At 67.0% G+C, this 47,543-nt stretch carries 56 protein-coding genes; 24 read left to right on the plus strand and 32 right to left on the minus strand.

Annotated elements, in window-relative coordinates:
* The first annotated feature begins 76 nt into the window (after positions 1 to 76).
* The 3 genes from AC4ELS_RS30150 to AC4ELS_RS30160 all read left to right on the plus strand — a co-directional run bounded on the left by AC4ELS_RS30150 (position 77) and on the right by AC4ELS_RS30160 (position 2,163).
* A complete protein-coding gene (locus AC4ELS_RS30150; RefSeq protein WP_499050616.1) occupies positions 77 to 1,093 on the plus strand; it encodes a TIGR03617 family F420-dependent LLM class oxidoreductase in 1,017 nt (338 codons plus the stop codon).
* Positions 1,094 to 1,157: 64 nt separating this feature from the next.
* Positions 1,158 to 1,547: a TA system antitoxin ParD family protein gene (locus tag AC4ELS_RS30155; RefSeq protein WP_448448725.1), complete on the plus strand. Its 390-nt coding sequence runs from the start codon at positions 1,158 to 1,160 to the stop codon at positions 1,545 to 1,547.
* 37 nt (positions 1,548 to 1,584) lie between these two features.
* Positions 1,585 to 2,163: an ATPase gene (locus AC4ELS_RS30160; RefSeq protein WP_498887717.1), complete on the plus strand. Its 579-nt coding sequence runs from the start codon at positions 1,585 to 1,587 to the stop codon at positions 2,161 to 2,163.
* A 5-nt stretch (positions 2,164 to 2,168) separates the two neighbouring features.
* On the opposite strand, the gene AC4ELS_RS30165 is transcribed toward AC4ELS_RS30160, so the two are convergent.
* The 4 genes from AC4ELS_RS30165 to AC4ELS_RS30180 are packed head-to-tail and all read right to left on the minus strand — an operon-like array spanning position 2,169 to position 4,798.
* Positions 2,169 to 2,813, minus strand: a complete 645-nt coding sequence (locus tag AC4ELS_RS30165) for a histidine phosphatase family protein (RefSeq protein WP_499050619.1) — start codon at positions 2,811 to 2,813, stop codon at positions 2,169 to 2,171.
* Positions 2,814 to 2,847: 34 nt separating this feature from the next.
* Positions 2,848 to 3,204: a hypothetical protein gene (locus AC4ELS_RS30170; protein WP_064958749.1), complete on the minus strand. Its 357-nt coding sequence runs from the start codon at positions 3,202 to 3,204 to the stop codon at positions 2,848 to 2,850.
* 9 nt (positions 3,205 to 3,213) lie between these two features.
* Positions 3,214 to 3,939, minus strand: a complete 726-nt coding sequence (gene scnC / locus AC4ELS_RS30175; protein WP_064885263.1) for a thiocyanate hydrolase subunit gamma — start codon at positions 3,937 to 3,939, stop codon at positions 3,214 to 3,216.
* Between the two features lie 34 nt (positions 3,940 to 3,973).
* Positions 3,974 to 4,798 (minus strand): SH3-like domain-containing protein, encoded by an 825-nt coding sequence (locus AC4ELS_RS30180; protein WP_064885265.1) that lies wholly within the window; start codon positions 4,796 to 4,798, stop codon positions 3,974 to 3,976.
* A 215-nt stretch (positions 4,799 to 5,013) separates the two neighbouring features.
* Between AC4ELS_RS30180 and AC4ELS_RS30185 the strand changes: the two genes are divergently transcribed.
* Positions 5,014 to 5,652 (plus strand): FKBP-type peptidyl-prolyl cis-trans isomerase, encoded by a 639-nt coding sequence (locus AC4ELS_RS30185; protein WP_499050623.1) that lies wholly within the window; start codon positions 5,014 to 5,016, stop codon positions 5,650 to 5,652.
* Positions 5,653 to 5,699: 47 nt separating this feature from the next.
* The gene (locus AC4ELS_RS30190) at positions 5,700 to 6,305 is read left to right on the plus strand and encodes a class I SAM-dependent methyltransferase (protein WP_499050625.1); all 606 of its coding nucleotides are present in this window, start codon (positions 5,700 to 5,702) and stop codon (positions 6,303 to 6,305) included.
* On the opposite strand, the gene AC4ELS_RS30195 is transcribed toward AC4ELS_RS30190, so the two are convergent.
* Positions 6,302 to 7,096, minus strand: a complete 795-nt coding sequence (locus AC4ELS_RS30195) for a thioesterase family protein (RefSeq protein WP_463794267.1) — start codon at positions 7,094 to 7,096, stop codon at positions 6,302 to 6,304. The two genes, AC4ELS_RS30190 and AC4ELS_RS30195, sit on opposite strands and share 4 nt — an antisense overlap.
* 286 nt (positions 7,097 to 7,382) lie before the next feature.
* On the opposite strand from AC4ELS_RS30195, the gene AC4ELS_RS30200 reads away from it, so the two are divergent.
* Both AC4ELS_RS30200 and AC4ELS_RS30205 read left to right on the plus strand, forming a co-directional pair.
* Positions 7,383 to 7,799 (plus strand): hypothetical protein, encoded by a 417-nt coding sequence (locus AC4ELS_RS30200; RefSeq protein ID WP_448448714.1) that lies wholly within the window; start codon positions 7,383 to 7,385, stop codon positions 7,797 to 7,799.
* 27 nt (positions 7,800 to 7,826) lie between these two features.
* Positions 7,827 to 9,188 carry a TIGR01777 family oxidoreductase gene (locus AC4ELS_RS30205; protein WP_499050627.1) on the plus strand — a complete coding sequence of 454 codons (1,362 nt, stop codon included), beginning with the start codon at positions 7,827 to 7,829 and terminating at the stop codon, positions 9,186 to 9,188.
* On the opposite strand, the gene AC4ELS_RS30210 is transcribed toward AC4ELS_RS30205, so the two are convergent.
* On the minus strand, positions 9,178 to 9,723 hold the full coding sequence (locus tag AC4ELS_RS30210; RefSeq protein WP_236734835.1) for a hypothetical protein: 546 nt from the start codon (positions 9,721 to 9,723) through the stop codon (positions 9,178 to 9,180). The genes AC4ELS_RS30205 and AC4ELS_RS30210 overlap by 11 nt on opposite strands.
* A 199-nt stretch (positions 9,724 to 9,922) precedes the next feature.
* On the opposite strand from AC4ELS_RS30210, the gene AC4ELS_RS30215 reads away from it, so the two are divergent.
* Positions 9,923 to 11,140, plus strand: a complete 1,218-nt coding sequence (locus AC4ELS_RS30215) for an NAD(P)/FAD-dependent oxidoreductase (RefSeq protein WP_499050630.1) — start codon at positions 9,923 to 9,925, stop codon at positions 11,138 to 11,140.
* Positions 11,141 to 11,158: 18 nt separating this feature from the next.
* Here the strand turns inward: AC4ELS_RS30215 and AC4ELS_RS30220 are convergent, their stop codons facing one another.
* From AC4ELS_RS30220 to AC4ELS_RS30230, 3 genes are read right to left on the minus strand one after another with little or no spacing between them, the layout of a single operon-like run.
* The gene (locus AC4ELS_RS30220) at positions 11,159 to 12,526 is read right to left on the minus strand and encodes an NAD(P)/FAD-dependent oxidoreductase (protein WP_064885277.1); all 1,368 of its coding nucleotides are present in this window, start codon (positions 12,524 to 12,526) and stop codon (positions 11,159 to 11,161) included.
* A gap of 10 nt (positions 12,527 to 12,536) precedes the next feature.
* On the minus strand, positions 12,537 to 13,706 hold the full coding sequence (locus tag AC4ELS_RS30225; protein WP_499050633.1) for an RNA polymerase sigma factor: 1,170 nt from the start codon (positions 13,704 to 13,706) through the stop codon (positions 12,537 to 12,539).
* Entirely contained in the window at positions 13,706 to 14,113 is a 408-nt protein-coding gene (locus AC4ELS_RS30230) for a YciI family protein (protein ID WP_064934612.1), read from the minus strand. Before AC4ELS_RS30230 ends, AC4ELS_RS30225 begins: the two co-directional genes overlap by 1 nt.
* A gap of 232 nt (positions 14,114 to 14,345) precedes the next feature.
* Between AC4ELS_RS30230 and AC4ELS_RS30235 the strand changes: the two genes are divergently transcribed.
* A complete protein-coding gene (locus tag AC4ELS_RS30235; protein WP_064885309.1) occupies positions 14,346 to 14,582 on the plus strand; it encodes a hypothetical protein in 237 nt (78 codons plus the stop codon).
* Positions 14,583 to 14,650: 68 nt separating this feature from the next.
* Here the strand turns inward: AC4ELS_RS30235 and AC4ELS_RS30240 are convergent, their stop codons facing one another.
* From AC4ELS_RS30240 to AC4ELS_RS30285, 10 genes are all read right to left on the minus strand, one after another.
* A complete protein-coding gene (locus AC4ELS_RS30240) occupies positions 14,651 to 16,210 on the minus strand; it encodes a threonine/serine exporter family protein (RefSeq protein WP_064958763.1) in 1,560 nt (519 codons plus the stop codon).
* A 64-nt stretch (positions 16,211 to 16,274) separates the two neighbouring features.
* Entirely contained in the window at positions 16,275 to 16,931 is a 657-nt protein-coding gene (locus AC4ELS_RS30245; RefSeq protein ID WP_499050636.1) for a class I SAM-dependent methyltransferase, read from the minus strand.
* 184 nt (positions 16,932 to 17,115) lie between these two features.
* A complete protein-coding gene (locus AC4ELS_RS30250; protein ID WP_448448708.1) occupies positions 17,116 to 18,147 on the minus strand; it encodes a DUF2278 family protein in 1,032 nt (343 codons plus the stop codon).
* Positions 18,148 to 18,267: 120 nt separating this feature from the next.
* Positions 18,268 to 19,191 carry an extracellular catalytic domain type 1 short-chain-length polyhydroxyalkanoate depolymerase gene (locus AC4ELS_RS30255; protein ID WP_499050639.1) on the minus strand — a complete coding sequence of 308 codons (924 nt, stop codon included), beginning with the start codon at positions 19,189 to 19,191 and terminating at the stop codon, positions 18,268 to 18,270.
* A 194-nt stretch (positions 19,192 to 19,385) separates the two neighbouring features.
* A complete protein-coding gene (locus AC4ELS_RS30260; RefSeq protein ID WP_448448707.1) occupies positions 19,386 to 20,399 on the minus strand; it encodes an alcohol dehydrogenase catalytic domain-containing protein in 1,014 nt (337 codons plus the stop codon).
* Between the two features lie 75 nt (positions 20,400 to 20,474).
* Positions 20,475 to 21,131: a maleylpyruvate isomerase N-terminal domain-containing protein gene (locus AC4ELS_RS30265; RefSeq protein ID WP_064885289.1), complete on the minus strand. Its 657-nt coding sequence runs from the start codon at positions 21,129 to 21,131 to the stop codon at positions 20,475 to 20,477.
* A 9-nt stretch (positions 21,132 to 21,140) separates the two neighbouring features.
* On the minus strand, positions 21,141 to 21,608 hold the full coding sequence (cynS, locus tag AC4ELS_RS30270; RefSeq protein WP_055114307.1) for a cyanase: 468 nt from the start codon (positions 21,606 to 21,608) through the stop codon (positions 21,141 to 21,143).
* A 27-nt stretch (positions 21,609 to 21,635) separates the two neighbouring features.
* Positions 21,636 to 23,492, minus strand: a complete 1,857-nt coding sequence (locus AC4ELS_RS30275; protein WP_499050642.1) for a fatty acyl-AMP ligase — start codon at positions 23,490 to 23,492, stop codon at positions 21,636 to 21,638.
* Between the two features lie 9 nt (positions 23,493 to 23,501).
* Entirely contained in the window at positions 23,502 to 23,945 is a 444-nt protein-coding gene (locus tag AC4ELS_RS30280) for an SRPBCC family protein (protein WP_448448703.1), read from the minus strand.
* Positions 23,942 to 24,274, minus strand: a complete 333-nt coding sequence (locus AC4ELS_RS30285) for an ArsR/SmtB family transcription factor (RefSeq protein WP_064878118.1) — start codon at positions 24,272 to 24,274, stop codon at positions 23,942 to 23,944. Before AC4ELS_RS30285 ends, AC4ELS_RS30280 begins: the two co-directional genes overlap by 4 nt.
* A gap of 104 nt (positions 24,275 to 24,378) precedes the next feature.
* Here AC4ELS_RS30285 and AC4ELS_RS30290 point away from each other — a divergent pair, with 104 nt between their 5' ends.
* Both AC4ELS_RS30290 and AC4ELS_RS30295 read left to right on the plus strand, forming a co-directional pair.
* Positions 24,379 to 25,149 (plus strand): DUF899 domain-containing protein, encoded by a 771-nt coding sequence (locus AC4ELS_RS30290; RefSeq protein WP_064958769.1) that lies wholly within the window; start codon positions 24,379 to 24,381, stop codon positions 25,147 to 25,149.
* Between the two features lie 44 nt (positions 25,150 to 25,193).
* Entirely contained in the window at positions 25,194 to 26,756 is a 1,563-nt protein-coding gene (locus AC4ELS_RS30295) for a class I adenylate-forming enzyme family protein (RefSeq protein ID WP_499050645.1), read from the plus strand.
* Here the strand turns inward: AC4ELS_RS30295 and AC4ELS_RS30300 are convergent.
* Positions 26,743 to 27,954, minus strand: a complete 1,212-nt coding sequence (locus tag AC4ELS_RS30300; protein ID WP_499050648.1) for a cytochrome P450 — start codon at positions 27,952 to 27,954, stop codon at positions 26,743 to 26,745. The genes AC4ELS_RS30295 and AC4ELS_RS30300 overlap by 14 nt on opposite strands.
* Positions 27,955 to 27,989: 35 nt before the next feature.
* Positions 27,990 to 28,364, minus strand: coding sequence for an NYN domain-containing protein (locus AC4ELS_RS30305; protein WP_499050651.1), 375 nt, complete (start codon positions 28,362 to 28,364; stop codon positions 27,990 to 27,992).
* Between the two features lie 92 nt (positions 28,365 to 28,456).
* Here AC4ELS_RS30305 and AC4ELS_RS30310 point away from each other — a divergent pair, with 92 nt between their 5' ends.
* The 4 genes from AC4ELS_RS30310 to AC4ELS_RS30325 are packed head-to-tail and all read left to right on the plus strand — an operon-like array spanning position 28,457 to position 32,268.
* Positions 28,457 to 29,731 carry a GTP cyclohydrolase II gene (locus AC4ELS_RS30310; RefSeq protein WP_499050654.1) on the plus strand — a complete coding sequence of 425 codons (1,275 nt, stop codon included), beginning with the start codon at positions 28,457 to 28,459 and terminating at the stop codon, positions 29,729 to 29,731.
* Entirely contained in the window at positions 29,728 to 30,945 is a 1,218-nt protein-coding gene (locus AC4ELS_RS30315; RefSeq protein ID WP_499050657.1) for a URC4/urg3 family protein, read from the plus strand. Before AC4ELS_RS30310 ends, AC4ELS_RS30315 begins: the two co-directional genes overlap by 4 nt.
* A gap of 10 nt (positions 30,946 to 30,955) precedes the next feature.
* A complete protein-coding gene (upp, locus tag AC4ELS_RS30320) occupies positions 30,956 to 31,585 on the plus strand; it encodes a uracil phosphoribosyltransferase (protein WP_055114326.1) in 630 nt (209 codons plus the stop codon).
* 56 nt (positions 31,586 to 31,641) lie between these two features.
* The gene (locus AC4ELS_RS30325) at positions 31,642 to 32,268 is read left to right on the plus strand and encodes a CPBP family intramembrane glutamic endopeptidase (protein ID WP_499050837.1); all 627 of its coding nucleotides are present in this window, start codon (positions 31,642 to 31,644) and stop codon (positions 32,266 to 32,268) included.
* A 4-nt stretch (positions 32,269 to 32,272) separates the two neighbouring features.
* Here the strand turns inward: AC4ELS_RS30325 and AC4ELS_RS30330 are convergent, their stop codons facing one another.
* The 3 genes from AC4ELS_RS30330 to ripD all read right to left on the minus strand — a co-directional run bounded on the left by AC4ELS_RS30330 (position 32,273) and on the right by ripD (position 34,878).
* A complete protein-coding gene (locus tag AC4ELS_RS30330; protein ID WP_499050660.1) occupies positions 32,273 to 33,055 on the minus strand; it encodes a hypothetical protein in 783 nt (260 codons plus the stop codon).
* Positions 33,056 to 33,095: 40 nt separating this feature from the next.
* Positions 33,096 to 34,172, minus strand: a complete 1,077-nt coding sequence (locus tag AC4ELS_RS30335; RefSeq protein WP_499050662.1) for a M48 family metallopeptidase — start codon at positions 34,170 to 34,172, stop codon at positions 33,096 to 33,098.
* Positions 34,173 to 34,248: 76 nt separating this feature from the next.
* Positions 34,249 to 34,878 carry an NlpC/P60 family peptidoglycan-binding protein RipD gene (gene ripD, locus AC4ELS_RS30340; protein ID WP_064879784.1) on the minus strand — a complete coding sequence of 210 codons (630 nt, stop codon included), beginning with the start codon at positions 34,876 to 34,878 and terminating at the stop codon, positions 34,249 to 34,251.
* 346 nt (positions 34,879 to 35,224) lie between these two features.
* Between ripD and tenA the strand changes: the two genes are divergently transcribed.
* Positions 35,225 to 35,908: a thiaminase II gene (gene tenA / locus AC4ELS_RS30345; RefSeq protein WP_448448690.1), complete on the plus strand. Its 684-nt coding sequence runs from the start codon at positions 35,225 to 35,227 to the stop codon at positions 35,906 to 35,908.
* Positions 35,909 to 35,964: 56 nt separating this feature from the next.
* Here the strand turns inward: tenA and tpx are convergent, their stop codons facing one another.
* Complete coding sequence (gene tpx / locus AC4ELS_RS30350) at positions 35,965 to 36,456, minus strand: thiol peroxidase (protein WP_055114335.1); 492 nt, start codon at positions 36,454 to 36,456, stop codon at positions 35,965 to 35,967.
* 62 nt (positions 36,457 to 36,518) lie between these two features.
* Between tpx and AC4ELS_RS30355 the strand changes: the two genes are divergently transcribed.
* Positions 36,519 to 37,412: an aminoglycoside phosphotransferase family protein gene (locus tag AC4ELS_RS30355; protein ID WP_064879780.1), complete on the plus strand. Its 894-nt coding sequence runs from the start codon at positions 36,519 to 36,521 to the stop codon at positions 37,410 to 37,412.
* 17 nt (positions 37,413 to 37,429) lie between these two features.
* Here AC4ELS_RS30355 and AC4ELS_RS30360 read toward each other — a convergent pair whose 3' ends face one another.
* Both AC4ELS_RS30360 and AC4ELS_RS30365 read right to left on the minus strand, forming a co-directional pair.
* Positions 37,430 to 37,753: a hypothetical protein gene (locus tag AC4ELS_RS30360; protein ID WP_131811581.1), complete on the minus strand. Its 324-nt coding sequence runs from the start codon at positions 37,751 to 37,753 to the stop codon at positions 37,430 to 37,432.
* 160 nt (positions 37,754 to 37,913) lie between these two features.
* On the minus strand, positions 37,914 to 38,879 hold the full coding sequence (locus AC4ELS_RS30365; protein ID WP_064958778.1) for an o-succinylbenzoate synthase: 966 nt from the start codon (positions 38,877 to 38,879) through the stop codon (positions 37,914 to 37,916).
* 103 nt (positions 38,880 to 38,982) lie between these two features.
* Between AC4ELS_RS30365 and AC4ELS_RS30370 the strand changes: the two genes are divergently transcribed.
* Both AC4ELS_RS30370 and AC4ELS_RS30375 read left to right on the plus strand, forming a co-directional pair.
* Complete coding sequence (locus AC4ELS_RS30370; protein WP_082941542.1) at positions 38,983 to 39,234, plus strand: hypothetical protein; 252 nt, start codon at positions 38,983 to 38,985, stop codon at positions 39,232 to 39,234.
* Positions 39,235 to 39,252: 18 nt separating this feature from the next.
* On the plus strand, positions 39,253 to 39,915 hold the full coding sequence (locus AC4ELS_RS30375) for an MOSC domain-containing protein (RefSeq protein ID WP_064879774.1): 663 nt from the start codon (positions 39,253 to 39,255) through the stop codon (positions 39,913 to 39,915).
* A 27-nt stretch (positions 39,916 to 39,942) separates the two neighbouring features.
* On the opposite strand, the gene AC4ELS_RS30380 is transcribed toward AC4ELS_RS30375, so the two are convergent.
* Positions 39,943 to 40,596: an HD domain-containing protein gene (locus AC4ELS_RS30380; RefSeq protein WP_064958779.1), complete on the minus strand. Its 654-nt coding sequence runs from the start codon at positions 40,594 to 40,596 to the stop codon at positions 39,943 to 39,945.
* 22 nt (positions 40,597 to 40,618) lie between these two features.
* Positions 40,619 to 41,161 carry a cupin domain-containing protein gene (locus tag AC4ELS_RS30385; protein ID WP_448448684.1) on the minus strand — a complete coding sequence of 181 codons (543 nt, stop codon included), beginning with the start codon at positions 41,159 to 41,161 and terminating at the stop codon, positions 40,619 to 40,621.
* A 101-nt stretch (positions 41,162 to 41,262) separates the two neighbouring features.
* Here AC4ELS_RS30385 and AC4ELS_RS30390 point away from each other — a divergent pair, with 101 nt between their 5' ends.
* Positions 41,263 to 42,234, plus strand: a complete 972-nt coding sequence (locus AC4ELS_RS30390) for a GlxA family transcriptional regulator (RefSeq protein ID WP_499050666.1) — start codon at positions 41,263 to 41,265, stop codon at positions 42,232 to 42,234.
* 9 nt (positions 42,235 to 42,243) lie between these two features.
* Here AC4ELS_RS30390 and AC4ELS_RS30395 read toward each other — a convergent pair whose 3' ends face one another.
* Together AC4ELS_RS30395 and AC4ELS_RS30400 are read right to left on the minus strand one after the other, a co-directional pair.
* Positions 42,244 to 42,933, minus strand: coding sequence for an Rv0518 family GDSL lipase (locus AC4ELS_RS30395; protein WP_055114347.1), 690 nt, complete (start codon positions 42,931 to 42,933; stop codon positions 42,244 to 42,246).
* Positions 42,934 to 43,088: 155 nt separating this feature from the next.
* Positions 43,089 to 44,303, minus strand: a complete 1,215-nt coding sequence (locus tag AC4ELS_RS30400; protein WP_448448756.1) for an acyltransferase family protein — start codon at positions 44,301 to 44,303, stop codon at positions 43,089 to 43,091.
* A gap of 329 nt (positions 44,304 to 44,632) precedes the next feature.
* Between AC4ELS_RS30400 and AC4ELS_RS30405 the strand changes: the two genes are divergently transcribed.
* A complete protein-coding gene (locus AC4ELS_RS30405) occupies positions 44,633 to 44,947 on the plus strand; it encodes a hypothetical protein (protein WP_064879766.1) in 315 nt (104 codons plus the stop codon).
* 31 nt (positions 44,948 to 44,978) lie between these two features.
* Here AC4ELS_RS30405 and AC4ELS_RS30410 read toward each other — a convergent pair whose 3' ends face one another.
* Positions 44,979 to 45,551 (minus strand): Rv1352/Rv1906c domain-containing protein, encoded by a 573-nt coding sequence (locus AC4ELS_RS30410; protein ID WP_064879764.1) that lies wholly within the window; start codon positions 45,549 to 45,551, stop codon positions 44,979 to 44,981.
* Positions 45,552 to 45,651: 100 nt separating this feature from the next.
* Here AC4ELS_RS30410 and AC4ELS_RS30415 point away from each other — a divergent pair, with 100 nt between their 5' ends.
* From AC4ELS_RS30415 to AC4ELS_RS30425, 3 genes are all read left to right on the plus strand, one after another.
* The gene (locus tag AC4ELS_RS30415; RefSeq protein ID WP_498887819.1) at positions 45,652 to 46,809 is read left to right on the plus strand and encodes an alkaline phosphatase family protein; all 1,158 of its coding nucleotides are present in this window, start codon (positions 45,652 to 45,654) and stop codon (positions 46,807 to 46,809) included.
* Positions 46,810 to 46,856: 47 nt separating this feature from the next.
* Positions 46,857 to 47,183 (plus strand): DUF732 domain-containing protein, encoded by a 327-nt coding sequence (locus AC4ELS_RS30420; RefSeq protein ID WP_055114354.1) that lies wholly within the window; start codon positions 46,857 to 46,859, stop codon positions 47,181 to 47,183.
* A 29-nt stretch (positions 47,184 to 47,212) separates the two neighbouring features.
* Positions 47,213 to 47,543 (plus strand): DUF5078 domain-containing protein (locus tag AC4ELS_RS30425; protein ID WP_499050668.1); only part of this gene is annotated, 331 nt, incomplete at its 3' end.

The raw sequence follows: 47,543 nt of genomic DNA on the forward strand, positions 1-47,543 counted from the left end.
GCGGCCGACAGCGTGAAATGGTTGACTTCTAAGGCATTACGAGTTCCCGGCACGCATACTCACGTACGCTGCCCACGTGTACGTCGACGTGATGACCGTTCCCCAGCCGCTGTCTCGAATAGGTGACCTTGCCCGCCGTACCAAGTCCGCCGGATTCTCCGGACTCCTGCTCACCGAGACGGGCCGGACCGCGTATCTCAACGCGGCAGTCGCCTCGCAGTCCGCACCGGGCCTAGAGCTGTCGACCGGTGTGGCCGTTGCCTTTCCGCGAAGCCCGTTTGTCACGGCGGCGTCGGCGTGGGAGCTCCAGGAAGCCACCGGCGGCAAATTCCGGCTCGGTATCGGAACCCAGGTACGCACGCATGTCGTGCGCCGCTACGGAATGGCCTTCGAACAGCCGGGTCCGCGCCTGCGCGACTACGTGTTGGCGGTCAAGGCATGCTTCGCTGCTTTCCGCACCGGCAAGCTCGAGCATCACGGCGAGTTCTACGATCTCGACTTCATCACTCCGCAGTGGAACCCCGGGCCGATCGATGCTCCCGATCCCAAAGTCGACATCGCCGCGGTGAATCCGTGGATGCTTCGCATGGCCGGTGAAGTCGCCGACGGCGTGCACGTCCATCCGATCGGTGAGCCCGGCTACATCGCGCGGCACGTACTTCCCAACCTGGCCGCCGGTGCGGCCAGGGCCGGCCGCTCCGCCGCCGACATCGCCAAGATCATCCCCGTCATGACGATCGTCGGCGACAGCGACGAGGAACGCGCCACCGAGCGCGAGTTCGTGCGGACCAGCATGAGCTTCTACGGGAGCACACCGAACTACGCCTTCATCTGGGACGAGGCCGGCTTCGAGGGCACGACCGCCCGACTTCGGGAGAAGCAGAAAGCCGGTGATATCGCCGGCATGGCAGCCCAGATCACCGATGAGCACATTGCCGCCTTCGCCACCGAATCCACGTGGGATGGACTGGCGGATGCGTTGACCGCCAAATACGGAGGAATCGCCACCCGCCTCGTGCTCTACAACGCGCTCAGCGGGCCCGGACGGCTCGAGCGGTACGGCGAGATCGCCAAGCGGTTGTCGGCAGGATGATGCGCCGAGCCAACCTCGTAGCACTCTGCTACGCTTGTTTCAGAGTGCTACCAAGGAGGTTCTCATGACCGAGACCGCAGATCGGGTGACGCGTTTCGCCGCAGACCTCGTCGACAGTGCGGCCGCAGAAGGTGCACGTCAGAGCCGGTCGGCCAAGCAGCAACTCGACCACTGGGCGCGGGTGGGTCGCGCTGTGTCGAGCCGGCACAGCGCCGCCCGTCGGAAGGTCGAGGCCGCCCTGGCGGGCGATATCCCGCTTCGGGAGCTGACCGCCGAAGAAGGCGCGGTGTTCGACGCCGAGATCGCGGCCTCCATCGAGGAGAGTTTGGCCCGCGCCGACTACGGTGCGACGCTGGCCGCCCGCGGCATCACCACGGTCGCGCTCGACGAGCATGGCGACATCGTGCAGTACCAACCGGACGGCAGCACCACGGTGCTGACGTCGCAGCAGTGATCCCGACTCACGCTGACCCGGGCCATACCGTCGCGCAGTGAAGCGTCTCGATCTCGTCGTCGGATGTAACGGCGCCGGCAAGTCCACCTTCGTCGAACTCACCCTCTCCCGTCTGCTTCCGGGCAGCCCCTTCGTCAACGCGGACGAGATCGCCAAGCGTCGCTGGCCCGCGGATCCGGCCCCGCACTCCTATGAGGCCGCGCTGGTCGCCGCCAAAACCCGGACCAAGCTCATCGAACTCGGCGAGTCCTTCATCGCCGAGACAGTGTTCTCCCATCCCTCCAAACTCGAACTCGTCGACGACGCGCAGGCCGCCGGGTACACCGTGATCCTGCATTGCATCCTGATACCCGAAGAACTGGCGGTGCAGCGAGTGCACCACCGCGTGCAGGCGGGCGGCCACCATGTCCCCGAGGCGAAGATTCGTGAACGCTACCAACGGCTTTGGGATCTCGTCGCAATCGCCGCGACGCGGGTGGACTCGGCAACGTTCTACGACAACAGCGCGGTCACCGGCCCGCGGATCGTCGCTCAGATCGCCGGCGGGTTCGTCGTCGGATCACCCATCTGGCCGACGTGGACGCCGCCGACGCTCAATGCCCGATGGAACCGGTAGCGACCTCAGCTCGAGTCCACGGCTGCGAGGTGCTGGGTTGCCGAGAGTTCCAGCACCTGGCGGTTATGAAAGCGGTCGTCCTCGTACAAAGTGGTGATGCTGCCTGCTTTCCCCGCGAAGTTGACGTAGCCGACCGACGCCAGGGGCATCTTGATCCACGCCGCGATCACGAACGTCAGCGCAAATCCGTGCGTGACGATCACCTGATGGCTCACGTCCGCGGCGGTGATCGCCTCCATGGCCGCATAGATCCGGCGTGCGAACTCCTCTTTGGTTTCTGCGCCTCGGAGGCCTTCGCTGTGGGCCAGCCGCTCGCCGCGCGCCGGCGGAGCGACGAACCGTTCATCGAGCCAGCGCTGCGGACGTCCTTCGGCTTCTCCGTATGACTTCTCCCGAAGTCGCGGATCCAAAACTTCGGCCGTGTGGAAGGTTTCGGCGATCACAGCGGCAGTTCGCTGCGCCCGCAGCAAGTCCGAGGACACGACTTTCACCGTGGTCGTCCCGGGAACTCGTGCCCGCAACGCCTCCGCGAGGGTGTGAGCGTCTCGCAATCCCTTCGCGGTCAAGTCCGAGTCGAACCATCCCCCGACCAGCCCATCGACGTGATGTGTGGCTTCGGGATGGGCGATCACATAGAGCTTCCGGCTCATCAGCCGACCGTATCGAAACGACCTACCGGCCGGCTCAGGCCCCCTCGAGGCGCGTCCGGACGTCGCGCATCCGCTGGGCCAGTGTCTCTTCATCGATGACATGTCTGGCCACCAGGGAATGCGTAAGTGCGACAAGCTGGTTCTCTGGATACGGCAGCGTCACGTAGACCTCTTGTACCAGCCGGTCCTCGTCGGTTCGACGAGTGAGCAGCGGCAGTGTGACCCCTTCGTGGTCAAGTGCGTCGCACATCCCGTCCAGACTCGACTTCCAGGGCGGAACCGGGTTGGAGACGCCATACTTCTGCGCCATGCGGGGCCACGACTGTCCCCGACCGACCAGCTGTTCCAGCGTCCGGACCCTCACTGCGGTGACGTCATCGTCGTCGGTCATGCGCTGCCCTCAGTACCCCTCAGCCGGGCGGACGGCAGGATGCACCGGCCGGGGCGCATTCACGGTCACCCCGGGCTTGGGTAGGGCGACACCGATCATGCAGTCGCGGGTGACGATCTCGGCAAGCTGCTCCTCGGTCCAGTCCTCGGTTCCGGCGGGCCGGACCGGCAGCACCAGGAATCGACGTTTGGAATTGGAATCCTCGACGCGGATTTCGACATCGTCGGGCAGGAAAAGCCCGAACTCACCGAGAACCTGACGGGGCCAACGCACAATTCGGCGTCGATAGTTGGGTGTCCGGTACCACTCGGGAGAATTCCCGAGCAACGGCCGCGGATAACACGAACACAATGTGCAGACGATCACGTGGTGCAAACTCGGCGTGTTCTCCAGTACTTCCAGAGCCGTGAAGTCACTGGGTGTACCGAAACCGGTCGGGTGCAACCAGTCGATCCCCACTTCCCGACTGGCGGCAATGGGATCCCTGAGCACCAGCTGCTTGTAGTCCGGATCGACCCATGCCTTCGCGACGAGTCGCGAGCCCGGTGCCGGGCCGATCTGCTCGACGAACTCGGTGTAGTGCCGGTGGTCTTCCGCGGTGAAGAGGCCCTTCTCGATCGCCAATTCGCGGAGCGCGATTTCCAGGACCTCGAAATCGGTCACTTCCTCGACCATCGGTGCCGCGTGCCGTTCCGGTGCTTCGTGATGCGTGTGCGCCGCGTCGTCGTGCGTCATGTCGGTTTCCTGTTCGTTCCGTCGAATGAGCGGTCTAACCGAGCGGCCGTAACCACAGTTCGGAGATCTCGGCCTGAAGGGTGTCGCCCTCGGCGCCCGCATACGGCTCCCACACGTCGGTCATGTTGAAGCGCACGATGTAGAACCACTGAGGCTTCTGCTCTTCACGGTCGAATGCCTCGTCCTCGGGAACCAGACTTTCGTAGGACACCTCGGCGATGGTCCCCGGTTTCCCGCGCAGGTACTCCTGGGTGCGCGTGTAGAAGATGGTCGGGAGATCCCGCACCTGCACCCGATCACCGACGGCGAATCGAGGAGCGCCGGCCTGGCCGGCGAACCGCTGGGGGTCGCCCTTGCCGAGCGCCTCGATGTGATGGCGGTTCCTGGAGACGGCCGCTGGATCGCCCACCCCGCGCGGTGCGGCCGACAGGGCGTCGGCAGCACCGGTGGCAACCCGTGCGCGCACCTCGTCGACGCGCTCGAGCAGCTCGCGAAGCGTGATGTGATCCTTCTCGACGAGGCACCGGGCGATAGCCCACACCCAACGTCCGTAATAGGGAAAGCCGTGATAGATCGTCCGGCCGACATCGACGTTTCCGAGCCGCCGTCGCTCTTCGGACGTCCAGATGCCGCGCCAGCCGAGAACCTCACACGTGACGAACGTATTGAGTTCCCACGCCTCTTCTTGCTTCTCCTCGAAGATCGCCGGCGCGTCGGGATCGCCGCCGACATCGTGCGGATTCTTCATGAAGGCGCTGAACAGAGTCCGATCGATCTGATCCGGATAGGGCCAGTCCTGCAACCGATGCAATGCCGGACGCAACTGGCTGACAAAATCGCCCATGGAATTGTTGGCCATAATCCGTGTCCTCAGATGGATAAACGGTCTGCCTGCGGCGACGCTATCACGGGCAAACGCCACCCGATGCCTATCGGAGAATCTTTGCTCCTCCCGGCAGCGGGTATTTGAATTTTCACGATGAAGACAGGATTGGGCGCGGGGACTTTGTCCACCGAGGCGTCGTCATGCGGCTATCGGCAGGCATAACCCCGCGCCGCTGTAGCGTGACGCGCATGAACTCCTTTCGTGTGCCTTCCACCGTTGCGCTCGTGGCCTGTGCCGCTTCGTTGACCATGACGCTTGCCGCATGCGGCTCCGACACGGACACTTCTGCGTCGTCGGCCTCGACGAGCACGCCCTCGGTCGCTGAGGTACTCACCCCCTCGATCGCCGAGACGGCAACCGAAGCCAGCACCTGTCCCACGGCAGCACCCCAGAACGCCGGCGCCCCCGAATGGACGGTGTCCGGGGCGACCGGCAGTGTCGCGGTGACCGGGTCCACCGACACGGCCGCACCTGTGGTGAAGGTGACCGGACCGTTCAGCGTGGCCGAAACCCAGGTACACACCCTGAAGGCGGGCGACGGGCCGGTCGTCGCACCCTCGGCGAACGTTTCGGTCTGCTACATGGGTGTCAACGGGCGCGACGGTTCGGTGTTCGACAGCAGCTACGAACGCGGCGAAGCGGTCGATTTCCCCCTCAACGGTGTCGTGCCCGGCTTCCAGAAGGCCATCTCCGGGCAGAAGGTCGGGTCCACGGTGGCCGTCGCGATGACCTCTGCCGACGGCTACCCGCAGGGACAGCCCGCCGCGGGTATCCAGCCGGGTGACTCGCTGATCTTCGCGATCAAGATCCTCGACGCCCAGGGCTGACTCACACCGCCCGGCCGGGGCCCGGGCAGGCTTGCGACAATGCCTCCATGGTCGAGCGCAGCATCTGGATGCAGAAGGTCGCAGCCGATCCCGGGCATTCGGATTGGTACGTCGAACGATTTCGTGCCATGGAGCGCGCCGGTCAGGACCTGGCAGGCGAGGCACGTCTGGTGGACGCGATGGCATCGCGTAATGCCCGCATCCTCGACGCCGGCTGCGGCCCCGGCCGGGTGGGTGGATACCTCGCCGAGGCCGGACATCAGGTGGTCGGCGTCGATGTCGACCCGGTACTGATCGAGGCGGCCGAGAACGACCATCCCGGTCCGCGTTGGCTCGTCGGCGATCTCGCCGAGCTCGACCTGCCGGCGCGCGGCATCGCCGACCCGTTCGACATCATCGTGTCGGCGGGCAACGTGATGACCTTCCTCGCCCCGAGCACCCGGGTTCAGGTTCTGACGCGGCTGCGCGCGCATCTCGCCGACGACGGCCGCGCGGTGATCGGATTCGGGGCAGGTCGCGACTACGAGTTCGGTCAGTTCTTCGACGATGTGGGGGCGGCCGGGTTCACCACCGACCTGTTGTTGTCCACCTGGGATCTCCGCCCGTTCACCGATGACTCGGACTTCCTGGTGGCCGTCCTGCGCCGCGGCTAGCCGGAACCGTTCGGGCTGAAGTTGAAATTAGCTATCGCAGTGGACAATCCGGTGCCGATCGGGCCCGACGTGTCGTACAGGCACGCGCTGGCGGTGGCCACGCCCTCGGCACTGGTGTGGGTCACCGCCGCCATGCCGATGTAGGGGCCCACCGGCAACCTGCTGAGGGCCAGTGTGTAGTCGGCGTTGATGAAAGCCAGACCGGCCGAACTGAAATTGCACATCGAACTGGTGACGTCGACCGCCAGCGCTGCGCGCACGAACGGCGTGAGCTCTTCGCCGTCGACCAGTTGACGGACTTCGCGCAGCCACGCGTACCGAGGCCCACACTGCTGCCACGGGAACCCCTCACCCGACCAGTCCGGGTCCGGTCCATGCGCCCGGATGAACATGGGCACGGTGTCGTCGAATTCCGCCGGTTCCACGGGTAACGGCGGAAGCTCGATCGCGGTGGTCCAGAAGTCGCCGTCCGGTTGGGCCCCGCGTCTCAGATACAGCGCCGAAGCCCGGGCCACCACGTCACCGTCCTGGGTCATCACCGCATCGACCGCTTGCATCCGCGAGCCCGCTCGCACCACCGACGCAGAGACACGAACCGCGGCGCTGGCGACCCGACGCAGTATCTCCACGGTGAATCGCGCCGGTTGCAGATCCGCGTCGCTGACGAGTTCTTCCACGGCCCGGGCCAGCAGACCGCCGACCACCTGACCGCCCAGCGTCGGCCCCCATCCCCCGTGGGCGATCTCGTTGGGCACGAACCCGTCGTCAGTGCTCACAAAGAACGGCGTCATCGCAGTGCGCTCCACACGTACACCTCTCGTCCGGCCATCCGACCGCTACGGACTCTATTACAGAGTTGACTACAGTTGGCATGACGATATGGGGCTGCCGGGTCAGAGGTCGAACACCGACCGCCGCCGAGTGGCCATACATGACACGCAGACCAGTGATTCGCGTGCCATAAGCGGCCGCCGGCATGAGGGACCAGGTCAGCCCTCGGCCACGAACCCAGGCCGGCTATTGCCACCACCGCCCCATCGTTCTACTATCGGTTGTAGTAGACGACTTGGGGGTCCTATGACGGCACCGACAATCGTTCAGACACAACGCTTTCTGCGCCTGACGGCCTACACGTTCCTGCTCGGCTGGGGCCTGCATGTGATCGACCACCTGCTCCGGGGAATGTCGGCGTCACCGATGTTCGTCATGGCCGGCGGCATGATTCAGGGCGTGATCGTCATCATCGCGATCGCCATGACCCTGCGCGGACATCCCCGGGCGCCCGACCTCGCGATCTTCACCGGTGTCGGCAGCGCCGTCATATTCACCTACGCACACCTGCTACCGAATTTCTGGCCGGACTTCCAGGACAGCTATCTCAGCGGTCCCCGCCTCAACGTCACCTGGTTCTCCTGGGTGACAGCACTTTCCGAGATCGGCACCGGCCTGTTGTTCGCCTACGCGGGTATGCGGGCCAAGCGGGCCGCGGCATAGGTGCGATTCTGCGGGTAACGTCGGCCGATGGGATTGGTGTACTCCAGCATCGTCGACGCCCCGCAGGAAGAAATCTTCGCCTGGCACGGCCGCCCCGGCGCGTTCGCCAGGCTGTCACCGCCGTGGCAAGCCATGACGCTCAGATCCGAGGCGACCTCGCTGCGTGACGGCCGCGCCGAACTCGCACTGCCCGGCGGTCTGCGGTGGGTGGCTCAGCACGAGGCTGACGGCTATGACCCACCCCGGCGCTTCGTCGACGAGATCGCCCGCGGCGGGCCCGCCTCGCTACCCGCGGCGTTGGCAGTGCGCTGGAAGCACATTCATGAATTCGACGCGGTCGATGCGACCCATACCCGGATGACCGACCGCGTCGAGACGCCGGTGCCTGGCCGTTTCCTTCGCCCGATGTTCGTCTACCGTCACCGCCAACTCGCCGACGACCTCGCCGCCCACCAAAGGGCCCACGCACAGAACCTGGCTCCGCTGACGATTGCCATTACCGGGGCGTCCGGACTGGTGGGGTCGGCGTTGACCGCTTTCCTGAGCACCGGCGGCCACCGGGTCATCCGGCTGGTGCGCCAACCAACAACCAAACCCGATGAGCGGCAATGGGACCCAGACAACCCTGACCCCCAGCTGTTCGACGGGGTGGACGCCGTCATCCACCTCGCCGGCGCGTCGATCGCAGGCCGGTTCACCGAAGGACACCGCCGCGCGATCCGCGACAGCCGCATCGGGCCCACCCGCCGGCTCGCGGAACTGATCGCCGACACCGACCCTGGTCCACAAGTGGTCGTCAGTGCCTCGGCGGTCGGTTTCTACGGATACGACCGCGGCGACGAGGTTCTCACCGAGGCCAGCGAGCGCGGCGACGGCTTCCTCGCCGATGTGGTGGCCGACTGGGAGGACGCCCTGGCCCCGGCGCAACGATCAGGCACCCGCGTGGTGCGCATCCGCACCGGAATCGTCCAGTCCCCGAGCGGCGGCACATTACGGCTGCTGCGTCCGCTGTTCGCCGCCGGACTCGGCGGCCGCATCGGCGACGGGCAACAGTGGTTGCCCTGGATCGGTATCGACGACCTGGTCGACATCTATCACCGCGCGTTGTGGGACGAGCAGCTGTCGGGCCCGGTCAACGCGGTGGCACCGGAGCCGGTGCGCAACGCCGAATACACCGACACGCTCGGCCACGTTCTGCGCCGACCGACGATTCTGCCGGTGCCCACCCTGGGACCACGGCTACTGCTGGGCGACCAAGGTGCCCGCGAACTCGCCTGCGCCAGCCAGCGGGCGGTTCCCGCGGCCCTGACGGCCGCCGACCACAGCTTCCGCCATCCGCGCCTGGAGCAGGCACTGGGCCACGTACTGGGACGCCCGGCTACGGCGTAGGAGCCGCCGGCGGCGCGGCCGGCCCCGGCGGCGCAGCAGGTTGGCGCCCGGGCGAGTTGTACTCGTATCCCGGCGGCGGTGGGCCGTTGAGCGAGTAGTACCCGGGTGGCAGCGCCGGGCCCGCGGGTGCGCTACCCGGAGCCGGAGCGGTGACCGGCGTCTCGGAGCCGGGAGCGTTGATCGACACGTAACCAGGCGGCAGCGGCGGCGCCGGGCCGGCGCCGGGAGGCGGTGCGACCCCTTCGGGTGCTCCCCCACCGCCCTGGAAGCCGCCCGGGTCATGGGCCTGATGCCAGAGATCCCTGAGCGTGCCGACCGGGCCGCCGCCGTACTGGCCCGAGCCGTACACCGGGTTGGCGATCTCGGGCACCTGCGGCGGACCGGCCGGTGCCGGCGGCGGGGGCGCTGCCAGGGCGGGATCCGCCGGTGCGGGCGCTGGATCAGGCACGACGGGGTCCGCTGCAGCCTGTCCTGCCGCGGCCAGCACGGCACCGACGGCGGTCAGTCCTGCGATCGCGAGCTTGGCCCCCTTGATGGCGAACGTGGCGCCGTGCGCTTCGGTCATCTATCCGGTGGTCCTCTCTCGATGCACCCGCCAAACTCCTTCGGGAGTCAGGGCGGTCCGTGCATCGTCGCATACCGCCTCGGTGGCGCGCTGGGTTGGAGCGCCGCCGGCAGGACTTCTTCGAGGCGTCCGGACGACCCCGGTGCGCCCCGCGTGGCAGGCTGAATCCGTGTCTCGGGTACTGGTCGTCGGATCGGGTTTCGCCGGGCTGTGGGCAGCGCTCGGGGCCGCCAGACGCCTCGACGAACTCGGAACGGCGGCACAGGGCGTGCAGATCACCGTGGTCAGTGAGCGTCCCTTTCACGACATTCGCGTGCGCAACTACGAGACCGATCTCGACGACTGCCGAATCCCTCTGCACAAGCTGCTGGATCCCGTCGGTGTGGATCACGTTGTCGCCGAGGTCACGGCAGTCGACGTCGAGGCCCGGAATGTCACCGCACTGCAGGATGGCCGAACACGCGTCATCGGCTATGACCGGCTGGTGCTGGCCGCCGGCAGCCGGGTCGCACGACCGAATGTTCCCGGGCTGGCCGAATTCGGTTTCGACGTCGATACATTCGACGGTGCCAGGCGCCTCGCCGATCACCTCGACACGTTGGCCGCCAATCCGCAGATCTCGGGCGCCGGCACGGTCGTCGTCGTCGGAGCGGGGCTCACCGGTATCGAGACCGCGTGCGAGCTGCCCTCACGGCTCTCCGCGCTGTTCGAAGGTCGCGTCACACCGAAGGTCGTGCTCGTCGATCACAACCCGCAGGTCGGCTCGGATATGGGCGACTCGGCGCGTCCGGTGATCGAAACCGCATTGTCCGACAACGGAGTTCAGGTGATGACCGGTGTCGGCGTGTCCGCTGTCGACATCGGTGCCGTTACCTTGTCGTCCGGCGCGGTGGTACCGGCGGCAACCGTGGTGTGGTGTGCGGGAATGCGGGCCAACCCATTGACGGCCCAACTGCCGGTGACGCTGGACCGGTTCGGTCGACTGCCCGTCGACGAGTACCTCCGCGTCGAGGGTGTGCCCGCGGTGTTCGCGGCCGGCGATGTGGCCGCCGCGCGGATCGACGACAGTCACCCGTCGGTGATGTCGTGCCAACACGGCAGGCCGATGGGGCGCTACGCCGGGTACAACGTGATCGGCGACCTCCTCGACCAACCCATGCGCGCGCTGCGAATCCCCTGGTATGTCACCGTTCTCGATCTCGGTCCGGCCGGCGCGGTCTACACCGAGGGCTGGGACCGACATGTCGTGGCAACCGGCACGGTGGCCAAGGCCACCAAGAAGACCATCAACACCGAACGGATCTACCCGCCGTTGACGGGCGATCGTCAGGCCCTGCTTGCAGCCGCCGCACCCGACCTTCAGACCAGGCCGGCCAAAGGCGGGTAACGCCCGCCCCGGCAGGTCCTAGCGGTCGTTTCCGTCCGGCGTCGTCTCGGCAGGCGGCGGTGTCAGCGCGTCCCACGTGGTCCACGTATAGCGCTGCTCGGGCAGGCCGGTCGCGCCGAGCATGAACGCCCGGTGCCCACGGTTCTCGCGGGCGATGGTGGTCAGCCAGGTGGTCACCGTGCTGACGCGGTTGCGTACGCCGGTGAGGAACGCGATATGGATGAAACCCCAAGCCAGCCAACCGAAAAAGCCGGCCAGCTTGACCGGGCCGACCTGCAGCAGTGCCTGTCGGCGCGCGATGTAGGCCGCCGAGCCGAGGTCTCGGTAGCGGAACGGCCGCCGGGGTTTTCCGGCGAGTTCCCGGCGGACACACGAGGCCACGTGGAGCCCGCCCTGCATCGCGTTCTCGGCGACGCCCGGCAGGTTCTCCCGGCCGGCCAGATCTCCGATCACGAAGATCTCAGGACGGCCGTCGATCGAAAGATCAGGCCCCACAGTGATTCTCCCACTGCGATCGGCCTCGACTTCCAGCACCTGGGCGAGGTGCCGGGCAAATGGCACGGCTTCGACCCCGGCCGTCCACAACACGGTTCGGGCCGCGTACTGCTCGTCGGGCCCACCGGACTTCGGGGTGACGGTCACCCCGTCCCGGTTGACGTCGGTCACGTGGACTCCCATGTGCAGTTCCACGCCCAGTTTCTGCAGCGACTTCGTCGCCTTCTCCCCCAGTTCGGAGCAGAAAGCCTTCAGCACCCGTTCCCCGCCGTCGAACAGCAGCACCCGGGCTTCCTTGGGCTCGATGCTGTGGAACTCGTGAGCCAAGGTGCGCGTGGCCATCTCGCGGATCTGCCCGGCCAGCTCGACCCCGGTCGGACCGCCGCCGGCGACAGCGAACGTGAGCCAACCGTCACGCTCGGGACCCGCTGGCAGTGTCTCGGCGATCTCGAAGGCCGTGAAAACCCGTTGCCGGATGTTGAGTGCGTCGTCGAGTGTCTTCATTCCGGGCGCCCACTCCGCGAAATGTTCTTTGCCGAAGTAGGACTGTTGCATGCCCGCGGCCACGACGAGGACGTCGTAGTCGAGGGTGAACGTCGTCTCATCCGGCCGGCGGGCCGTAACCCGGCGCAACTCGGGGTCGATGTCGATCGCGTCGCCGAGCAATGTGGTGACGTTGCGGTGACGCTCGAACTCCTCGCGCAGCGGTCGGCTGATCTGGCCGAAGCCCAAGGTCCCGGTGGCGCATTGGTAGAGCAGCGGCTGGAACAGGTGTCCCGCCGCCCGATCGAGCAGGGTCACGTCGACGTCGACTCCGCCCAATCGACGCGCACAGAACAGCCCGCCGAATCCCCCACCGATGATCAACACTCTCTTCCGACTGTTGCCCACAACTAGGAGGTTAACCGTCGTCGCCAGAAATGCGACCGTGCAGCACGGATGCGCGCAAGGTGAGGTGGTTGCGCTCGGCCAGCGAATGCGCCTCGGCCGCGGCCTGCACGTACAGCCGTGCCGCCGTTGAGATGTCCCCTGCCCGCTCGTGAAGGTAGGCCGCCGCAGCGGTGTGGCGCGGCAACGCCGGGTCCAGTTCGGCGAGCGCGGCCAGACCTGCCTGCGGCCCATCGGCTTCACCTAACGCGACTGCGCGGTTGAGGCGTACCACCGGGCTGTCGGTGAGTGCGACGAGTTCGTCGTACCATTCGACGATCTGCACCCAGTCTGTCTCCTCGGCGGACTGGGCGTCGGCGTGCAGCGCTGCCACCGCCGCCTGGGCCTGATACTCCCCGAGCCGGTCGCGTGCCAGGGCGGCTTGCAGGACGTACACGCCCTCGGTGATCAGATCGCGCCGCCACAACGTGCGGTCCTGCTCCGCGAGAGGAACCAGGGTCCCGTCGGACCGGGTACGCGCCGGGCGCCTGGCGTGGTGCAGCAAGAACAACGCCAGCAGACCGCCGACTTCCGGATCGTCGGTGGTTCGGGCCAGCTGACGGGCGAGCCTGATCGCCTCGGCTGCCAGGTCGACATCGCCGCTGTAGCCCTCGTTGAACACCAGATACAGCACCCGCAGCACGGTGCGCAGGTCGCCGGGACGATCCAGCCGAACGGCGGCCACGGTGCGCTTGGCACGGCTGATCCGTTGCGCCATCGTCGCTTCCGGCACCAGATAGGCCTGCGCGATCTGGCGGGTGGTCAGGCCTCCGACAGCCCGCAGGGTCAGGGCGACAGCGGCCGAGGAGGTCAGGTTCGTGTGCGCACACAGGAAGTAGAGCTGCAAGGTGTCGTCCACCGCGCCGGCCGGCCCGGCGGCCGGCTCCGCAGAAACCCTGGCCTCACGGTTGCGCCGAGAAGCATCGGATCGGGTGAGGTCGAGGAACCTGCGCCACGCCGTGGTGATCAACCAGCCCTTGGGATCGTCGGGCCGCCCGTGCGGCCAGGTCTCCCACGCCCGGACCAAGGCCTCCTGCACGGCGTCCTCTGCCGTCGCGAAGTCCGCACCACGGTGGACGAGGGCGGCCAGGACACCGGGCATCAGATCCCGGAGCCTGGCCTCGTCCACCGCACCGGGCGCCATCAGTCGGTGACAGTCGGTGGGGCGGTCAGGAACGGGCGCACCTCCAGCCACTCGTGGATGGGCCGCCCGCCCGCACCCGGTGCCGCGGACAGTTCTCCGGCCAATGCGACCGCGCGGTCGTAGGAATCGACGTCGACGACCATCCACCCTGCGATCAGGTCCTTGGTCTCGGCGAAGGGGCCGTCGGTCACCGGTGGCTTGCCCTCGCCGCCGTACTGGACCCACGTGCCTTCCGGGGCCAGGGCCTGGCTGTCGACGTACTCACCGCTGTCCTTGAGCCGATCCGCGAAATCGTTCATGTACTGGATGTGGGCTTGGATCTCGTCCGGGGTCCACTGGTCCATCGGAATGTCGTTGACCGACGCGGGGGCACCTCGGTAGTGCTTGAGGAACAGGTACTTGGCCATGGGATTCTCCCTTCGGATTCGCAACCCGGGTTGGTCGCTCACAACGGGGACGGAGCCGTCACGATGTTCTCGACATCGAGGCCCGAAATATTTCTGATCTCATGTCAGGCCACGTCACACGGGTCCAGGATGACCTATAGGCCCGTCGTCCGACCTCAGGTGCACAACCGATCAGTTCGATTGGCTAAGCTTCGACTATCCAAGTTCAGATTCGAGCACCGAGGTGGCATTCATGTTCCTGAGCAAGGCAGCCGTGGCGACCTTCGCGGCCGCAGGCCTGATCGGGGCCGCACTCGGCCTCGGCGTGGCCACCGCGAGCGCCGATCCCGATCCGAGCCTCCCGCCGCCGCCGAACGCGCCGAAGAAGCCGGCCGAGACGTGGCAGGGTCACCCGATGGTCTGGTGGAACCTGCCCGCGGGCGGTCACTGGGGTGTCTGGGTCAACGGCGACTTCCTTCCGTTCACCTGATCCCGCCGGGCCCGACGGCCCGATGACGTCGACGGGATCGGTTACGGTCGGTACGCCGATCGCCTGACTCAGCTGTCGGGCTCTGCGGTCTCGTCGTCCTCGGGCTCCTCTGCCGGGGCTGCTTCCAGGGGGACGCTTTCCGCGCGCGGAGTGCCGACAGCCGACGTGTTCTCGGCCGGTTGGAGGCGGACCACCTGGCCCACCGCCCGGCGCAGGCCGGGCGGTCCTTCTTTCCGGAAGAACTCACCGATGCGTCCGGCGCGGTACCGCAGCGGGGAGCCGAGCAGCTCACCCATCACTACGCCGCTGCCGAGTGCCAACGCCGTCGCTGCCGCGCTCAGCAGGTGTGCGAGCCCCTCTCCGAACTTCTCGTCCACGGCGAACGCGAACACCGCCCAGAACACCGAGAGGCCGGGCAGCATCGGCATGATGCCGGCGGTCGCCGTCACGAGCGCGGGAGACTGCCGGCGAATGGAGATCAGCGTCGCCAGGAAACCGACACCGACGGCCGCGATCCCGGTGGCCGCCCACTGGCCGAAGCCGGCCGTCCCGAGCCCGATCAACGTCAGCTCGGCCAGCCCCGCTGCCAACCCGGCGGTGGGCAATGACCGCAGCGGTGCATAGCTGGCCATGGTCAGGCAGATCCCGGCCAGCGCCGCACCCACGACCGCCAGGACGATCGGCAGCGGTCCTCTCGGCGTGATGAAGGTGCCTGCCGTGTTGACGTGCAGTTCGATCTGGATCCCCAGCAGGGTGGCGGCCTGCAGGGCACCGGTGATGCCCACGACGATTCCCGCGGTGAGAAACACGGCGTCACCGAGTCGCGCGACCGCGGTGACCATGTAACCGGTCAACGCGTCCTGCACGGCACCGACCAGCGTCATCCCGGACAGCAACAACACGATCCCGGTGGCGACGAGCGCGCTGAGACCCTGCCCCGTGTAGCGGTAGGCCGCCAACGCGATCAATGTCGCAATCGCCGCGCCGACCGCGTGCTGAAAGAAGAACGGCGTGCCGATCCGATTCAGCAGACGGCCGACCCGGTCGATCAGCGCAGCCGTCACGGTGGCCAGCAGGCAGGTCAACCAGTTGCCGCCCAGCAGCATCGCGATACCGAGCGCGAACCCCGCCCATCCGGCGGTCGCGAGCCACCGAGGGAACGGATGCGGGCTCTCGGTCAGCTCGTCCATGGCCTCGTGCGCCTCGTCGACGGTGATACCGCCGGAGGTGATGCGCCGGACCAGACGATCGAGTTCGGCCAGCCTGGTGTAGTCGGTGGACCTGGTCCGCACCGCCCGCATGATCGTGACCGGAGGACTGTCCGTGGTGGGCAGTGCCGACACGATGATGGTCGCGACGGTGATGTCGACGACGCAGTCGGTCAGCCGGTACGCCTGCGCGACGTCCTGGGTGGTGGCGACGACGTCGGCGGTACCCGACCCCGACGAGAGCATCACCTCGGCGAGCCGAATGGTCAGGTCGAGAACCTTGCGGGTGTGCACATCACCCATGCCGGCCGACGCGCGACTGCGCCGGCCGGCCACCGGTGCCGGATCACGACGCCCACGCAGGGCCATGCGCAGCCCGCCACGCAAGCGGTCCCTGCCGTTCAATCCTTCCTCAGCCATTTGTGTGCAGCGTAGTCATGAACCGCCGCGGGCCGGTGGAAGCCGGGCTGCCGGTCGGTTCAGGTCACCCGGCGCGGTCGGCAGCCCGGATCACGTCGGACCCGACGAAGGTGAAGATCTGGGCGGCCGGTGTCACCGGTTCGGGTGACCCGGTGAAGCGGTGGGCTCCGACGCCGTAACTCACATCCGGCTGCGACACCCAGACCGGATCGAAACCGCGCTCGTCAAACCAGTTGAGGATCAACGGAATCCGGTCGGGAACGGTGCGGCCGCGAGTCCACAGCACCGTGCCGCCGGTTCTGGTCAGCTGAGGCAGGAAGCCGATGGTCCGCTCGATGTCCTCATCGGTGATGTTGCCGAAGATGCCGCACGCCACGACGATGTCGGCGGGGACCAGGTCCTGGTACTGGTCGATCAGAGCGGCGTCACCCGTTACCACCTCGACCCCGGTCAGCCCGTACCGGTCCACGGTTTCGGCGGCGATCTCGGCGTTGCGGGGATCCAACTCGACCAGGCGCGCCCGAACGTCGTCGCGTCGCGGATGGTCGGTCAACACGTCGAGCAGATCGCGCCCCTGCCCGGCGCACAGGCTGACGACCCGCAGCGGGCCTGCCGGAGCCTCGTCCAGCGCCTGCCGGATCAAGGTCTGCACCGCGCGAAGCCGGTGTGCCAGTGCCGAATCCGGCCGGTCGTAGTCGTCGTGCCAGCTGTGCCAATCCACGACCGAACCGTAACGCCACGGTGCTGTTGGTGGCGCCGCCCGCGGGCGGCACCATCCGAACGTGCTTGACTGCGCCCTGCTTCGCGCAGGGTGAATCACGCAGGTAACGAACGGTATTCGGTCACACGAGCGGGTGCCTTCGGAGCGCGGCGAGGGTTTACCGCGGCGTGATGAATACTGGCGGCTAACGCTGGAACCGCACGTAGCGGTCCACGGCGGCCGCATCGCCTCGGGAGTACGTGACGCTGTCCACCTGGGTGCCATGATCATCGACCAGCAGAAGGTTTCCCCCGGAGTTGCCGAGCTGTGCGCCTGACCCGTCGAGCACGACGACTGCCGATGCACCACCGGCCAGGTCGGCATCCAGTTTGCTCTCCCGACCGTTGCGGTCGACCAGGCGCCAACCGTGCAGTGACACTGCCTCGGTGGCGTAGTTGCCGATCACCACCGCTTCGTGTCCGGGGTCCGGGCCGGTGGGATTGATCAGCGCCCGCTCCAGATACGCCAGGCCCGGGGTCACCTCGCCACCGCCCCCGGCCGCCCCCACCAACCGGGAGAGGGGCTGTGCACCCGGTGCCGCGTCGCCCTGTGGGTCGGTAGGTACCCGCTGGGTCTGGAAGGCGAGCAGGATGCCGACGACACGATCGGGAAAGGCCAGCAGAAGACCGCCGTCGTGGAAGGCCCCGTTGTCCCCCGCGTGCGCACCGACATTGCCCTGGTTCATGTGGATGTCGTGAACACCATGCAAACCGTCGGTGTTACCGAAGTCGGCATCGATCGGCTTGTGCAGGTTGCGGTCGAATTTCGCACCGAAGGCATAGAGTTCGCCGCCGGCGGTCTGGCACTGGGTCAGGTACAGGCTCAAAAGATCCTGCAGGTCATCGGCATTCGCGTTGCCACTGGGCGGAAGCGCCCGGCCGAGCGTGAAATCGAACAGCGGCGCCTTGACGTAGTCCAACGAGGACGCTGACGTGCCGGGGGTGACAGAGAAGCCGGACGCCACCGCGGCCAGTCCGTTGACGACGGGATGTCCGACCAGCGGATCCACCACCCAGAAGACGACCTCGCTGCCGTCGTTGGATTCGACGTTGACCGCGACCCGCCACGGTTGTCCGGAGTCGTCAACCGCCCGGATCTGCAGGTGCGGGGTGGACTGGCCGTCTTCCCTGACGAACCGATCCGGTCGTGCGCGCAGAACCCCATAGGTGATCGCCATGATCGACTCCTGTCGTTTCGATGCGGACACAAGGGCTTTCATGTGCCTGCACCCGCAGAAACTATCGACCCGGCGTGGCGCGGACACGCGTAGCGGACTACCCGAAACGGAGAACCGCGGTCATCTGCCGTGGGAGGCGAAGAACTGCCCGGACGCATCCGAGGCGTCGAAGGCGTGGCTGGCTGCCCCGACAGACTGCACGGGAAGGATCTCGGGTACGCCCGGCCAGGTGTGCCCGCCCCCGTCGACCCGCATGAACACCACCGATGTTCCGCCGGCACACCCGTCGGAGGCGATGCGGTGGGTTTCGGTGCCGTCGCCGGTGCTGGGCAGCACCTCGTCCGACGGAGCCGGGCAGCCGTTGATCTGACGCCACCGGTCCACCATCGCCGGCCCCGACACCACGGTGCTGCCTCCGCCCCGCCCCGTCATCGGCCCACCGTTGAAAGGCACGACAGGGTCGGCCGTCCCGTAGGTGGCGAGGACCGAAACGGGCCTGGACGGATTGCAGCCGACATTTGTCCCCAGCGTGCCGGCCACCGGGGCGATCGCGGCGAACAGGTCGGCGCGATCACACGCCAGTCGATTGGCCATGAATCCACCTGCCGACAAACCCGTGGCATATACCCGGCCGCGCGGGATGCCGTTCTCGGCGACGAGGCGATCGACAAGGGTCGAGATGAACCCGACATCGTCGACCCCTTGACGGTCGGGCACCGAGGCGCCGCGGCCGTCGGCCCAGCTGTAATCGATGCCATCGGGGTAGACCACGGCGAACCCGTGGGCGTCGGCCACCCCGTCGTAATGGGTGAGCGCCGCCTGATCGGCTCCGGTCGCGCCGGCAGCGTGCAGATTGACCACCAGCCCGGACGGTGGGCCCCCGGCCGGTAGGTGGAGCCGGTAGGTGCGCAGCGTGCCGCCGAAGTCGATCTGCGCCGACGGTAAGGGCGCAGCCCACGCGGGTGTTGGCGCGGCCGTACATCCCAAGAGCGCAACGAGCGCTACGGACACCACTGTTCTGAGCCGTCCCGGCGTGAAAAGCACCGGGGCAGAGTAGATATCACGGGCGAACTCTTGGGCAACGCCAGGTGACCTACCGGAGAAAACCCTGCCGGCAACCGTCGCCATCCGCTTCCACGCCATTCCGGCCCCCACCGATTCGTCGTCCAGCAAACGAAGTTCCGACGCTACCTGTTCGCTGTGACCAGTGGGGCGAGAAAACCGGATTCGACCGTCGATCAGATGGTCAGGACCATGCGGTAGCGCGCCTGTCCCTGCTCCATGGCGGTGTAGGCGCTCGACGCCTCAGCCAGTGGGCGCTCCTCGATCCGGGCCCGCACCCCCGACAACACCGCGAAGTGCATCGTCTCTTCGACGTCACGTGCGGTTCCAGACGGGTGCCCGGAGATGGTCAGCGCGGGCTGGATCAGTTGCACCGGGCTGATGGGCAACGGATCGGCGGACACCCCGATCGCCACCAACTCGCCGCGGGGCGCGAGTCCGCCCACCGTCTCGGCCATGGCCTGCGAATTCCCCACCGTTGCCAGGACCACCGCCGCGCCGCCCAGGTCTCGCAGAGCTGCGCTGACGTCGCCTGCGGTCGAGTCGATGTAGTGCCGGGCCCCCAGCGAACGGGCATCGGCTTCTTTGCCGGGGCCGCGGGCGATCGCGACGGTCTCGAAGCCCATCGCGCTGGCGAACTGGAGCCCGAGATGCCCCAGGCCGCCCACACCCAGCACCGCGACCACGTCGCCGGGCAGGGCCCGGGTGTGTCGGAGCGCGTTGTATGTCGTCACCCCGGCGCACCCCATCGGAGCGGCCTCGGCGAAAGACAGTTCATCGGGGATCCGGGCGAGCGCGTTGGCCGGCACCGTCACGGATTCCGCGTATCCGCCCGGATAGTGCAGGCTCGGCACCTGGCCCTTCTCGCAGACGATGAAATCGCCCTTCCGGCAAGGAATACAGACTCCGCAGTGCCCGCCGAACCAGCCGATCGCCACCCGGTCCCCCACCTCGAAATCGGTGACGCCCGCGCCCACTTCGGCGATGGTGCCGGCGATCTCATGGCCCGGCGTCACCGGCCACGCGATGCCCGGGAATCCGCCGTTGAGAATGGCTCGATCGGTGCCACAGACCCCACAGGCGGCCACGGCGACCCGGACCTGTCCCCGATCGGGCGAGAGGGTCTGAGCGTCAACGAGTTCCAGGGTGCCGCCAGCTGACTGGACGTGAACAGCTCGATGAGTGGCCATGTGAATCCTTACTGTCACCGTCGGGATGTCTCGCCATCATGGACCGTCGACGGCCCGCTTGGCCAGGGTCTGCGCTCAGCCCAGGATGAACGGCAGCTGTGCCGCCGTCTCTCCGAGAGCGGTCAGCTCCAGGTCTGTCGGCGCCCGCCTGCCGGTCCCCAGCCGGAGGGTGTCGTCATCGGAGAACTCCGCGGGGAACCGCGCGCCCGTGATGTCCCCCAACATCGCGCGTGAGCGGGCCAGCCCCGCCGCCGGTGGGCTCGGTACCCCCGGCAGGTGCGCGACCAGATCAAGGTGGTGCAGTGTCCATTCCAGGACGTAGGCGTCGAGGTAGTCGCCGACGGTGAGAACCTGTCCCTGCGTGCCCACCCGAGCGTGCGGGTCGGCAAGGTCAGCGGCTCGTTCCGCGGCCGAGCCCACGTCGTCGAGATGAAACTTGAGCAGGGCCGGATCCCCGTATGCCGCCGCCAGCCTGACGGTCAGCGCGTCCAAGGGATCCTTGCCCGTCGGAGGCGTTCTGCTGACCTCCCAGTAGGTCAGCGCGTTACGGGTCGATTCGGCATCGGTCGGGGTGACCAGGGTGATCAACACATCCTGGGCATCAATGACGAGGTGGCACACCAGATCTCGAACCAGCCAACCGGCACAGCCGGAGGGCTGAGCGAAATCCTGGGGATCCAGCGCGGCCACCGCAGCGCGCAGCGCCGCCCACGAGTCTGAGAACTGGCCCACGACTGCAAACTAGCAGCGGACCACTCGCTCGGCCGCAGTCCAGTCGTAGGGCAAGAATTTGCCGTCGAACGTCACCACCACGCGGTCTCCGGCAGGGTGCGGCTTGCGCTGCACATCGACGCTGAAGTTGATGGCGCTCATGATGCCGTCACCGAACTGTTCGTGGATGACTTCCTTGAGCGCTCCGCCGTAGACCTGGAGCGCCTCGTAGAACCGGTAGATGGTGGGATCGGTGGGCACGGCCGTCGGCAGTCCACCTCGCATCGGGACCGCAGCCAGTACCGGAATCACCGACTCGTCCAGCCCGAGGAGATCCACGATGATCCTGCCGGACTCGGCCGGTACCGGATGTTGCCCGAGCAGGGCGGACACCGTCCACACCACGGGTCGGTCGATGGCGTCGGCCAGCTGCTGCCACGTCAGGCCCTTGGTCAAACGGGCTTCTACGATCGCGGCGGTGATCTCGTCTCTGCTCATACGAGCCAGCATGCCCGCGGCGAACGGTCACCGCACGCCCAACGTGCCTTCCAGATACTCGCCGCGACAAGCCACGCGGGCCAGCTTGCCGCTGGTGGTCCTCGGAATCGCGCCTGCCGGCAGGAATCGCAGATCCGCGACGGTCAATCCGTGTCGGTCGGCCACTGCCGCGCGGATGGCCGCACCGGCTTCCTCCGGATCGGCCTGTTTGGTGCGGGCGGCGCGTTCGGCGATCACCACCAACCGCGCACCGTCCCCGTCGCCGTCGGGAGTGACGGTGAACGCCGTGACATAACCGCGCCGGACCAGTGGCGACGCGTCCGCCACGGTGGCCTCGATGTCCTGCGGGTAGTGACTGCGACCGCCGATCCGCACCAGGTCGGCCATCCGCCCGGTCACATAGAACTGCCCCTCGAAATACACCCCGAGATCGCCGGTCCGCAGCCAGGTGGCGTCCTCCGGCAGCCCGGCGGCGTGACTGCCGGAGGCGAGACGCGAATGCAACGACACCCCGAACACCTTGCTCGTCTCCTCGGGGCGGGCCCAGTAACCCCGGCCAATGTTGTTGCCGTGCAACCAGATCTCCCCGACCGCACCGTCGGGAACTTCCGCGGAGGGGCCGTCGGCAGTCGCGGGGTCGACGATCACCGCCCACAAGGTGCGGGCCGGATGACCGCACGACACATGTGGGACGGCACCCTCGGCGTGGGCGTTGACGCGGACGGCCCTACCCAGGGTCAGCTGTTCGCGGTCGAAGTAGACCACCGACGACTGCTCGCCCGGACCGATCGTCGAGATCAGCAGCGTCGCCTCGGCGATGCCGTAGGACGGCTTGAACGCTGTGGGCGGCAGCCCGTACGGCGCGAACACCTCGTTGAAGGCCGTGATGACCTCAGGGATTACGGGCTCGGAACCGATGATGAGCACCACATTGCTCAGATCGACGTCCTCCCCCGCGGCGGGAACGCCGCGCTGCGCGGTCCATTCGTAGGCGAAGTTAGGTGCGGCGGTGATCACGCGGCCGTGTTTCGAGGCGTCGGACATCGCACGGATCCATCTCTGGGGCCGGCGGATGAACGCTGTGGGTGACATCAGCGTCGAGTGTCCGCCGTAGACCGCGGGAAATCCGATCATCGACAGGCCCATATCGTGATAGAGCGGTAACCAGCTGAGGCCGTGGGTGTTTCGGTTCAACAGATCGATGGACAGGATCATCTGCAGCAGGTTGGTGCCGACCGCGCGGTGGGTGATCTCCACCCCGACCGGCGGACGCGTCGAGCCCGACGTGTACTGCAGGTGGGAGATGTCGTCGGGATCGACCGAGATCGGGGTGAAGGTGTCCCCCGCCGAATCGGGAATCTCGTCGATGAGCTCGACCCGGGGACGCAGCGTATCCGGCATCGTCGCGAGGAACTCCCGTACCGCGGCATCGCCCGCGGCGGTGGTGAGTACCGTGGTCGGCCGGGAGTCCAGCAGCGCGGTCTCGAGGCGTTCGGCATGCCCCTGCAGTTCCGGTGCGAACAGCGGCACGGCAATGTTGCCGGCCTTGATCGCCGCGAAGAACCCGACGACATAGTCCAGCCCTTGGGGCGCGAGGATGGCGACACGCTCACCGCGGCCGGCCACCTGCTGCAGCCGCGCTGCGACGGCCCGCAGCCGCACGCCCAGCTGCGTCCACGTCAGCTCGATGACCTCTTCGGCGGCCTGGCTGTGATCGAGGTAGCGGTAGGCGACCAGGTCTGGAACGTGGGCGATGTTGCGGTCGATCAGCGATATCAGGGTGGTGCCCGGGGGCAGCACGATGCCGCCGTTCTCGTCCAGGCAGTCCTCGATGCGGAGCAGGCCTGCCGGGGCCTCGTATTGAACCTGAGTGCCGCTGTCCATGCCCGCAGTCTAGGTCGCGGCGCCTTCGAGGCGGGCCGCCAGTTGCTCGAACGTGAGGGTCCACCCGCTGTGGAAGTTGTCGAATTCCTCTGGCGGCAAAAGGGAATGCTCGATCGACATCATCGTCTGCCCGTCGCCGGCCGGCTCGAATTCGACGTTGACGATGCTGACCACGGTCGGGTCGGACCAGTCCGAGTTGCTCCAGGTGAATCGCAGCACCCGTGGCCGGTCGATGGTCAGGAACTGTCCGGTGATCAGCACGCTCGAACCGGAATCGTCGATGTCGAAGCGCACGATCCCACCGACGCGAGGCTCGACCGCCACTTCGACGCAGTACACCGGCCGCGGGCACATCCATTCCCGCAGCGACTCGGGGTCGAGCCATTCGTCGAACACCACATCGGGCGCCGCGGGCATCAATCGCCGCACACGGACCGTCGGCGCGTCGGTCATCGGGAATCTGCCTTCCGCCGCAACCGGGCGGCCAGCGCATCCGCGCGACTCGACCAGAAGTCCGTCTGCTCGGTCATCCACTGCTGAGCCATGGTCAACCCGTCCTGTTTGAGCGAGACCCAGTGCTCTCGACCTCGGATCTCGCGCTGTACCAGACCCGCGGCCTCCAACACCCCGATATGGCGCGAGACACCGGCGAAGGTCATCGGCAACGGGGCAGCCAGGTCGCTGATGCGGGCGTCGCCCGCACGGAGTGCCTCCAACAGCCGGCGACGGGTCGGATCGGCCAGCGCCGAATACGCGCGGTCCAGAACTTGATCTTCAACCACCTTGTTGACTATAGCCGCGGACCGTGGTTACCTCGAGGAACATTATTCAACTGATTTGTTGAACGATTGAAGAGCGTTGCAACGGACTGACGACGGGAGCAACCATGAAGAATCCACCGATCGTGCCGGCCGCCGACTGGCAGACCGCACTCGACGAAATGCTGGTCAAGGAAAAAGAATTCACCCACGCACGGGACCGGCTCGCGGCGTTGCGCCGACGCATGCCATGGACGCCGGTGGACAAGGACTACGCGTTCGAAGGCCCCGACGGCAGCGCCACACTGCTCGACCTGTTCGCCGGACGACGCCAGCTGATCGTGTACCGGGCGTTCCTCGATCCGGGTGTGGACGATTGGCCGGAACACGGTTGCGTCGGCTGCTCGTTGATGGCCGACCACATCGGCAACCTGGCCCATCTCAACGCGCGCGACACCACTCTGGTCTACGCCTCGCGCGGGTCCCAGGCCGACATCGCCCGGATCAAGACACGCATGGGGTGGAGTCATCCCTGGTACACCATGGTCCCCAGGCCCGGCGCGGAGTTCGACGTGGACTTCGGGGTCGACGAGTGGCACGGCACCAACGCGTTCATTCGCGACGGTGACCGGATATTCCGCACCTATTTTATCGACAACCGGGGCGACGAGGCTTTCGTCAACACATGGAACTTCCTGGACATGACCGCACTCGGCCGACAGGAAACCTGGGAGGATTCCCCACCGGGATACCCGCAGACCAAGGCATACGAGTGGTGGTCATGGCACGACACCTACCCCGAGCATGAGCCCTCGCGGTGGTTCGGCGATCCCGACCCAGACAACCCGCGCGATCCACGCCCGCCGCGCGACGACTGCGCGGCCTGCGGAAGCCACTGACCCACCGCGGTCAGGCCATCGCCCGCCATTGAGAAGATGGGCGGGTGACGCAACCCCCGCTGACCGTCCCCGCCCTCCTGCGGCACAGTGTCGCCGAGTTCGGTGAGTCCGTCTACCTGACCACCCCCACCGAACGGCTCACCTACCTCGAGGCCGAGCAACGGTCGGCGCGCCTGGCGCGGTGGCTGCTGCACCAAGGGGTGGGCAAGGGCAGCCGCGTCGGCCTGTTCTTCCCCAACGGTGCCGAGTGGGTGACGTGGTGGCTCGCCGTATCCCGGATCGGCGCAGTGGCCGTGCCGCTCAGCACCCTCTACACCCCCGCCGAGATCGCAAAGGTGTTGCGGCTCGCCGACATCGGGCTTCTCATCGCCCCCAACACGGTGCTGAACATCGATGTTGCCGACCGGTTGGAAGCCGCGCTGCCCGAGCTTGTCGATCACTCCGGCAGTCGACTCGCGCTGACCGCCGCCCCCTTTCTGCGTCACATCGCGGTGATCGGCGGCAGCCCCCGGCCGTGGGCGTCGAGCGGGTGCGATGCCGCCGCCGACGTCGTATCTGCCGACGTTCTCGCCGCCGCGGAGACCGAGGTATCCCCCGCCGACCTCGCCATCATGGTGCACACGTCGGGCTCCACGGCCGATCCCAAAGGCGTCCTGCACACCCACGGCACGCTGGTGCGGCAGACCTCGACCTGGACCGCCGCCATCCGAGCGATCACCGGGTCGCAGGACCGGTCCCGAATCCTGTGCGCCATGCCGTTCTTCTGGATCGGCGGACTGCTCGCTGTCACCGGCGCCCTACACGAGCCGGTCACCCTGGTGGTCATGCCGAAACTCGATCCGGAGACTGCACTGGATCTTGCTGAGCGGGAACGAATCACCGGGATCGTGGGCTGGCCGGCATTCACCCAGCGGCTGCGTGACCACCCGTCGTTCGCCCAGCGCGACCTCAGCAGTGCACCGATGCTGCGCGACGGCCCGCTGGACATCGCCATGACCGACGTGCCCGACGGATTCCCGGTGCACCGCACCATGTCTGAGACCGCGGGCGGGTTTGCCTTCACCGACATGGCCATCGTCGACGAAGACGGCTCCCCGGTCGCTTCCGGGGAGACCGGCGAACTGCTGGTCCGAGGAATCGGGGTGATGGCCGGGTACAACAAGCGCGAACGGTCGGAAACCTTCGACACCGACGGCTGGTACCACACCGGCGACAAGGTGTACCGGCGCGACGGCGACCCCCGACTGTTCTACGTCGGGCGAACCACCGATCTGATCAAGGCTGCCGGGGCCAACGTCTCTCCGTTGGAGGTCGAGGCCGTCATCGCCGAGTCGGCCGACGTGGCTCACTGCGTGGTCGTCGGCATCGACGATCCGCAGCGCGGCGAAGAGGTCTGTGCGGTGGTGGTGAGCAACGCGAACCTCGACCTTGGAACCCTGGCCGCCTATGCCCGGGAACAATTGTCGGCCTACAAGGTCCCGACCAGGTGGGTGCTGACCACCGCCGACCGGATACCAACCCTGCCCAGCGGCAAGTTCGACCGGAAAACCCTGCGGCAGCTGGTTGTCGACGGCGAACTGGAGTCCGCCCGCCTCACGCCGCGCTGAACCGCACCGGCATCGAGTGGATACCGTTCATCAGATTCGAACGCACCCGCTCCACCGGCCCGCTGACCTCAAGATCCTTCATCCGGTACAGGATCTCGGGAAAAATGGCTGCCGCCTCCACCCGGGCCAGGTTCGCGCCGAGGCAGAAATGTGTTCCCCCGCCGCCGAAGGCCAGATGCGGGTTCGGGTCGCGGCCGATGTCGAGGCGGTCCGGGTCTCCGAAGCGCGTCTCGTCGCGATTGGCCGAGGGGAAGAACATCGCCACCCGCTCCCCTTCGGCGATGCGCACACCGCGCAACTCGGTGTCTTTCGTTGCGGTGCGGGCGAATACGTTCACCGGGCTGACGTAGCGCAGCATCTCTTCGACTGCGGTCGGGAGAAGTTCCGGATCGGCCGCGAGCCGGACTTGTTCGTCGGGATGCTCGATAAGGGCAAGTGTTCCCGCCGCGACCAGGTTGCGGGTGGTGTCGCCACCGGCGTTGATCAGCAACAGGAAGAACAAGTTGAACTCCAGGTCAGTGAGGCGTTGACCATCCACTTCGGCCTGCAGCAGCGCACTCGCGATGTCGTCGGCCGGGTCGGCACGCTTGCGTTCGGCAAGTGCCGACGCGTATTCGAACATTTCGCCCAACGCCTGCATCGCCGACTCCGTGGGAGTGCCGACCCGCTCCGTATTCATGATTTCGGTCAGCTCATAAAGCCGGCGACCGTCCTCATGCGGGATCCCGAGCAGTTCGGCGATCACATACGACGGCAATGCGCCCGCGACGTCGGACACGAGATCACATTCGCCGCGGTCCAAAACACCGTCGACGATCTCGGCCGCCAGGTTTGTCACTCGGGAATTCAGTCGCGCCACATGCCGCGGGGTGAACCCCTTGCTCACCAGCTTCCGCAAGGCGGTGTGTCGCGGCGGGTCCATCGTCAGCATCATCAAGCTGAGCTGATAGGCCTCCTCCGACCGAGGAACGTCGAGCATGACCCCGGTCTGCTGTGAGGACCACGTTGCACTGTCGCGCGACACGGCGAGAATCTCGTCATAGCCGGTGAGCGCCCAGAAACCCGTATCACCGTACGGGTGCCACGCGACGGGGGCCCGCCGCCGAAGTTCACGGAACGCCTCGACCGGGATACCGGCCTGGTAGACGGCAGGATCCGTCAGGTCAACACCGCTGATGCCGACCGCATCGTCGCCCATGCCGGTGACGGTAATGCAGCAGGGCGCTCGGGTATTCAGAACGAGGCGATCTGGTCCCGGAAACCGGCGGCCGGTCGCACGAGCGCGCCCGCGTCGCGGACCCTCGCGGCCAGCCCGCCATCCGATGTCACGACGGTGATCTCACCGCGTCGCGAATCCGCCTGAACCAACCGCACGATCTCGTCGTCCGCCGAGTTCGCGTGCGCCCGTGGGGCATGGCCGATCTCGATCACCGCAGACTCCATCGGCGGCGACGTGGGCCCTTCGAACACCACCGTGACCCGGTGTCCCCCGGCCACGGCCCAGCGCTCGAGCACCTCGACCAGACCGGCCATCGCGCTGCGGCGATCCTTCCACCAGCCGTCTGGCTTGGATCCGATCACGTTCATCGCGTCCACGATCCACCGCATTCGATCGACGTTACGGGCACACCGCATGCAGAACCTGCCGAATCGGGGTTGACTGGACGGTCTCAGTCGAGCGCGGAGGAAGGGGCACCGACATGGTCGTCGAATCAAGTGGTGCATCCGCGGAGCCGACGAAGGCAAGACATATCCGGTTGACGTCACACAGTGCCGTCGCGGGTACCCCGACCATTCACTGGGCCGCGCCGACTGCAGCCGAGCGGGGTCCGGTGATCGGTACCACCACCACCCGCGCGCACCGCAACGTGATCGGCACCCACAGTGGCTCTTACAGCGTGTACCGGGCTCTGGCCGTCGCCGCGGGCGCCCTCTCCCCGGAGCACCGTGCCGATCTCACCAATACCTCCCCCACCGATGTGATCGGGCCCTACCCCCAGTGGAGCCAACCCGAGACGATCGTCAGCCTGGATCCGTGGGGCGCGATGGTCGCTGACGCGTTCGCCGCGGAACTGGGCGCCGGCTATGACATCCGGCCGACCATCGCGGTGACCAAGGCCCATGTGATGGTGCCGGAGGTCGCCACCGCCATCACCACCGGCCGACTGCATCCCGACGGCCAGATACTCCTGGAAAACGGTGCGGCCCTGGTGACGAAGGCAGCCATCGAGCCGGTGTGGTTCCTGCCGGGCGTCGCAGCCCGGTTCGGCTGCACCGAGACCGCCCTGCGCCGGGTGCTGTTCGAGGAGACCGGCGGGATGTACCCCGAACTCGTGACCCGTGGTGACCTCGAGGTGTTCCTGCCGCCGATCGGCGGGCAGACCGTGTACATCTTCGGTGCACCACACGATTTGGCCGATCCGACCGTGGAACTGACCGCCAGGGTGCACGACGAGTGCAACGGTTCGGACGTCTTCGGCTCCGACATCTGCACGTGCCGGCCCTATCTCACGCACGCCATCGAGGAATGCATCGCCGGTGCCCAGCGTGGCGGGGTCGGCTTGGTCGCCTATTCACGCAAGGAGGGCCGCGCACTCGGCGAGGTGACGAAATTCCTGGTCTACAACGCACGCAAGCGCCAGGACGGCGGCGACACCGCCGATCAGTACTTCGCCCGCACCGAATGCGTGGCGGGGGTGCAGGACATGCGGTTCCAAGAGCTCATGCCCGACGTCCTGCACTGGCTGGGAATCCGCAAGATCCACCGCCTGGTGTCCATGAGCAACATGAAATACGACGCCATCACCGGTTCCGGGATCGAGGTCGGCGAGCGGGTCAACATCCCCGACGACCTGATCCCGGCCGACGCCCGGGTGGAGATCGACGCCAAGATGGCCGCCGGCTACTTCACCCCCGGGCCGGTGCCGGGCGCCGACGAACTGAAGATCGCCAAAGGCCGCGGACTCACGCCATGACCACGACCACGGCCGGCGCGGCCGCAGTCGCCACGCTGCGCACAACCACCGCGATCCGCGAACGGGCGCAGCACCTTCTGCAGCGCGCCCGGGTCGGCAACTCCGCCTGGTTCCTGGTGGATGACGATGCTCTGGACCGGGCAGCCGCCGAGGTCGCAGACGTCACCCGCAGCCGCTACCCGACACTCGCCATCCCCTACCACGGCAGGTGGCGTCATTTCGAGGCCGGAGGTGTGGATCGTCGGTCCGAGTTGGACTCGCGCACAGCCGATTCAGATGCCGCGTCGCGTGCTCGATCGATGATCGACCTGGCCGTGGTGAGCGTGTTGCTCGACGCCGGCGCCGGACCTGATTGGCACTACACCGAGCCCGGCACCGGCCTTCGCCTGACCCGCTCCGAGGGCCTGGGGGTCGCGAGCTGGCACGCGTTCGGCAGCGGATTGTTCTCGAGCGATCCTGCCGATCCGCTGCAGGCAGATGCCGGCGCACTTCGCGGCCTCGACGACGAAATCCTGGCGGCCGCTTTTCAGGTGGATCTCGGAAATCCATTGCTCGGCCTCACCGGCCGGGTGCAGCTGCTCCGCCGCCTGGGCACCCAATTGGCCGCTCGCCCTGATGTATTCGGGCCGGACGGCCGTCCCGGCGGACTGTTCGACAAGGTGACCGGCCCGACGGTCACGGCACACGACCTACTCTCGGCGGTGTTGGACGCACTATCGGGAGTGTGGCTCACCGACAACGCCATCGGCGGTCAACCACTCGGCGACTGCTGGCGGCATCAGGCGACTCCGGGCCCCGGCCTGTCACGCGGCTGGATGCCGTTTCACAAACTGTCCCAGTGGCTGACCTACTCCCTGCTGGAACCGTTCGAACGAGCCGGCGTCGCCGTCACCGAACTCGATGCCCTCACCGGCCTCCCCGAGTACCGCAACGGCGGTCTGCTGCTGGATACCGGAGTGCTGCGGTTACGTGATGCCGCGCTCGCCGAGAAGAACTGGGCGGTGGGCGACGAACTCGTCGTCGAATGGCGGGCACTGACCGTCGCGCTGCTCGATGAGCTGGCACCGCTCATCCGCGACCATCTCGGCGCTCCACGACTGCCGCTGGCGTGTGTGCTGGAGGGCGGAACCTGGGCGACAGGCCGCGCGCTGGCCGCACGCCTGCGCGACGGCGCACCGCCGTTGTCCATCATCAGTGACGGCACGGTCTTCTAGGAACGGCGATATGGGCAACCTGCACGTCATCGATCATCCGTTGGTGCAGCACAAGCTGTCGCTGATGCGACAGAAGGACGTGTCCACCAAAGGATTTCGCCAATTGCTGAACGAGATCTCGATGCTGATGAGCTACGAGGTGCTGCGTGACATCCCAGTCCACGACGTCGACATCGAGACACCCCTGGAATCCACTACCGGAGCCGTGATCGACGGCAAGAAACTGGTGTTCGTGTCCATTTTGCGGGCCGGAAGCGGCATCCTGGACGGCATGCTCAGCGTGATGCCCAGCGCCCGCGTCGGCCATATCGGCCTCTACCGGGATCCGAAGACCCGCGTGGCCGTGGAGTATTACTTCAAGCTGCCGGGAGATCTGCACGAACGTGACGTGGTGGTCGTGGATCCGATGCTTGCCACCGGCAATTCGGCGGTCGCGGCGATCGACCGCATCAAGGAGTACGCACCGCGCTCCGTCAAATTCGTCTGTCTGCTGACCTGTCCCGAAGGCGTTGCCGCGATGCAGCAGGCACACCCGGACGTGCCCATCTACGCCGCGGCACTGGACCGGGAACTCGACGAGCAGGGCTACATCGTTCCCGGCGTCGGCGACGCGGGTGACCGCATCTTCGGAACCAAGTGACCGCACATCGCTGGGGCCTCGGCGCCTTCATCGCCGTCGAGGCCGTCTATCTGCTCATCTCGGCCGCGTTCGGTATCTTCGCACCCCCGGGGCCGCCGCCGCCCTGGTTGATCACCCTGGCGATCGGGGTACCGACACTCGTCGCCGCGACTCTGGCCGTTGCCATCGCGAAATGGCGCGGCAACGGCCCCCGCATCGACTTTCGATGGCAGTGGTCCTGGCGTGCCGCCGGTCTCGGGTTGGCGTTCGGCATCGGGGGCCTGTTCGTCACACTGCCCGCCGCGTTGCTGTACCAGGCGATCGTCGGACCCGACGCGACCTCCGCGGTCGGCGGGGTCTACGAGGGCGTTCGAACCGGCTGGCCGTTGGCAGTTACCGTCCTGCTCCTGGTCGCGTTCGTCGCACCGATCTGCGAAGAGGTGGTGTACCGCGGACTGCTGTGGGGTGCGCTCGAGCAACGGTGGGGACGCACCGTCGCGGTGATCGTGTCCACCCTGGTGTTCGCACTGGCCCACCTGGAGCCCGAACGGGCCCCGCTACTGCTCGTCGTCGCCGTCCCGATTGCGTTGGCGCGGCTCTACTCCGGAAGTTTGTGGGGCGGCATCGTCGCCCACCAGGTGACCAACCTGCTGCCGGGCCTCGTGATGATGTTCGGACTGCTGGGGATGATGCCGGACCGCTGAGGTACTACCTCTTGCGGTCACGCACCTTGTACGTCGAGGGCCACGACATTCTGGATTCATCGCCCAGCAAGGGCGTCGCCGATCCACCGACCCGGACGTCGTAGGCTTCCTGCCCGGCGCCGACCTCGCGATTGGCGTGCTCCTGCGCCAGATAGTAGAGCTGGTCGATCTCGGCCTCGGAGAACGCCACGAAAGTGGTTTTGCGCACGATGTCGTTCATGCCCGCCGTCATCCGGTCGGGCAGTACCCGCGAGGCCAGTGCCGCCAGCCCGAGCAGCGTGAACGGGATGACCCAGTAACAGATGAACGACAACGGCGTCTTGGTGTCCAGGATCGTGGCATCACCCTGCACCAACGGCGGTATCGCCGCGGAGATCGTCATCCCGGCGAACGCGCCCACCCAGATCCAGGTCAGGATCTTCACAATCCGTTGGAACAGATCACTTTCCACAACTCCGGGCGGCTGGCCCGCTGCGGCGAACTCCAGCACGAACGGCTTGCCGATCAGCTGACCGATCAGGGCGACCAGGAAGATCCCCGCGGCACTCAGTGGCTGTATCCAGCGCTCCATCACATCCTGGCTCAGCACCAGGGTGAGGATCGTCAGCACGATGAAGGTCGCGAGTGCACCGACCTCCAAGGTGCGCCCCGGTGCCCCGGAGATCCGGCTGATCGTGAATGTCGCGATGGCCGTGGCCAGCGCCACCAGCACGGCGACCAGGAACGGCACGTTGCCGACGAGAACCCAATAGATGATCCACGGCGCGAAGCCAAACAGGATGCCCACGAGCGCCTAGTCTAGGGGCTTACCGTTGTTCCGACGGCAACTACCCGTCGGTCGACTGTTCGTCACTCGGCCGGGTGTTGCGGCGCCATTCGGAGATCTTGCGGCCCATCGAGTCTGCCGCATTCGTCGCGGCCTGCCCCACTCCGTCGACCACCCCGCCCAAGCCATCCCGGATGCCCCGGATCAGCGGGTCGTTGGACTGGTCGAAACCGTCCTTGTAGTGGCGTGCCGCCGCGCTGACGTCGTCAGCCCAACTCGCGTTCGCATCCTCGGACCGCAGCGGATAGTTGCCGGCCATGATCGCGCCGTATCCGCCGGTGTCGACCCACTTGGTCAGTGCCGCCGCCCGGAGCACCGAGAACGGATGCGTCTGCATTTCCAGATTGAGCAGTTTGAGCACCCCGTCGCGCATGTCGCCGGTCGCGTCATAATCACGGGCCTGGGCCAGGAACGCCTGCGAGTCGAGCTTGTCGAGGTGCCGGCCGGCCGCCAGCTTCAACTCGACCCGAATCGCCATGTCGAAGTCCTGTCCGCACAGCAGGCCCGCGCGATCGCCCGAAAGCTCGGATTTGCGTTGCCATTCCTGCAACGCCGCGACGATGGCCCGCAGCGCCCAGCCACCGATCGGGACGAAGCCGAACGACGAGGCCAACCGCAGCAGGTGGTGGAGCATCGTGCGGTACACGGCATGGCCGCTGAGCGCATGTCCCAGTTCGTGACCGATCACGAAGCGCATCTCGTCATGTGTCATCAGCTCGTACATGCCCGAGGTGATGACGATGAACGGGTCCTCCATGCCGATGCAGTACGCATTGGCTTCCGGCGACTGGATGATGAACATCTCCGGGCGTACCGGAGCGTCGAGCACCTGCACACACTCGTCGAGCAACGCGTCGAGGTCGGCGAACTGCCGTGGACCCACCCGTGCCGAACTGGCCAGGTACAGCAGCCGGTGCTTGCGTTCGCGCAACATCCCCGACAGCACCTTGAGGACCTGATCGAATCCCTTCAGCCGACGCAGGGCGGTCAGCGCGGTCCGGTCCGCAGGATGCTCCCAGGCACGGGAACTGATACCGGGAAATACGGTCCGCGTGGTCGCAGGTGTCTGGTCTGTCAATGCAGTGCGCCTTCCTCGTCGTCAGCTCAGAGCCTACGGAGGATTGAGCCGCCTCGGACGCACAAGATCTCAGGTGTCAGGCGATGATGCGGACCAGATAGGGCGTCATCCCCTGGGCGCGCACCGGCGTGACCGCGACAGCCGGCTCGGTGCCCTGGATCATCTGGTTGTTGCCGAGGTAGAGCGCCACACTCTGGGTGCCCTCGGGGCCGTAGAAGATCAGGTCACCGGGTAACGCCTGCGCCGGGAGCACCTTCTGTCCGACCTTGTACTGCTCGCCGGACGACCGTGGCATCTTCACCCCGACTCCGCCGAAGGCATACACGATCAGACCAGAGGCGTCGAATCCCACCACGTTCGCCGACGGGTCCGGCGCCAGGCCGAGACCCGGGGTCAGAACCGGAGCGACCGGAGCGGTCACCGCCGGAGTCGAAAGGCCCGGTGTCAGTCCACCACCCACCAGCGGCGGAGTGGCAGGAGCCAGGCCCGCGGCGGCGGGCAGGGAGCGGGCGACGCCACGGGTCGGCCCGTTCACGTCGCCACCGCCGTAGCTGAAGGGCACACCGCGCTGTGACATCGCGCGGGCAATCACCAGATCGACATAGCGTTGGTTGCCGGTCGGGCGTTCGATCGGCGCGGCGCCGGCCAGTCCGGGAGCCGCTACCAGGAATGCCAGACCGAACAGCAGGGCAAAGGTACGTCTCATCGAACATCAACTCTCTCGACCACCGGAGGGTGACACCGACTGCTGGTCGCTGTCAGCCGGGTCAACCATTTGTACCGCTCAGTAACAGGTTTGCCCAATTAGATTGGGGCACAGACTCGATCAGATACAGGACCGTGACCCAACAGTTACCGGAACGGTCCTGGGCGGCCGTTGTGCGGGCCACTTCGGCACCGCCGGGAGCACCGCGCGCCGCGGTGGGTGCCCTCCCCCTCGGCAAAGGGTCGGGGGGAGTTCCGATTTGGCCATGACCGGGGCGAAAATCGTTGTGGTGCAGGCCGGCCGAGAGGGCGCACCACGTTTGCGGATGACCTGACACCATGGTGGCATGCATTCCGACGCGTATCCGCAATCCTGGTCTTCCCGGCTCTGGGAGCCGATCGAGCCGACATTCACCGCGATCCTCGCGCACCCGTTCCTGACCGGCCTGACCGACGGCAGCCTGGACGACGCGGCCTTCGCCCACTACGTGGCACAGGACGTGCACTATCTGCGTGACTATGCCCGCGCGTTGGCCATCGTCGCCGCCAAAGCCCCCACGCTGGCCGACACCGCGATGTTCTCCCGGCACGCCGCCGAGGTCTTCGATGTCGAGTTGGGCCTACACAGCGAGCTGCTTCCCGAATTGGGGCTGGACGTCGAGGCGCTGAACGCGACGCCGATCACCCCGACCACACGCGCCTACACGAGTTATCTGCTGGCCGCTGCCTACAGCGGCACCTTCGCCGAGGGGTTGGCGGCGGTCCTGCCCTGTTACTGGATCTACGCCCGCGTCGGGGCGGCGTTGCTGGATCGGGGTTCGCCCGATCGGCGTTATCAGCGTTGGATCGACAGCTACGGGGGCGACGAGTTCGCCGCCACTGTTGCCGAGGTGCTCGAGCTGACCGATCGGCTGGGACCGACACTGGGCGGGGCGGACGAGGCCGCCGCACGAGCCCATTTCGAGGTCACGGCCAAATACGAATGGATGTTCTTCGACGCGGCGTATCGCCGCGAGCAGTGGCCGATCTGAGCGCCGGCCGGTTCCTCACCGGCGCGGGGCGCGCCGGTGAGGAGGGATGACGACGATCAGAGTGCGGCCAGCGCGGCGTCGTAGTCGGGTTCCTGAACGATCTCCGGCACCAGCTCGGTGTAGGCCACCTTGCCGTCGGCGCCGATGACGACGACGGCGCGTCCCAGCAGACCGGCCATCGGACCGTCGGACATGGTGACTCCGTAATCCTCTCCGAAGCTGTCCCGGAAAGCCGACGCGGTGATGACGTTCTCGATGCCTTCGGCCCCGCAGAAACGGCTCAGCGCGAAGGGCAGGTCCTTCGACACGCACAAGACCGTGGCTCCGGCGGCAGCGGCCCGTTCGTTGAAGGTGCGCACGCTGGCGGCGCAAATCCCGGTGTCCACCGACGGGAAGATGTTCAGCAGCACCGACTTGCCCGCGAACTGGTCGTTGGTGACGGCACCGAGGTCGGTACCGGTGACCGAGAAGCTCGGGGCGGAGCTACCGACTGCCGGCAGGTCGCCGACCGTGTTGATGGGGTTTCCTTTGAAGGTGATCTGTGCCATGGGGCACAGTCTGTCAAAACCGTATGCCGAGCGGGCGGGCCGGGGTGCGACGATGGACCACGATGATCGATCTGCCAGGAGGCGTGCGTGCGATGGGCACGCGGGGACCGCAATGGCAATCATGGGTCGATGGCCTGCCACGACTGATCCGGACCCAGTTCGACGAATGGGACCTGCACGCCGACGGGCCCGCCGATCACGGCTACTGCTCGATCGTCCTACCGGTACGCACCGACGAGGGTGTGCCCGCAGTCCTCAAGGCCGCGTTCCCGGATGACGAGTCCGAACACGAACACCTCGCGTTACGACGGTGGGCGGGAGCCGGCGCGGTCCGGTTGCTGCGGGCCGATCCGCACCGGCGGACGATGCTGCTGGAACGGTTACACCACCGAAATCTCAACGAGCTCTGGGACATCGAGGCGTGTGAGATCGTCGCCGGGATCTACGGCCGGATCCATGTACCGCCACTGCCCCAGCTGCGGTCACTGGCCGACTACACGTCCCGGTCGACAGCTGACCTGGCACGTCTCCCCCGCAACGCCCCCGTTCCACGACGACTCGTGGAACAGGCGATCACCCTCGGCAGGGACCTGACCGCCGATTCCGGCGCCACCGGCACCGTGATCCACGGCGACCTGCACTACGAGAACGTCCTCGCCGGTGACCGCGAGCGATGGCTGGCGATCGACCCGAAGCCGATGAACGGCGACCCGCACTACGAGGTTGCGCCGATGCTGTGGAACCGATGGGACGAGCTGGCGGGTTACGTCCGCGACGGGGTCCGGCGCCGGCTGTCGGCCCTGGTCGACGCGGCCGGCCTGGATGCCGACCGGGCCCGGGCCTGGACCATCGTGCGGGTGATGCAGAACGCGATGTGGGAGCTGACCGAGACACCGGCACCCGACATCGACGAGCTGACCCGATGTGTGGCGATCGCCAAGGCCGTTCAGGACTGACGTTCGGGATTGAGTGGTCAGATGACCTTGTACGTGAGGTCGTAGAGTGCGCCGGCGCCGCTGAACTGCTGGGTGAGCTCGCCTCTACCCAACTCGTCCGAGCGGATGAATATCGAGCCCACGTCCTGCATCTCGTCGGTACGCACGTCCACCTCCCTCAACACGATCTCCAACTGACCGTCGAACGGCAGCAGTCGGTCCAGATCCACCACATCCCCCTGGCACATCGACACAGCCTTGAACTGAAACCCATCAGCTCTGCTGATACTGAGCTCGTCGGTCCCCGCGGAGTCCTGGGTCTTCACGGCCCGGAGTTCCGACAGCTTGGCGAACAACGACATGGCATCCTCCGTTGGATCTTCCCGCCAGCGGTAGCTGACCACGTCGATTCTCGAGTCGCCGCCACGCCGCACACATGCGTAGTGCGCTACTTGAATCTGTTCGGCGGAGGGTGCTGCGCTCAGCCCCGCGATACCCCATCCGGGGTGGTATCAGAGCAGTTCACGATGCGGAAATGGCACACTGCAGACGCTCGCGCCACCACGCCACCCGGGCTGGGTCGGTGACCGCATACTGCTCGAGTCGGTCGGGCTGCGGCGCGGGCGGCATCGGCGCCACAGGCAGGTAGCCATCGACGGCGACCAGGGACCGCGAATCAGCGACGACATCGCCGGCGAGGAAGCCCCTGGTGCCCAACTCACACGCGAACGCCAACTCGGGTAACGCCCCCGCCAGCGCAAGCCCCGACCCGAGTCCGATGGTGGTCTCCAGCGTCGAGGTGACCACACACGGCAACCCGCACGCCTCAGCGACGCGCAACGCGCGCCGGGCCCCACCCAAGGGTCCGGTGGCGAGCACGGCGATATCGGCCGCCTCACCGAGGCTCAGGCCCATCGGGTCGTCGGATTCGCGGATCGACTCCCCGGCCGCGATCGGCACCTCGACCCTCCTTCTGACCTGCGCCAGCTCGTCGATCGTCGGGCACGGCTGCGTGACGAACTCCAGTCCGCCGGCCACTCGATCGAGAGCGGCGATGGCGCTGACCGCGGTGTCCGGATCCCACCGTCCCTTGGCGTCGCACCGCAGGACGCCACCCGCACCGAGCCCGTCGCGCACGGCACGGACCCGCTCAAGGTCCTCGGCCAATCCCCCGACACCCACTTCGACCGCCGCGGTCCGACAACCCGATGCGGCGGCAATCTCGCGCGCCCGTGCGGCGTCCACGGCGGGAATGGTGATCGCGATGGGCACTCGGCCGCGCACCGGATCGGGCCAGCCGACGGTTCCCGGCTCGGTGGCTGACGTCAGCCACCGGCCCAGCGCGCCCTCGTGCGGCAGCGGGCTGAACTCCCCCCACCCCTGCGGGCCTTCGATCAGCATTCCCTCGCGCACGGTGAGCCCACCGACCGGCTCGATGGTCGGGATGGCGAAAACCGGCGCACGGTCGAAGTCGATGAGGGTCTGCACAACCACGTGACGCTAGCGGACCGAACCGGGCGTGGGCAGACAACCCGCGGCTTAGACTGCGCCCGTAGGTCCGAAAGAGGTGCAGCTCATGAGGAGACAGCCAATGACGAGCGCAGTGTGGCGCGGGGTGTTCACCGTGGTGTCGGCCGCGGTGCTGTCGGCCGGTTCGATGGCAGTGGCCACGATCGTGACGCCGGCCCCGAGCTCGGCCTGCCCGCCCGGGGAAACCGGCGTCACCAACGGTTGTTCGCCTTTCTGCATACCGGGCAGACAGCTCGACACCGCGACCGGGCTGTGCCTGCCCGTGCCGCCCTCCCCGCCGTCCTCGAATGGCGTTGCGACACCGCTTTTCTAAGCCGATACGCTGGGCGTCATGGCGCAGGTACTGACGGTCAACGTGGCCCATCCACGACCCAACACCGCCGAGGGCCGGGCAGTCACCGGCATCGACAAACGTCCCGTCGACGGGGCGGTCGCGGTACGCGCGCCCGGCCCGATGCACGGCGGGCTCGGTAGCGGCCTCGTCGGCGACACGATCGGCGACCAACAGTTCCACGGCGGCGACGACCAGGCGGTGTACGCCTACGCCCGCGAGGATCTCGACAGCTGGCAGACCGAGCTGGACCGCGAGATCGCCAACGGCGTGTTCGGCGAGAACCTGACGACCGCGGGCATCGATGTCACCAACGCCGTCGTCGGTGAACGGTGGCGGGTCGGTTCCCACGGGCTGGAGCTCGAGGTGTCCCGGCCGCGCATCCCCTGCCGGACGTTCGCAAACTGGTTGCAGATCAACGGTTGGGTGAAAACCTTTACCAGGACGGCGATCCCGGGTGCGTATCTGCGCCTGGTGACGCCGGGACCGGTATCTGCCGGCGACGAGATCGTGGTGACCGATCGTCCTGACCATGGCATCACCGTCGGGTTCGTGTTCCGGGCGCTGACCTTGGAGCCACAGCATCTGCCCACGATCCTGCAGGCTCCTGCTCTGCCGGAACCCCTCCGGGACCTCGCCGAACGCCGCACCTCCTCCAGCTGATCGACTCGGGTCTGCCTGTGGGACAGGCTATTCCGGCCACTTGTTGGCGAGGATCACTTCGACGAAGTCCTCCCGCACAAAAGTGTCGTCGAAGTGGGACAGCACGTCGGCGTTGACAGTGCCGAAGGTCGACCCGGGGCGCTGCCGTACCCCGTCGGTGAATGCCTGCAGGATGCGGTTCTTGAAGTCGGGCCGCGGATGCGCCGCGGTGACGGCACTCAGAACTTCCGGTGTCAGGTTGTCGAGGCCGATCCCGAGCACATCGGTTTCGACACCGGCTGTCACCAGCGCGATCTCAGGCTCGAGGAACTCGGGCACCCCCGGCGTGGTGTGCAGCGCGATGCCCAGCCAGACCTTGCGCGCGGCGGCCTCGTCGACCCCGCGCTGCAGCAGGAAGTCCCGTGCGGCGTCGGCGCCGTCGACCTCGAAGCGCAATTGTGACGACGTGCGGTACCCGTCGGTCAGCCCGATGTCGTGGAACATCGCACCGACGTACAGCAGCTCCAGATCTGGCTGCAGCCCTCGGCGCAGGCCCTGTAGCGCACCGAAGTAGAACACCCGGCGGGAGTGATGGAACAGCAGGTCGTCCTCGACGTCGCGGATGTACTCGGTGGCCTCGCGCACCAGCGCGGTGTCCGGCAGTTCGATCCCGCCGATGTTGCCGGTCAGTGATGTTGTCATGGATGTCTCCTTCGGACTCGGTTCAATGGGTGGGTGGGTTGAGGTGGTAGCGGGCCACGATGTCGTCGAACCATTCCGGCACCCCGTAGGTGAGGCCGTACTTGTTCGAGAGTTCGATGAACTCGGCGGTGGTGTGCAGGGGTGGGCCGTTCGGCCCGGGTTCGCCGGCGGAGGTCAGTAGCTCACCGAGTTCGCGGAAGTAGTTCTCGAATCCGTTTCCCGGCGTGATGACTTCGATGATGCGACCCGGCGTCGAACCCGCGTTCCACATGGCGTGCATCTGCCCGCGCGGCTTTGTGATGTAACCGCCCGGTCCCAGAACCACTTCACTGTCATCTGACCGGAACCCGATCTCGCCGGACAACACGATCGAGTGCTCGTCCTCGTTGGTATGGCGGTGCGCCGCGGTGATCATGCCCACCGCGAAAGGATGCTCGACAATCGAGACCAGGCCTCCGGTGGTTCGGCCGGTGAGCTTGAAAACCGCCCCGAAGCCAGGGATTTCAGCCGAATCCCCGGCCCCGGGCTGGACCACTGTGACGGTTGCACCTGCGGTGAATGACATGCGAACCTCCTTGTCGGCGTGCAACCAGTCTGCGCCGCGACCCAACCCTTCGAGAATGTCCGATCTGCCATCTTTCCCACAAAAAGCGACACAATGGATGCATGGCACAGGGTGGGGAACCACGGAAGATCGTGATCGTCGTCTTCGACGGGATGAAACTGCTGGATGCCGCCGGACCCGCCGAGGTCTTCGCCGAGGCCAACCGGTTCGGCGCCGACTACCGACTGCGGTTCGCGTCGGTCGACGGCGCCGACGTCATCACCTCGATCGGCACGAGGTTCGCGGTGACCGATCGAATCGCGCAGATCGATGGCGTGGACACCGTATTGGTCTCCGGCGGAGACAACCTCGTGGGCCGGCCGATCGATCCGAGCCTGGTGGCAGCACTGCGAGAGGTGCCCGCACGGGCCCGACGGCTCGCGTCGATCTGCACCGGGTCCTTCATACTCGCCGAAGCCGGCCTGCTCGACGGCCGCCGGGCCACCACGCACTGGCGGCATGCGCGGCTACTGGCGCGTGCCTATCCCACGATCTCGGTCGAACCCGACGCCATCTTTGTCCGGGACGGGGCTGTCTACACATCAGCGGGAGTATCGGCGGGCATCGATCTGGCGTTGGCACTGGTGGAGTCGGACTACGGCGCTGAACTGGTGCGCGACGTCGCCCGGTCACTGGTCGTGTATCTCAAGCGAGCCGGCGGCCAGTCACAGTTCTCGACGCTGGTCGAGGCCGACGCGTCGGCAGAGTCGGCGCTGCGTCAGGTCACCGACGCGATCGCGGCCGATCCGACGGCCGACCACAGCGTGAAAAGCCTTGCGGCACTGGCTTCGTTGAGTACCCGACAGCTGACCCGGCTGTTTCACGCGGAGCTGGGCACCACACCGGCGCGTTACGTCGAAACTGTGCGGGTCGATGTCGCACGAGCAGCCCTCGACGCGGGACGCCAGGTGGGAGAAACCGCCCGCCTGGCCGGTTTCGGGAGTGCCGAGACCCTACGGCGGGTGTTCGTCAACCACCTCGGGGTGTCACCACGGGCCTACCGCGACCGGTTCCGCACCACCTCCGGCGGCTGAGCTCCGCGCTCAGACCCAGCGCGGAAGTTCCTTGCCGATCAGCGGAGCGATCTTGTCCGCCATGTAGGCGTGGCCGGCGTCGGTCGGGTGGATGCCGTCCGCCCCGATCAGCTCCGGGTTGTCGAAGAACCAGCGTTCGGCGATCGGATCGACGAACATGGCTCCCACCTGCCGGGCCTGATCGCGCAGGATGTCGCGGACGCCGAGCAGATTCGGCGGAACATCGGCGTTCACCCATGGCGGCCCGATCACCAGCATCCGAGCGGTGGGAGCGGCCTGCCGGGCCATCGTCAGCGCATCGTGGCTCAACCGTGTCACCGCACCCAGGTCGGCATCCTTGTCGTTGCGTGACCCGAAGAAAACGATCAATGCATCGTCGGGCTGCACCGCCCGTGGGGTCAGGTCGGCGAAGACGCTGCCGCGGTTACCGCGCGCCTCATAGCCGGCGCCGCCCTCGGCCACCACATCGGCGTCGACCTGCACACCGCGCTGTGCCAATTTCTGCCAGGCCAGCGGAGCCCAGTTCCTCGGCCCCATGCCACCCTCGGCGGGCATGCCAGTGGTGTAGGAGTCTCCGATCACCGCGATGTGGCTGATCTGGGGATCCAGGCCGGAGGTGACAAAGCGCCGCTGAGGGGCCTGCGCGAACAGCCCCACCAGGAGGGCGAGCGAGACGATGAAAGTGGTCAGACGACTCACTGCAACCTCCACTGCCGGCGAGACCCAATTCGTCCCGGACCGCGATACCGAGACAGCCTAAGGTGTGAACCTGGGCCGTAGATAGGCGGCTGGTGACACAGCGATAACAAGGGCATAACATCCTGTCGCGCAGCGGGTTTGGATGGTTACAACGGTCAGCCGGCGCGGGCTGGAACCTCGTCGGACCGGTCTGCGGAATCCGTGTCGATACGGTGCAGTTTCGTGTTCGTCGAGTCGACCGGCCGGATGTCGACCATCCGGCGCATCCAGCGTCTGGCAGGCTCCTCCACGAGGTGATAGAGCGCGATCGCGCCGATCACCGAGATCACGAACAGGCCGAGCAGCGTCGCCTTACCCGAGAGCGTGGGTGTCAAGGTCAGCTCGAATTGCCGGGTGGTCCAGATCCAGGCGGTATGGACCAACTCGTGCACCATGTACAGGCCGAACGAGATTTGTCCGCCGTAGACAAGCAGTCGGGTGGACAACAATGCCGGCAGGCTGCCGACTCCGACCGCCAGGGCGACCACCTGCGGGACGAAGAGAATGTCGACCATGCCGCCCGCATCGCCGACGGTGTTCAACGGGTGCTTGTCGAAGAAGTACAGTCCGCCGACGATGGCGGCGCCCAACAGGATCGAGAGATAGCCCGCACCCTTCTGGGTCCGATCTGTCAGATGAAGCTTGCGCACCGCCGCACATGCCAGTGCGCCGGCGGTGAACTGCATGACGATGCGGGGCAGCCAACTCCACGGGGTGTAGAAGTGGCCGGTGGCCATCAACAGCACGACCGGTGGGACCGCGGCGGCGATGGCCAGTAGGACCAGACTGCGCGCCCGGGTCGCGCGGGCGATCCGGAAGATGACCAGGATCAGCGCACCGAACAGCAGGTAAGCCAGCCACTCGGCGCTGATCGACCACGCCGGCCCATCCCAGCTCGAGCCGTCGAAGTACGGCTCGAACCACAGCTGGACGAGGAACAGCTGCCGCACATAGCTGACGGCGTTGTAACCGCTCGTGTCCTCCGGCGGGATATGCCCGACGTTGAGGGTGAAGATCAGCCACAGTGCTGCCAGGTGCAGCGTGACGAGGTACACCGGCCACACCCGCGACAACCGAAGCCAGAGGAAGTGCAACGTGGCCCGGGTGGACCACGTCGGCCCCATCCGGTCGATGTAGTTCCAGGTCAGGACGAATCCGCTGAGGATGAAGAACAGGTCGACGCCCTGGGCGCCGCGGTCGAGTACGGGGGCCAGGGCCTTGGTGACATCGGGTGCCACCTGGTAGAGGAGGGGCCGGAAGTGGAACAGGACCACCCACACCGCTGCAACGATGCGCAGACCCGTCAGGGCCTTGATCTCTGCGCCGCGCACAACACCCTTTTCCGTATCCACCGAGCTGTTTCGTCACGTTCCCGCCGCGGCTGGCCGGGCGGATCGACCCGCGATTCGCGCAACCGGCAGCTCTCGCAGACTAGCAGCGCGCCCGTGCGGGTTGCGCTTCCCGCGCGGTGTGCATCTGCTGGACGACACGCCGGGCTGCCCGAACACCGGCTCGGGTGATCTTGTGCAGCAAAGCAATTGCCCGCGTCGACGTCCTCGCGGATCCTCGTGGCCGGCGCCGACCCGGCGTGTCCGATTCCTGGCAGTCCGCTCAGTGCGCCGATAGGCTCGAATCACGTGATCTCTCGGGGAGGTGTGAGATGACCAGCATCATCGGCCGCTGCGCTGCGGGTATCGGCGCGGTACTGGCGCCGTTCGGTCTGATGGCAGTGGTTACGGTCGCCACACCAGCGGTCAGCTGGGCCGACTGCGGTGCCGGAGAATGGTGGGATCCGGTGGCGAATGTGTGCCGTCCGCCGGTCGTGCCGCTCGGATGTGAGAACGGCGCCTGGTGGGACCCGGTGGCCAATACGTGTCGCCCGCCCGTGGTTCCTCCACCGCCGATGTGCGACAACGGCTGGTGGTGGGACCCGACCGGCAATGTCTGTCGGCCGCCGCTGATTCCGCCGGGCTGATCCTGCCGGGCAGGTCATCGAGCCCGAGCTGTCAGGGCATCGGCACCGAGGAACCGTCGTAGTTACGGGCATTGTTGTTCAGGCTGTCCATCCACGCGCGCAGTTTGGCGCCGCCCACCAAGGCCGGGATGGTGCCGTTGGCCGGGGTGTCGGGGGCTGCGTCGGTTGGCTGCCACGGCTGGCAACCACTCGTCTTGAACGCCTTGTCGGTCGCCTCGATCGTGATGACCTGTGGCTTCTTCGTGAACGCGTTGTCGATGATGTCGCCGCCGTGCAGATCCGCCATGCGCTTCCAATAGCAGGTGCCACCCTCGACCGGCCCGGCCGAGGCGTAGTTGCCCGGCTGAATATCGGTACCGACCATGAACAGGCCGTCGTGGTCGATCGCTTTTCCGCCCGCCGCGGCCGCGGGGGCCGCTGGGGGGGCCGCGGGATCTGCCGGCGCCGCGTCGACGGGACCGGGGGGCGGGCCCGGCGCGGGCACGGGCCCCGGCGCGGGACCTGGAGCCGGAACGACCGGATCGGCACTGGCGATGCCAGTGAACGCCCCGCCTGCAGATACCACCAGGGCGGCAGCGAGGATCACGGCTTTCATCGGCTTCATGAAAACCCAGGGTACCGGGTACGGCGCGGTGGTCTGGCGCCCTTGGGCCGAGGTCTGCGTCGACAAATCCCGCCGGCGTGATCTGTGGCACGCTCGCGGTGTGGAGCCTGCAAGTCCCGATCCCGATGCACCCCACCTGGCCGACGTGGTCCCGTCCGTGCTCGCTGCGATGGGCATACCCGGGTTCGATGCGCGGATCGCCTGGCCCGGTCCGATCCGCGGAGCATGCGTTCTGTTGATCGACGGACTCGGCGCCGAATTGCTCGCCGCCCACGCCGCCGACGCACCCGTACTCACCTCCATGTCAGATGCCGCCCACCGGACCCTGCACGTCGGGTTCCCGTCCACCACGGCAGCGGGGCTGGCGGCGATCGGCACCGGGTGCCGCTCGGGTGAGCACGGATTTGTCGGCTACTCCTTCCGGGTCCCAGAGGCCGGTCCGGAATTCGATGTGATGAACGCGCTGAGGTGGCGCCCCCATCCGTGGGGGCCCGACCTTCGCGACCGCGTGGTGCCCGAACAGATCCAACCGCTGCCCACCACGTTCGAACGGGCCGCGGCGGCCGGATTCGAGGTCTCGATCGTCTCGGGCGCCGAGCACGCCGGATCCGGTTTGACCCGGGCGCTGCTGCGCGGCGGACGCTATGTCGGCGTGCACGCTCTCGGCGATCTCGCCGCCGAGAGCATCGCGGCCGTCGCAGGCGGCGGCTTCTGTTACGGCTACCACGCCGACCTCGACCTGGTGGGCCACCTACACGGGCCCGGGTCGCCGGCCTGGCGGATGCAGTTGCGCCAGGTCGACCGCCTGGTGGAGTCGGTGCTGGAAGCTCTGCCGTCGGAATGCCTGCTGACAGTGGTGGCCGACCACGGAATGGTCGCCGTGGACCCAGCGGCGGCGATCGACGTCGACGAGTGCGAACCACTTCGCAACGGGGTGGTCGCGGTCGGTGGTGAAGCCCGCGCCCGGCACGTCTACACCGCCGCGGGCGCGGCCGACGACGTCCTCACCGCATGGCGGACCACCCTGGCGGATTCGGCGTGGGTGATGTCGCGGGACGAGGCCATCGGAGCGGGCTGGTTCGGCCCTCGGGTACGTGACGACGTCCGTTCCCGCATCGGCGATGTGGTCGCCGCCGCGCGCAGCTCAGCGGCGTTGCTGAGACGCCGAGTCGAACCCCTGGAGTCGGCATTGGTCGGCCATCACGGTTCGCTGACGAGCGCCGAGCAATATGTCCCGCTGCTGTCGGCGATCGGCTGAACCAACCGCGCACCCGAAACAGGCTTAGATGGGCTAAGATTCACCGCATGAAGCTTGCAGGGCTGGCAGTGATCGGTGCCGCGGCGGCAATCGCCTTCGCCGCTCCCGCACATGCCGAGATTGATACTGATTTCGCCAATGAGCTGCACACCTTCGGTATCTACGGGCAGCGGGACTACAACGCCTGGATCGCCAAGATCATGTGCAAGCGGCTGCACAACGGCGTCGACCACACCGCCCAGGACTCGGTCGGTTTCGTGAAGAAGCAACTGGCCAAGGACAGCACCGACGCCCAGTCCTGGCAGTTCACCGGCACCGCCATCAACTACTACTGCCCCGATCAGCGCGGAGTCTACGAGCAGGCCGCGCACTGATCCGCCTGATCAACACCTTTGGGAGCGACATGTTGAACCGCACGAGCGTCAAGAACCTGATCCGCACCGGCGTGGCCACCTGCGCCGTCGCAGGCAGCCTGGCCGGCGCCGGCATCGCAAATGCCGACGCCACCGACGACTACCCGATCCCCAACCGGATCCTGCGCACCCCCTGCACCGCCGAACAGATCATGGCCGCCGCCCGCGACGTCGAACCGGTCTACTACGAGCGCTACATGATCGACTACAACAACAAGCCGGTCGCCGACCAGCAAGGCGCCCAGGAGCGCATCCACTGGTTCTTCTCCATGGACTACGCCGGCCGCCGCCAGTACTCCGAGAACATGGCCACCAACGCCT

This window comes from Mycobacterium shunyiense (assembly GCF_058270035.1).

Coding starts and splice junctions, on each gene's coding strand:
- scnC (WP_064885263.1), bottom strand. CDS start 3,939: ATGACGCACGACGACGCGGCGCACACGCATCACGAAGCACCGGAACGG.
- AC4ELS_RS30420 (WP_055114354.1), top strand. CDS start 46,857: ATGAAGCTTGCAGGGCTGGCAGTGATCGGTGCCGCGGCGGCAATCGCC.
- AC4ELS_RS30195 (WP_463794267.1), bottom strand. CDS start 7,096: ATGACGCCGTTCTTTGTGAGCACTGACGACGGGTTCGTGCCCAACGAG.
- AC4ELS_RS30380 (WP_064958779.1), bottom strand. CDS start 40,596: ATGACAACATCACTGACCGGCAACATCGGCGGGATCGAACTGCCGGAC.
- AC4ELS_RS30155 (WP_448448725.1), top strand. CDS start 1,158: ATGACCGAGACCGCAGATCGGGTGACGCGTTTCGCCGCAGACCTCGTC.
- AC4ELS_RS30290 (WP_064958769.1), top strand. CDS start 24,379: ATGAAGAATCCACCGATCGTGCCGGCCGCCGACTGGCAGACCGCACTC.
- AC4ELS_RS30305 (WP_499050651.1), bottom strand. CDS start 28,364: ATGCGGTGGATCGTGGACGCGATGAACGTGATCGGATCCAAGCCAGAC.
- cynS (WP_055114307.1), bottom strand. CDS start 21,608: ATGAGCAGAGACGAGATCACCGCCGCGATCGTAGAAGCCCGTTTGACC.
- AC4ELS_RS30410 (WP_064879764.1), bottom strand. CDS start 45,551: ATGAAGCCGATGAAAGCCGTGATCCTCGCTGCCGCCCTGGTGGTATCT.
- AC4ELS_RS30405 (WP_064879766.1), top strand. CDS start 44,633: ATGACCAGCATCATCGGCCGCTGCGCTGCGGGTATCGGCGCGGTACTG.
- AC4ELS_RS30240 (WP_064958763.1), bottom strand. CDS start 16,210: ATGGCTGAGGAAGGATTGAACGGCAGGGACCGCTTGCGTGGCGGGCTG.
- AC4ELS_RS30275 (WP_499050642.1), bottom strand. CDS start 23,492: ATGGACAGCGGCACTCAGGTTCAATACGAGGCCCCGGCAGGCCTGCTC.
- AC4ELS_RS30260 (WP_448448707.1), bottom strand. CDS start 20,399: ATGGCCACTCATCGAGCTGTTCACGTCCAGTCAGCTGGCGGCACCCTG.
- AC4ELS_RS30280 (WP_448448703.1), bottom strand. CDS start 23,945: ATGACCGACGCGCCGACGGTCCGTGTGCGGCGATTGATGCCCGCGGCG.
- AC4ELS_RS30225 (WP_499050633.1), bottom strand. CDS start 13,706: ATGGCGCCCGGTGCGGTGGACGAGGCCAGGCTCCGGGATCTGATGCCC.
- AC4ELS_RS30385 (WP_448448684.1), bottom strand. CDS start 41,161: ATGTCATTCACCGCAGGTGCAACCGTCACAGTGGTCCAGCCCGGGGCC.
- upp (WP_055114326.1), top strand. CDS start 30,956: ATGGGCAACCTGCACGTCATCGATCATCCGTTGGTGCAGCACAAGCTG.
- AC4ELS_RS30370 (WP_082941542.1), top strand. CDS start 38,983: ATGACGAGCGCAGTGTGGCGCGGGGTGTTCACCGTGGTGTCGGCCGCG.
- ripD (WP_064879784.1), bottom strand. CDS start 34,878: ATGAGACGTACCTTTGCCCTGCTGTTCGGTCTGGCATTCCTGGTAGCG.
- AC4ELS_RS30235 (WP_064885309.1), top strand. CDS start 14,346: ATGTTCCTGAGCAAGGCAGCCGTGGCGACCTTCGCGGCCGCAGGCCTG.
- AC4ELS_RS30230 (WP_064934612.1), bottom strand. CDS start 14,113: ATGGCCAAGTACCTGTTCCTCAAGCACTACCGAGGTGCCCCCGCGTCG.
- AC4ELS_RS30355 (WP_064879780.1), top strand. CDS start 36,519: ATGATCGATCTGCCAGGAGGCGTGCGTGCGATGGGCACGCGGGGACCG.
- AC4ELS_RS30185 (WP_499050623.1), top strand. CDS start 5,014: ATGAACTCCTTTCGTGTGCCTTCCACCGTTGCGCTCGTGGCCTGTGCC.
- AC4ELS_RS30360 (WP_131811581.1), bottom strand. CDS start 37,753: ATGTCGTTGTTCGCCAAGCTGTCGGAACTCCGGGCCGTGAAGACCCAG.
- tenA (WP_448448690.1), top strand. CDS start 35,225: ATGCATTCCGACGCGTATCCGCAATCCTGGTCTTCCCGGCTCTGGGAG.
- AC4ELS_RS30190 (WP_499050625.1), top strand. CDS start 5,700: ATGGTCGAGCGCAGCATCTGGATGCAGAAGGTCGCAGCCGATCCCGGG.
- AC4ELS_RS30200 (WP_448448714.1), top strand. CDS start 7,383: ATGACGGCACCGACAATCGTTCAGACACAACGCTTTCTGCGCCTGACG.
- AC4ELS_RS30390 (WP_499050666.1), top strand. CDS start 41,263: ATGGCACAGGGTGGGGAACCACGGAAGATCGTGATCGTCGTCTTCGAC.
- AC4ELS_RS30300 (WP_499050648.1), bottom strand. CDS start 27,954: ATGGGCGACGATGCGGTCGGCATCAGCGGTGTTGACCTGACGGATCCT.
- AC4ELS_RS30310 (WP_499050654.1), top strand. CDS start 28,457: ATGGTCGTCGAATCAAGTGGTGCATCCGCGGAGCCGACGAAGGCAAGA.
- AC4ELS_RS30170 (WP_064958749.1), bottom strand. CDS start 3,204: ATGACCGACGACGATGACGTCACCGCAGTGAGGGTCCGGACGCTGGAA.
- AC4ELS_RS30165 (WP_499050619.1), bottom strand. CDS start 2,813: ATGAGCCGGAAGCTCTATGTGATCGCCCATCCCGAAGCCACACATCAC.
- tpx (WP_055114335.1), bottom strand. CDS start 36,456: ATGGCACAGATCACCTTCAAAGGAAACCCCATCAACACGGTCGGCGAC.
- AC4ELS_RS30250 (WP_448448708.1), bottom strand. CDS start 18,147: ATGGCGATCACCTATGGGGTTCTGCGCGCACGACCGGATCGGTTCGTC.
- AC4ELS_RS30180 (WP_064885265.1), bottom strand. CDS start 4,798: ATGGCCAACAATTCCATGGGCGATTTTGTCAGCCAGTTGCGTCCGGCA.
- AC4ELS_RS30205 (WP_499050627.1), top strand. CDS start 7,827: ATGGGATTGGTGTACTCCAGCATCGTCGACGCCCCGCAGGAAGAAATC.
- AC4ELS_RS30315 (WP_499050657.1), top strand. CDS start 29,728: ATGACCACGACCACGGCCGGCGCGGCCGCAGTCGCCACGCTGCGCACA.
- AC4ELS_RS30375 (WP_064879774.1), top strand. CDS start 39,253: ATGGCGCAGGTACTGACGGTCAACGTGGCCCATCCACGACCCAACACC.